The 57,671-nt window shown below is 47.0% G+C and carries 57 protein-coding genes and 16 pseudogenes (2 of these 73 cut by a window edge); 41 read left to right on the top strand and 32 right to left on the bottom strand.

Annotated features, from left to right (window positions below):
• The 5 genes from JCM14467_RS01610 to JCM14467_RS01590 form a co-directional block, all read left to right on the top strand.
• A protein-coding gene (locus JCM14467_RS01610) for a hypothetical protein (RefSeq protein WP_054848879.1) crosses the window boundary here: on the top strand, positions 1–483 show its 3' portion. 309 nt of this gene lie to the left of the window's left edge; only the last 483 of its 792 coding nucleotides appear in the window; the start codon falls outside the window, past its left edge; the stop codon is at positions 481–483.
• Positions 484–494: 11 nt separating this feature from the next.
• A complete protein-coding gene (locus JCM14467_RS01605; RefSeq protein WP_252900385.1) occupies positions 495–1,274 on the top strand; it encodes a hypothetical protein in 780 nt (259 codons plus the stop codon).
• Between the two features lie 178 nt (positions 1,275–1,452).
• On the top strand, positions 1,453–1,866 hold the full coding sequence (locus tag JCM14467_RS01600; protein ID WP_252900384.1) for a hypothetical protein: 414 nt from the start codon (positions 1,453–1,455) through the stop codon (positions 1,864–1,866).
• A 106-nt stretch (positions 1,867–1,972) separates the two neighbouring features.
• Entirely contained in the window at positions 1,973–2,725 is a 753-nt protein-coding gene (gene pdo, locus JCM14467_RS01595) for a protein disulfide oxidoreductase (protein WP_054848877.1), read from the top strand.
• A 46-nt stretch (positions 2,726–2,771) separates the two neighbouring features.
• Positions 2,772–3,335: an XTP/dITP diphosphatase gene (locus JCM14467_RS01590; protein WP_054848876.1), complete on the top strand. Its 564-nt coding sequence runs from the start codon at positions 2,772–2,774 to the stop codon at positions 3,333–3,335.
• Here JCM14467_RS01590 and JCM14467_RS01585 read toward each other — a convergent pair.
• On the bottom strand, positions 3,318–4,082 hold the full coding sequence (locus tag JCM14467_RS01585) for a hypothetical protein (RefSeq protein ID WP_252900383.1): 765 nt from the start codon (positions 4,080–4,082) through the stop codon (positions 3,318–3,320). The two genes, JCM14467_RS01590 and JCM14467_RS01585, sit on opposite strands and share 18 nt — an antisense overlap.
• Before the next feature lie 39 nt (positions 4,083–4,121).
• Positions 4,122–4,301, bottom strand: a complete 180-nt coding sequence (locus tag JCM14467_RS01580; protein WP_054848874.1) for a TFIIB-type zinc finger domain-containing protein — start codon at positions 4,299–4,301, stop codon at positions 4,122–4,124.
• A 156-nt stretch (positions 4,302–4,457) separates the two neighbouring features.
• On the opposite strand from JCM14467_RS01580, the gene JCM14467_RS01575 reads away from it, so the two are divergent.
• Positions 4,458–6,650: a DEAD/DEAH box helicase gene (locus JCM14467_RS01575; protein ID WP_342765428.1), complete on the top strand. Its 2,193-nt coding sequence runs from the start codon at positions 4,458–4,460 to the stop codon at positions 6,648–6,650.
• Positions 6,617–7,399, top strand: coding sequence for a hypothetical protein (locus JCM14467_RS19705; RefSeq protein ID WP_342765427.1), 783 nt, complete (start codon positions 6,617–6,619; stop codon positions 7,397–7,399). Before JCM14467_RS01575 ends, JCM14467_RS19705 begins: the two co-directional genes overlap by 34 nt.
• On the opposite strand, the gene JCM14467_RS01570 is transcribed toward JCM14467_RS19705, so the two are convergent.
• The 3 genes and pseudogenes from JCM14467_RS01570 to cyaB form a co-directional block, all read right to left on the bottom strand.
• The gene (locus JCM14467_RS01570) at positions 7,376–7,597 is read right to left on the bottom strand and encodes a hypothetical protein (RefSeq protein WP_252900381.1); all 222 of its coding nucleotides are present in this window, start codon (positions 7,595–7,597) and stop codon (positions 7,376–7,378) included. The two genes, JCM14467_RS19705 and JCM14467_RS01570, sit on opposite strands and share 24 nt — an antisense overlap.
• A complete protein-coding gene (locus JCM14467_RS01565; protein WP_054848872.1) occupies positions 7,572–8,552 on the bottom strand; it encodes a hypothetical protein in 981 nt (326 codons plus the stop codon). Before JCM14467_RS01565 ends, JCM14467_RS01570 begins: the two co-directional genes overlap by 26 nt.
• Before the next feature lie 23 nt (positions 8,553–8,575).
• Positions 8,576–9,111: pseudogene (gene cyaB, locus JCM14467_RS19595) on the bottom strand (class IV adenylate cyclase).
• 141 nt (positions 9,112–9,252) lie between these two features.
• Here cyaB and JCM14467_RS14900 point away from each other — a divergent pair.
• The 7 genes and pseudogenes from JCM14467_RS14900 to JCM14467_RS01535 all read left to right on the top strand — a co-directional run bounded on the left by JCM14467_RS14900 (position 9,253) and on the right by JCM14467_RS01535 (position 15,287).
• Positions 9,253–9,723 carry a hypothetical protein gene (locus tag JCM14467_RS14900; protein ID WP_252900379.1) on the top strand — a complete coding sequence of 157 codons (471 nt, stop codon included), beginning with the start codon at positions 9,253–9,255 and terminating at the stop codon, positions 9,721–9,723.
• Positions 9,720–10,778, top strand: coding sequence for a hypothetical protein (locus tag JCM14467_RS01555; protein ID WP_252900378.1), 1,059 nt, complete (start codon positions 9,720–9,722; stop codon positions 10,776–10,778). The genes JCM14467_RS14900 and JCM14467_RS01555 overlap by 4 nt, the downstream gene beginning before the upstream one ends.
• 80 nt (positions 10,779–10,858) lie before the next feature.
• Positions 10,859–11,983, top strand: a complete 1,125-nt coding sequence (locus JCM14467_RS01550; protein ID WP_054848871.1) for a substrate-binding domain-containing protein — start codon at positions 10,859–10,861, stop codon at positions 11,981–11,983.
• A gap of 111 nt (positions 11,984–12,094) precedes the next feature.
• Entirely contained in the window at positions 12,095–12,505 is a 411-nt protein-coding gene (locus JCM14467_RS14895; RefSeq protein WP_252900377.1) for an ABC transporter permease subunit, read from the top strand.
• On the top strand, positions 12,490–12,816 hold the full coding sequence (locus JCM14467_RS14890; protein WP_252900376.1) for an ABC transporter permease subunit: 327 nt from the start codon (positions 12,490–12,492) through the stop codon (positions 12,814–12,816). Before JCM14467_RS14895 ends, JCM14467_RS14890 begins: the two co-directional genes overlap by 16 nt.
• A complete protein-coding gene (locus JCM14467_RS01540) occupies positions 12,800–13,849 on the top strand; it encodes an ABC transporter ATP-binding protein (RefSeq protein WP_054848870.1) in 1,050 nt (349 codons plus the stop codon). Before JCM14467_RS14890 ends, JCM14467_RS01540 begins: the two co-directional genes overlap by 17 nt.
• A gap of 108 nt (positions 13,850–13,957) precedes the next feature.
• Positions 13,958–15,287: pseudogene (locus tag JCM14467_RS01535) on the top strand (NAD(P)-dependent malic enzyme).
• A 60-nt stretch (positions 15,288–15,347) separates the two neighbouring features.
• Here JCM14467_RS01535 and JCM14467_RS01530 read toward each other — a convergent pair.
• Positions 15,348–15,587: a UPF0147 family protein gene (locus JCM14467_RS01530; RefSeq protein ID WP_252900375.1), complete on the bottom strand. Its 240-nt coding sequence runs from the start codon at positions 15,585–15,587 to the stop codon at positions 15,348–15,350.
• Between the two features lie 261 nt (positions 15,588–15,848).
• On the opposite strand from JCM14467_RS01530, the gene JCM14467_RS01525 reads away from it, so the two are divergent.
• Both JCM14467_RS01525 and JCM14467_RS01520 read left to right on the top strand, forming a co-directional pair.
• A complete protein-coding gene (locus tag JCM14467_RS01525; protein ID WP_252900374.1) occupies positions 15,849–16,328 on the top strand; it encodes an Lrp/AsnC family transcriptional regulator in 480 nt (159 codons plus the stop codon).
• Between the two features lie 80 nt (positions 16,329–16,408).
• Positions 16,409–18,761 (top strand): annotated as a pseudogene (locus JCM14467_RS01520) (DNA-directed DNA polymerase).
• 40 nt (positions 18,762–18,801) lie between these two features.
• On the opposite strand, the pseudogene dnaG reads toward JCM14467_RS01520, so the two are convergent.
• Positions 18,802–20,177, bottom strand: a pseudogene (gene dnaG / locus JCM14467_RS01515) (DNA primase DnaG).
• Between the two features lie 107 nt (positions 20,178–20,284).
• Here dnaG and map point away from each other — a divergent pair.
• On the top strand, positions 20,285–21,190 hold the full coding sequence (map, locus tag JCM14467_RS01510) for a type II methionyl aminopeptidase (RefSeq protein ID WP_252900372.1): 906 nt from the start codon (positions 20,285–20,287) through the stop codon (positions 21,188–21,190).
• Between the two features lie 5 nt (positions 21,191–21,195).
• Here map and uppS read toward each other — a convergent pair whose 3' ends face one another.
• On the bottom strand, positions 21,196–21,882 hold the full coding sequence (gene uppS / locus JCM14467_RS01505; protein WP_342765426.1) for a polyprenyl diphosphate synthase: 687 nt from the start codon (positions 21,880–21,882) through the stop codon (positions 21,196–21,198).
• 147 nt (positions 21,883–22,029) lie between these two features.
• On the opposite strand from uppS, the pseudogene agl3 reads away from it, so the two are divergent.
• Positions 22,030–23,191: pseudogene (agl3, locus tag JCM14467_RS19700) on the top strand (UDP-sulfoquinovose synthase).
• Between the two features lie 50 nt (positions 23,192–23,241).
• Positions 23,242–25,106: pseudogene (locus tag JCM14467_RS01495) on the top strand (threonine--tRNA ligase).
• 128 nt (positions 25,107–25,234) lie between these two features.
• Here JCM14467_RS01495 and JCM14467_RS01490 read toward each other — a convergent pair.
• The gene (locus tag JCM14467_RS01490; protein ID WP_054848869.1) at positions 25,235–25,900 is read right to left on the bottom strand and encodes a DUF981 family protein; all 666 of its coding nucleotides are present in this window, start codon (positions 25,898–25,900) and stop codon (positions 25,235–25,237) included.
• A gap of 203 nt (positions 25,901–26,103) precedes the next feature.
• On the opposite strand from JCM14467_RS01490, the gene JCM14467_RS01485 reads away from it, so the two are divergent.
• A complete protein-coding gene (locus JCM14467_RS01485; RefSeq protein ID WP_054848868.1) occupies positions 26,104–27,273 on the top strand; it encodes an Nre family DNA repair protein in 1,170 nt (389 codons plus the stop codon).
• On the opposite strand, the pseudogene cyoE reads toward JCM14467_RS01485, so the two are convergent.
• Positions 27,266–28,113 (bottom strand): annotated as a pseudogene (gene cyoE, locus JCM14467_RS01480) (heme o synthase). The gene JCM14467_RS01485 and the pseudogene cyoE sit on opposite strands and share 8 nt — an antisense overlap.
• A gap of 157 nt (positions 28,114–28,270) precedes the next feature.
• On the opposite strand from cyoE, the gene JCM14467_RS14870 reads away from it, so the two are divergent.
• From JCM14467_RS14870 to JCM14467_RS01465, 5 genes are all read left to right on the top strand, one after another.
• The gene (locus JCM14467_RS14870; protein WP_252900369.1) at positions 28,271–29,074 is read left to right on the top strand and encodes an ATP-binding protein; all 804 of its coding nucleotides are present in this window, start codon (positions 28,271–28,273) and stop codon (positions 29,072–29,074) included.
• Entirely contained in the window at positions 29,068–29,874 is an 807-nt protein-coding gene (locus JCM14467_RS14865) for an ATP-binding protein (protein ID WP_252900368.1), read from the top strand. The genes JCM14467_RS14870 and JCM14467_RS14865 overlap by 7 nt, the downstream gene beginning before the upstream one ends.
• 66 nt (positions 29,875–29,940) lie before the next feature.
• Entirely contained in the window at positions 29,941–30,906 is a 966-nt protein-coding gene (locus JCM14467_RS01470; protein ID WP_054848867.1) for a hypothetical protein, read from the top strand.
• A 41-nt stretch (positions 30,907–30,947) separates the two neighbouring features.
• Positions 30,948–31,124 (top strand): hypothetical protein, encoded by a 177-nt coding sequence (locus JCM14467_RS14860; protein ID WP_252900367.1) that lies wholly within the window; start codon positions 30,948–30,950, stop codon positions 31,122–31,124.
• Positions 31,121–31,297, top strand: coding sequence for a hypothetical protein (locus JCM14467_RS01465; RefSeq protein WP_252900366.1), 177 nt, complete (start codon positions 31,121–31,123; stop codon positions 31,295–31,297). Before JCM14467_RS14860 ends, JCM14467_RS01465 begins: the two co-directional genes overlap by 4 nt.
• Positions 31,298–31,391: 94 nt before the next feature.
• Here the strand turns inward: JCM14467_RS01465 and JCM14467_RS01460 are convergent, their stop codons facing one another.
• The gene (locus JCM14467_RS01460) at positions 31,392–32,069 is read right to left on the bottom strand and encodes a DUF2848 family protein (RefSeq protein ID WP_054848866.1); all 678 of its coding nucleotides are present in this window, start codon (positions 32,067–32,069) and stop codon (positions 31,392–31,394) included.
• A 105-nt stretch (positions 32,070–32,174) separates the two neighbouring features.
• Here JCM14467_RS01460 and JCM14467_RS01455 point away from each other — a divergent pair, with 105 nt between their 5' ends.
• The 8 genes from JCM14467_RS01455 (at position 32,175) to JCM14467_RS01420 (ending at position 35,519) form a co-directional block, all read left to right on the top strand.
• The gene (locus JCM14467_RS01455; protein ID WP_054848865.1) at positions 32,175–32,633 is read left to right on the top strand and encodes a hypothetical protein; all 459 of its coding nucleotides are present in this window, start codon (positions 32,175–32,177) and stop codon (positions 32,631–32,633) included.
• Positions 32,634–32,692: 59 nt separating this feature from the next.
• Positions 32,693–32,971: a 50S ribosomal protein L37ae gene (locus JCM14467_RS01450; protein WP_054848864.1), complete on the top strand. Its 279-nt coding sequence runs from the start codon at positions 32,693–32,695 to the stop codon at positions 32,969–32,971.
• 11 nt (positions 32,972–32,982) lie between these two features.
• Complete coding sequence (locus JCM14467_RS01445) at positions 32,983–33,558, top strand: Brix domain-containing protein (RefSeq protein WP_054848863.1); 576 nt, start codon at positions 32,983–32,985, stop codon at positions 33,556–33,558.
• A 16-nt stretch (positions 33,559–33,574) separates the two neighbouring features.
• The gene (locus JCM14467_RS01440) at positions 33,575–33,796 is read left to right on the top strand and encodes a KEOPS complex subunit Pcc1 (protein WP_252900365.1); all 222 of its coding nucleotides are present in this window, start codon (positions 33,575–33,577) and stop codon (positions 33,794–33,796) included.
• A gap of 77 nt (positions 33,797–33,873) precedes the next feature.
• Positions 33,874–34,254, top strand: coding sequence for a prefoldin subunit beta (locus JCM14467_RS01435; RefSeq protein ID WP_054848861.1), 381 nt, complete (start codon positions 33,874–33,876; stop codon positions 34,252–34,254).
• Positions 34,255–34,259: 5 nt separating this feature from the next.
• Positions 34,260–34,601, top strand: a complete 342-nt coding sequence (locus JCM14467_RS01430) for a DUF3194 domain-containing protein (RefSeq protein ID WP_054848860.1) — start codon at positions 34,260–34,262, stop codon at positions 34,599–34,601.
• Positions 34,543–35,196 (top strand): DHH family phosphoesterase, encoded by a 654-nt coding sequence (locus tag JCM14467_RS01425; protein ID WP_252900364.1) that lies wholly within the window; start codon positions 34,543–34,545, stop codon positions 35,194–35,196. The genes JCM14467_RS01430 and JCM14467_RS01425 overlap by 59 nt, the downstream gene beginning before the upstream one ends.
• A gap of 101 nt (positions 35,197–35,297) precedes the next feature.
• Positions 35,298–35,519, top strand: coding sequence for a DHHA1 domain-containing protein (locus JCM14467_RS01420; protein WP_252900363.1), 222 nt, complete (start codon positions 35,298–35,300; stop codon positions 35,517–35,519).
• A 374-nt stretch (positions 35,520–35,893) separates the two neighbouring features.
• Here JCM14467_RS01420 and JCM14467_RS01415 read toward each other — a convergent pair whose 3' ends face one another.
• The 3 genes and pseudogenes from JCM14467_RS01415 to JCM14467_RS01405 all read right to left on the bottom strand — a co-directional run bounded on the left by JCM14467_RS01415 (position 35,894) and on the right by JCM14467_RS01405 (position 38,185).
• Entirely contained in the window at positions 35,894–36,211 is a 318-nt protein-coding gene (locus JCM14467_RS01415) for a nucleotidyltransferase domain-containing protein (protein ID WP_054848857.1), read from the bottom strand.
• Between the two features lie 27 nt (positions 36,212–36,238).
• The gene (locus JCM14467_RS01410) at positions 36,239–36,589 is read right to left on the bottom strand and encodes a HEPN domain-containing protein (protein ID WP_252900362.1); all 351 of its coding nucleotides are present in this window, start codon (positions 36,587–36,589) and stop codon (positions 36,239–36,241) included.
• 39 nt (positions 36,590–36,628) lie between these two features.
• Positions 36,629–38,185, bottom strand: a pseudogene (locus JCM14467_RS01405) (hydantoinase B/oxoprolinase family protein).
• A 118-nt stretch (positions 38,186–38,303) separates the two neighbouring features.
• Between JCM14467_RS01405 and JCM14467_RS01400 the strand changes: the two are divergent.
• Positions 38,304–39,032, top strand: a complete 729-nt coding sequence (locus JCM14467_RS01400) for a PD-(D/E)XK nuclease family protein (RefSeq protein ID WP_252900361.1) — start codon at positions 38,304–38,306, stop codon at positions 39,030–39,032.
• On the opposite strand, the gene JCM14467_RS14855 is transcribed toward JCM14467_RS01400, so the two are convergent.
• From JCM14467_RS14855 to JCM14467_RS14840, 6 genes and pseudogenes are all read right to left on the bottom strand, one after another.
• Positions 39,029–39,703, bottom strand: coding sequence for an MFS transporter (locus JCM14467_RS14855; protein WP_252900360.1), 675 nt, complete (start codon positions 39,701–39,703; stop codon positions 39,029–39,031). The two genes, JCM14467_RS01400 and JCM14467_RS14855, sit on opposite strands and share 4 nt — an antisense overlap.
• The gene (locus JCM14467_RS14850) at positions 39,604–39,912 is read right to left on the bottom strand and encodes a hypothetical protein (RefSeq protein WP_252900424.1); all 309 of its coding nucleotides are present in this window, start codon (positions 39,910–39,912) and stop codon (positions 39,604–39,606) included. The genes JCM14467_RS14855 and JCM14467_RS14850 overlap by 100 nt, the downstream gene beginning before the upstream one ends.
• On the bottom strand, positions 39,804–40,190 hold the full coding sequence (locus JCM14467_RS14845; protein ID WP_342765436.1) for an MFS transporter: 387 nt from the start codon (positions 40,188–40,190) through the stop codon (positions 39,804–39,806). Before JCM14467_RS14845 ends, JCM14467_RS14850 begins: the two co-directional genes overlap by 109 nt.
• A 117-nt stretch (positions 40,191–40,307) precedes the next feature.
• Entirely contained in the window at positions 40,308–40,772 is a 465-nt protein-coding gene (locus JCM14467_RS01390; protein ID WP_252900359.1) for a hypothetical protein, read from the bottom strand.
• A 7-nt stretch (positions 40,773–40,779) separates the two neighbouring features.
• Positions 40,780–41,415, bottom strand: coding sequence for a hypothetical protein (locus JCM14467_RS01385; protein ID WP_054848855.1), 636 nt, complete (start codon positions 41,413–41,415; stop codon positions 40,780–40,782).
• A 58-nt stretch (positions 41,416–41,473) separates the two neighbouring features.
• Positions 41,474–41,743, bottom strand: a pseudogene (locus tag JCM14467_RS14840) (isochorismatase family protein); the annotation flags it as partial.
• A 454-nt stretch (positions 41,744–42,197) separates the two neighbouring features.
• Here JCM14467_RS14840 and JCM14467_RS14835 point away from each other — a divergent pair.
• From JCM14467_RS14835 to JCM14467_RS19695, 3 genes and pseudogenes are all read left to right on the top strand, one after another.
• Positions 42,198–42,344: a hypothetical protein gene (locus JCM14467_RS14835; RefSeq protein ID WP_252900358.1), complete on the top strand. Its 147-nt coding sequence runs from the start codon at positions 42,198–42,200 to the stop codon at positions 42,342–42,344.
• Positions 42,337–42,809 (top strand): annotated as a pseudogene (gene purE, locus JCM14467_RS01375) (5-(carboxyamino)imidazole ribonucleotide mutase). Before JCM14467_RS14835 ends, purE begins: the two are co-directional and overlap by 8 nt.
• A pseudogene (locus tag JCM14467_RS19695) lies at positions 42,781–43,895 on the top strand (5-(carboxyamino)imidazole ribonucleotide synthase). The pseudogenes purE and JCM14467_RS19695 overlap by 29 nt, the downstream one beginning before the upstream one ends.
• Before the next feature lie 13 nt (positions 43,896–43,908).
• Here JCM14467_RS19695 and purM read toward each other — a convergent pair.
• The 9 genes and pseudogenes from purM to purC form a co-directional block, all read right to left on the bottom strand.
• Positions 43,909–44,873, bottom strand: a pseudogene (purM, locus tag JCM14467_RS19690) (phosphoribosylformylglycinamidine cyclo-ligase).
• A pseudogene (gene purD / locus JCM14467_RS01360) lies at positions 44,867–46,298 on the bottom strand (phosphoribosylamine--glycine ligase). Before purD ends, purM begins: the two co-directional pseudogenes overlap by 7 nt.
• Positions 46,299–46,301: 3 nt before the next feature.
• Positions 46,302–47,512: pseudogene (locus JCM14467_RS01355) on the bottom strand (amidophosphoribosyltransferase).
• Positions 47,509–47,913, bottom strand: coding sequence for a phosphoribosyltransferase family protein (locus JCM14467_RS14800; protein WP_252900349.1), 405 nt, complete (start codon positions 47,911–47,913; stop codon positions 47,509–47,511). Before JCM14467_RS14800 ends, JCM14467_RS01355 begins: the two are co-directional and overlap by 4 nt.
• A gap of 5 nt (positions 47,914–47,918) precedes the next feature.
• Positions 47,919–48,791 (bottom strand): amidophosphoribosyltransferase, encoded by an 873-nt coding sequence (locus JCM14467_RS14795; protein ID WP_252900348.1) that lies wholly within the window; start codon positions 48,789–48,791, stop codon positions 47,919–47,921.
• Between the two features lie 48 nt (positions 48,792–48,839).
• A complete protein-coding gene (gene purL, locus JCM14467_RS01345; protein ID WP_054848924.1) occupies positions 48,840–50,969 on the bottom strand; it encodes a phosphoribosylformylglycinamidine synthase subunit PurL in 2,130 nt (709 codons plus the stop codon).
• Positions 50,969–51,636: pseudogene (purQ, locus tag JCM14467_RS01340) on the bottom strand (phosphoribosylformylglycinamidine synthase I). The gene purL and the pseudogene purQ overlap by 1 nt, the downstream one beginning before the upstream one ends.
• Positions 51,617–51,889, bottom strand: coding sequence for a phosphoribosylformylglycinamidine synthase subunit PurS (locus tag JCM14467_RS01335; RefSeq protein WP_054848854.1), 273 nt, complete (start codon positions 51,887–51,889; stop codon positions 51,617–51,619). The pseudogene purQ and the gene JCM14467_RS01335 overlap by 20 nt, the downstream one beginning before the upstream one ends.
• Before the next feature lie 9 nt (positions 51,890–51,898).
• Positions 51,899–52,635: pseudogene (gene purC, locus JCM14467_RS01330) on the bottom strand (phosphoribosylaminoimidazolesuccinocarboxamide synthase).
• A 305-nt stretch (positions 52,636–52,940) separates the two neighbouring features.
• Here purC and purT point away from each other — a divergent pair.
• Positions 52,941–54,137, top strand: a complete 1,197-nt coding sequence (purT, locus tag JCM14467_RS01325) for a formate-dependent phosphoribosylglycinamide formyltransferase (RefSeq protein WP_054848923.1) — start codon at positions 52,941–52,943, stop codon at positions 54,135–54,137.
• Between the two features lie 191 nt (positions 54,138–54,328).
• On the opposite strand, the gene JCM14467_RS01320 is transcribed toward purT, so the two are convergent.
• A complete protein-coding gene (locus JCM14467_RS01320) occupies positions 54,329–54,877 on the bottom strand; it encodes a hypothetical protein (protein WP_252900343.1) in 549 nt (182 codons plus the stop codon).
• Positions 54,878–55,292: 415 nt separating this feature from the next.
• Here JCM14467_RS01320 and JCM14467_RS14785 point away from each other — a divergent pair, with 415 nt between their 5' ends.
• Positions 55,293–55,496: a hypothetical protein gene (locus JCM14467_RS14785; protein ID WP_252900342.1), complete on the top strand. Its 204-nt coding sequence runs from the start codon at positions 55,293–55,295 to the stop codon at positions 55,494–55,496.
• Between the two features lie 99 nt (positions 55,497–55,595).
• Complete coding sequence (locus tag JCM14467_RS01310; RefSeq protein WP_054848851.1) at positions 55,596–56,072, top strand: hypothetical protein; 477 nt, start codon at positions 55,596–55,598, stop codon at positions 56,070–56,072.
• A gap of 66 nt (positions 56,073–56,138) precedes the next feature.
• Here JCM14467_RS01310 and JCM14467_RS01305 read toward each other — a convergent pair whose 3' ends face one another.
• Together JCM14467_RS01305 and JCM14467_RS01300 are read right to left on the bottom strand one after the other, a co-directional pair.
• Positions 56,139–56,672 (bottom strand): hypothetical protein, encoded by a 534-nt coding sequence (locus JCM14467_RS01305; protein ID WP_252900341.1) that lies wholly within the window; start codon positions 56,670–56,672, stop codon positions 56,139–56,141.
• A 5-nt stretch (positions 56,673–56,677) separates the two neighbouring features.
• Entirely contained in the window at positions 56,678–57,160 is a 483-nt protein-coding gene (locus JCM14467_RS01300; RefSeq protein WP_054848849.1) for a hypothetical protein, read from the bottom strand.
• Positions 57,161–57,281: 121 nt separating this feature from the next.
• Here JCM14467_RS01300 and JCM14467_RS01295 point away from each other — a divergent pair, with 121 nt between their 5' ends.
• Positions 57,282–57,671: the 5' portion of a 5-formyltetrahydrofolate cyclo-ligase gene (locus JCM14467_RS01295; protein ID WP_054848848.1), read on the top strand. The gene runs 348 nt beyond the window's last position; only the first 390 of its 738 coding nucleotides appear in the window; its start codon is at positions 57,282–57,284; its stop codon lies beyond the right edge, outside the window.

Below are 57,671 nucleotides of genomic sequence, written 5' to 3'. Positions count from 1 at the left end.
GCAGAATTTGTAGCGAACGTAAATATCCATAATAATACACGATTTAAGGGTGCATTGTCAATGATTAGGGACTTATTATTACCATTCCGTAACACTGGCGTTTACTTAAGCCTTGGGACGAGGAGGGATAAGGACGACATAGAGATTAGAGGTGATAGTCACATATTCACTGATGGTGAGGTCAGGCTTTGGTCGGTGCATAGGCACGGTAATGAATTCACCTTCTTCTATGAGGTTGTGCCGAAACCCACTTATATAATTCAAGTGGAGCCTCCCACCGAGGAGGATGAGGATGTGGCAATAACAGTCAGGGCGCCGCGGGATTATTGGGCTAGGATTAGGAGGGTCGTGGTGGGCGTTGTTGGTCGTAAGAATGTGGCGATTGGGGATCTTGATGAGGAGGAAAGGGAGTTGGAGGAGCAGGAGGAGGAACGTATAATGAAGGAGATTATGCGTGAAGAGGAGGAGAGTAGGATCCTCTGAGTGGGAGTGTGGTGATGAGAATGAGTATAGTGAGGAATGAAGACGAGTGGGATAGGGTTGTGGAGGTTTTAATAAACTCCAGGGCAAATGATGTGAAGATATATCTTGAGCGATCCAGCGGTGATCCGGAGATAAGCATTACTATTAAGTCATCGATTAGATTTAGGGTTAGCGGTCGCGAGAGGAGGAGGATACGTCGTGAGGTTGATGTAAGCATTCATGGTAGGGAGGCTTACCTACAGGGTATCATGCCACGCATAATTGATTACATTAGCGAGCACGAGCTGGATCACGAATTAATAACAATAAATGCTAAGGCAGGCGCAATCAGGGACTACCTACCAACACCGCGCATTGGTGGTACAACCCTTGAGGAGGCTGCGAGTGGGATTAAGGAGTTGGTCAGGAGTATTGGCAGTGACCTGGTGATAATTCACCTATTCGATGAGTACCCAGATTGGGTGAGCATCACGGATATGGATTACCTATTCACCGATGGGCAGGTGAGGCTTAGGGAGGATTTCAATGCAAGCATTTATGGTGGGTATGGCAGGAGGTATAACGCGGAGTACTCGGTTACCCTGTACGGTACGTGGTTAATAAGTACGGACTTCTCCAATAAAAAGGAGGGATTTCACGTAGTTGTTTACATGCCACGTAGGAACTGGGGTGCGGTAATCAACCTACTTAGGGATGCTGCTCCAGGCAATAGGCTATACTTCGTTAATGAGGATGAGGATTGCATATTACCTGTGTTAACTGGTGATGTTGATTATGAATTTTATGAGTAATCAAGCCTTACATGCAACGCAGGTGAAAAGATATTTAAACACGCCCTGAATATGAACTGTGGTGAGGATGCTTCACCTCGCTGATCTGATGAGGAATCCTTTAAGTGCTGATTAGCGCCGTTGATTGCATAATCCGTGTTGGTATAAGATTTATTAAGGCTTTTTAATCATCGATGACGTGGACGTAATCAAGGAGGTCGGCAACGATGATTTGAAGTTCATATTCATTAAGGATGACCAATCAACACTTGCAGAAGCCCTTTATATAAAGGACTTCAGCGAGGAGAAGTATAAGAAGTTGAAGAAGTACATTAAGGAGAAGCTTGGCGAGGAGTTCACGAGCATCATAAGTCTTGACCGAGGCAAAGCACTGGCCAGGGTGCTATTAATTAGTGTTGATCAGGTCGGTCAATCAATGATCAATGACGTGATAGATAATGAGATCAGTAAGGTTGACTCCTGGATCTCCAATGGTGTGATTAAGGAGTTAATTGATAAGGTCGTGAGTGAGACAAAGAAGGCCAGGAAGACTAAAAAAATCAAGGAAGAAGAGGAAGAGCAAGAAGGCCAAGAGCGAGAGGAGGAAGGCTAGGAAGAAGTCTCGTAAGTAATCGAGTAAGAGCTCGTGAATACCTTAATTATTGAAAATAATGGGAAAAAAAAGACTTTTTATAGGGGTTACTTCCTACGAATGTAGAATGTCCGCAACACCCTTCGAGAAGCCTCAAGGTACAGCAGAGGTACCGCACATAGAGGTTGATGAAGAGACTAAGGAGATAATAAAGGAGATACTCTCACAAATGAAGAACCCAGTCGAGGTACTATTCTTCACAAGCAACACTTGCGGTAATAGGGATACGAATTGGTGCGTACCCACGGAGGAGCTGCTAGACCTACTTGCTGAGTTAGCACCACCTGGTAAGTTAATACTTAAGAAGATAAAGTATGAGGAAAATAGCGATACATTCACCAAGTATAATGTTGAGCCGCAGAGGGTCCCCGTCATATACCTGCTGGATGGCGCAATTAGGTACCTAGGCGCACCGCTTGGTGAGGAGGTTAGGGCATTCATAGAGACCATAGTGAGGATATCCGTTGGTGAGACGAAGTTGAGACCGAGGACTAAGAAGGGCCTTGAGGCGTTGATAAACTCAAGTAATAGTAAGAGGGTTGAGGTTATGACCGTGGTCACACCATCATGTCCATACTGCCCATACGCAGTCCTAATGGCTAATATGTTCGCCTATGATAGTAAGGGTAAGGTGGTCTCAATAACCGTGGAGGCCTATGAGGAGAGTGATATTGCAGATATGTATCAAGTAACGGCAGTGCCAACAGTCGTACTTAAGAGGGAGGATCAGGAGGCTGGTAATGTCGAGTTCATAGGCGTTCCTCCAGAAAGCGACCTATTAAAGAAGGTCCTTGACTACAGCGGTGTTAGCGTTCAATAGGTTCCTCTTAAAATTATTAAATACGCAACCATAAAAAGCAGTGAGTATGAGAATATTCTTCGTAACAGGCAATGAGGCGAAGTTCCGCGAGGCCTCGTCAGTACTTAAGGAATTTGGCATAGACCTCCTGATTGATAAGAGCCATAAAAAGGTTGAGATACAGAGCGATAACCTTGAGGACATAGTTAGTAATGCCCTTCAAGGCATATGCAGCGATAATGTTAGCGACTACTATGTGGTTGAGGATGACGGCCTATTCATAAACCGGTTAAATGGTTTTCCAGGCCCATACTCATCCTACGTCTATAAAACGATAGGGCTCACGGGGATTCTAAAGCTAATGAATGACATTGATGATAGGACGGCATACTTTAAGTCCGTGGTGGGGCTATGCGGTCCTAAGGTTGGTATTAAGTTATTCACTGGCGTTGTTAGTGGTAGGATAGCGATGGAGCCTAGGGGTACGGAGGGCTTCGGCTTCGACCCAATATTCATACCCGAGGGTTATGACAAGACCTTTGCTGAATTGGGTATTGGCATTAAGAATAGGTTATCCCATAGGGCCAGGGCATTTAAGTCCTTAGGTAATTGGTTATTGAATAATCTTTAGTCGGCTAATCCTCACCATTAGTAACACCGTCTCGTAAATTACCGCTACAGCAATGCTGATGAGAATCGCCATTAGTAGGTAACTACTACTTAATGTCTGGCTGTACCTACATAGTAAGGATGTAATTGGCTTAGATGGCTGTATCACATACATTATTGGGCTATTCAGCGCGTGAATTATATATATGGGCGTGGAGGGTGAGCCAGTACTGCATATTATATTGCCCATCATTGTTGGTATAATGATTGCAGAATTAATCCTTGTACCGTAGGCTATCAACGATTTTGAGCTGTTCGTTATAATAGGCGCTGATCCACTATATGATAATATCTCGACGAAGTACCCAGATCTTTGTACAACATAGCCATACGCCCCGGTAGTGTTACTTATTGGTATTGTCATTGAATTGCATGTATGGCCTTCTTTGGTGATTATTGTTATGTTTATTTCATTAATTGGTAACTGACTATTAGCGAGTCTCATTGTAATTGTGACACTGTAATTATTGCTTAAGCCTAGACTAAACATTATTGTGGTATTCGTTATTATTGGAGATGATGAACTCGAGATGAATGCCGTTGATGGATTTATTCCGCAGCTACTTAATGCCTGCTCAATTTTATTGTTTAATTGCGTTATTATGAAGTAATTATCTTCTGTGGAATTCACCACCAATGGTGAAACAACTATGGCTAGGGTAATCGTAAATAAAGCTAATGATATTATTAATTTATACCTAGTCATCATTAAGGGAACGTCTCTCTCTGGTTTATTATAGTTTCCTCACTAGGGATCTGCGTAGCCCTCTACATTCACTATCGACGTTATCAACCCCTCCCTCTTCATATTAATTAACGTCCTTACCAAGTGTGTCCTTAGTATCTTGGCCCCGCAATACGTGCAGTATGGTTTTCCATTAATTAATACAGTCACCCTCGTTGAACCACAGGCACCGCATTTAAGCATTAATGCAACTTAGTGTCTGGGTTAATATTAGGTTTACGTTGTTGTTAAAGATAATATCTAAAAAGTACTCTTGATCTCTATTTATAAGTTTCGTGGATTTGTCTTTCACTTTAACTAAAGCAAATGGTTTAAAACGGGTTAAGTCCATGGTGCTAATTGAATAGTGTCGGTGTGATGAGCAACTACGATGCTAAATCTTCTGTAACTATTAAGGAGCTGGACAATGCCTATAGGTTACTTCACCCCATAATTCAATCAGCATTGATTGAGAAGGGTTTCCTGAGGGCTACTGAGCCTCAGAGGTTAGCTATCCCAAAGATTTTGAGTGGGCGTAACGTATTGATAATAGCGCCAACGGGTAGTGGTAAGACGGAGGCTGCTGTCTTACCAGTCCTCTCAATGCTTAGGTGGGGTATGGATAAGGGCGAATTTAGTGATAAGGGCATATACATACTATACGTCACGCCCCTTAGGGCATTGAATAGGGACTTGCTTGATAGGCTTGTTTGGTGGGGTGAGAGGGTTGGTATTAAGGTTGGTGTTAGGCATGGGGATACGGACCAGAATGATAGGGTTAAGCAGAGTAGGGATCCGCCACAGATGCTCATAACCACGCCTGAAACACTCCAGGCAATGCTCGCTGGTAAGAGGTTGAGGGAGCACTTGATGAAGCTTAGGTGGATAATTGTTGATGAGATTCATGAGTTCGCCGAGGATAAGAGGGGTACGCAATTGGCACTAACCCTTGAGAGGATTAAGTGGCTAATTGGTAGGAAGCCCCAGATAATTGGCTTATCAGCAACCGTGGGTAGCCCTGAGGAGGTCGCCAAGTTCCTCGTTGGTAACGATGATGAGTGCGACATAGTGCAGTCAAGTATTGTTAGGGAGATGAGGATGGACGTACTGCACCCAGAGCCTACTAAGGAGGATGAGGAAATGGCGAGGAACGCTTACCTATACCCAGATGCCATCGCTAGGCTGAGGGTGATTAAGGACCTGGTGAATAGTAATGGTGCCACTATTGTGTTTGTCAACACCAGGTCAATGGCGGAATTACTGATGTATAGGTTCACAATGCTTGGCTATGACTCAGTGGGCATACACCATAGTTCGTTGTCCAAGGTTTCGAGGATAACCACCGAGAGGGCCTTCAAGGATGGTAAGTTAAGGGCCGTTATAGCGACATCAAGCCTTGAGCTGGGTATTGACATTGGTCACGTAGATTTCGTGATACAGTACCTATCGCCGCACCAGGTTATTAGGCTTGTCCAAAGGATTGGTAGGAGCGGTCATAGGCTTGATAAAGTACCGAGGGGCGTGGTAATAACTGAGGATTTGAACGATACACTTGAGGCTGTGGCAATAATAAATAGGGCTAAGGCAGGGCTTCTCGAGGCCACGCAAATCCCTGAAAAGCCATATGATGTTCTTGTTCATCAAATAGTTAGTTTATTAATGATTAAGGGTAGGTGGACCATTGATGAACTCTACGATTTAATAAGGAGGGCTTACCCATACAGGAAGTTATCTATTGAGGAGCTCAAGGGCATCCTCAGGTTCATGAGTGAGGTATTGAACCCAAGGCTTGCCTACTTAATTGAGGATGAGGGTGTTGTACTAAAGCCAAGCGGTGTTAGGGCTAGGAGGGAGATGTATAGGTACTTCTTTGATCAGATGTCCATGATACCTGACGAAAAACACTACCTAGTGATTAACCAGGTAAATGAAGAGCCAATTGGCGTGCTTGATGAGGCATTCGTAGCCGAGTATGGAGAGCCCGGCGTAAAGTTCGTGTTCAGGGGTGGCGTTTGGGTCCTGCAGAAGATAGTCGGTGATACCATCTACGTGGCGCCTGCTAAGGACACGATAGGCGCAATACCATCGTGGGTTGGCGAGGAGATTCCAGTACCCTTTGAGGTGGCTCAGGACGTGGGTAGTATTAAGGAGGAAATAGGTAATTACGTGAGTAAGGTTGGGCCTGAGGTAACGGCTGACATATTCGCGTTGAAGCTTAGTGTCTCGAGGGATACCGTTAGGTACGTGGTAAATAAAATAATGGAACACATGGAGAGTGGGGTCCCAATACCGTCACATAGGTTGGTTCTCCTTGAGCGTGTTGGTGACTTAATCGTGCTTTACACGCATGGTGGCACATTGGTTAATAGGACGATAGCCAGAATACTCGGTGAGGTACTAACAGAGAGACTTGGTTACCCAGTGGGTGTTCAGCAGGATGCATATGCAGTGGTAATACAATTACCGAGGCCTGGCATCGACACGGCGTTAATCCTTCATACGATAATGGATGTTGCAGCATGGATGAGAAGACGTTCATTGATTATGCAATGAGGGCCATAACTAGGACTGGGATCTTCAAGAGGAAGTTTGTTCATGTGGCTCGTAGGTTTAATGTGATTAAGAAGGATAGGGAGTTGAGTGATTTAGCAATAACGAACCTGGTGGAGCTTTATAAGGGGTCACCAGTATTCACAGAGACCCTTAAGGAGGTCCTTACGAGGGATTTCGACCTGGATAATGCGTACATGTTCCTAAAGTCACTAATTAATAATGAGAGGAAGTTAGTAACTATTGAGAGAAGTGAGTTCAGTCCAATGAGTAGGGAGATAGTTGATAAGATAAGCCATAGGCTTGAGGTGATGGCACCGGAGAGACTTGACAAATTGATTAGGGAGAGTGTTAAGGCTAGGCTATTAAATGAATCAATGACATTGGTATGTCTCAACTGCGGCTGGATTGGCTCAATCAGGAATAAGGACTTGCCAGACAAGCCCAAATGCCCAAGGTGTGGCTCAGAGAGACTTGGTGCGTTGAAGATTGATGAGGAGAAGGTTAGGCAGGTTATGGAGAGGTGGAGGGAGGGTAGGGCTAGGTCTGAGGATAATGAGCTCATTGAGTACATAAATAGGACGGCAGAGCTCGTTAGTAGGTATGGTAAGTTAGCCGTACTGGCGCTGTCTAGTAGGGTTAGGATTGACGATATTGAGGAGTTCCTACCGAAGATAGGCGATATTGATAAGTTGGTACTCGTAATTAACGAACTTGAGAAGAGGGAGTTAAAGAGGAGGTTCATGGAGTGATAATTCGTATACGGCCCTAATCAGCGCCACCTCATTCTCATTGGCCTTAGCCCTTCTTAACTCAACAAACCTCTTATAAACCTCCACAGCCTTCTCAACCCTAATCCTCTCACACTCACTGTTAATGCACATACTGAATGGTGGTATATCCCTCCTAACTAGGCCGACGACACTACTCCCCTGCAATGTACTTGCCACTCATTATCGATGTGTTAATCCCAACCTTAACCCAGTCACCTATTACCGAGCCGAGCTTAATCATGCCCGTGTCAACACCCATATATCTGATGATACCAATCGTATTCTTTAGATTCGAAGTTACCGAACCAGCGCCAATGTTTACCCACCTACCCACGTAGGAATCACCCAGGTAGCTAAAGTGCTCCTTAAGGCTGTGCATATCCATTATCGAGTTCTTAACCTCACCACCAACCGCATTATTCATGTATAGGACCGTACCCTCTCTGATGTATGCATGAGGCAGTACCCTGGAGCCTGGGCCAAGCAATGATGGACCCTTAACGTAGGATAACGGCTCAACGGCAGCGTTTATCGCTATTACATCACCTGCCCTCTCATCGATAACGGCGTTCCTCGATATTTCGGAATTCAGGGTCTTATCGCCAATAACCTTAATTAAGTACTTGGAATTGCTGCGGAGTAATTCTGTATTCCACCTAATTATGGACCAAACACCGCCGGCCATGGGTAAATCACAGTTATTAATCACGTCCCTAATGCCTGTTGTGCATTCATTAACTATTCCGAGAAGGGCCCTATCACCGCACCTGACCTCAGTCCCCACCTCCATATTATTAATTAACCTGTTTAATGCATCTATTTGTGGGATTAATGACGTATGTATTAATAGGGTCGTTCCATTTATATCCTCGGCACTGTGTACATACCTCACCGAATACCTCAGGTTGAGCCTGGATAGTATTGAGTCAGCGATTCCCTGCCAATACCTAGCTAGGTAATCGCGGGTGACTACGTATATATTGGCGTCATATCCAAGGTTCATCAACCATAGTACTACGTGTTCGTAATACCGAAGACCGCCAATTATTACGTCACTAAGTGGCGTGCTGATTGATAATGGGTAATAATTCCTATAGTCATCCTCGATTATTACGACATTGTCAAATTGCACAGTAAGTGCTACATATGTGATTATTAAGGTTTATTCAAACCCTGTCTCTCAAGCATTAGTTCAAGGTACGTCTTCCTCTCAATCCAGTCCCTCCTAAGGCCAAGCTTATTCCCAAGCTGGAGCACCTCCTCGGTAGCCTTATCTATCAACTCCTTATCATTAACCATGGTCTCAACCTCAACAAAGCTACCCAACTCCTCAACACTATCTACGTAGATTGTGAAGTTCTCGTAATTATAAATATCCCTCCTCTTCACTACCTTAGCCACCTCCCTAAAGTCAAGTTTCCTGAGAATTTCAAGAAGGCTTTCAAGGTCATTGACAGTAACACTCAATTCCTCACGCGTCTTACCAATACTCCCAATGCGCGGGCCCTTATACGTTAGTACTACAGTGCCATCGCCATAAACCCTAACCTAAGCGCCTCATCAGTCTTCGCGAAATCCCTCACCGGACTATTAAAGTATATGTCAGTCTCCTCAGTGTGCTCAAGGAATTTCGCATTTAATGATTTCAATTTATCTTTAATTACGTCATGACTTGGAACCCTATATTTCACCTCAACCTCAAACACGGCACTACAGCATCACTTGCCAGTTTATAAAGTATGCCTTAACTTATTGTTTAATCAAATTATTAAACAATAAACGATATAAACAAACAAAGGATTTATAAATTATTTAAAATAAGCGTTATAACGATGGATAAGGAGTGCCAAGTCTTCATTAGGGAGTCTACGGGTTTGGTTAGGGAGGCTGGTTTTTGGGATGCTGTTTCAATAAACATCGCCAACATGTCAATAGGGGCCGCCCTCGCATCCATAGGCTTCACATTAGCCGCCCTACCAACGGTAGCCGGCGCAAACCTAGTATATGCATCCCTCATAGCGGCCCTCTTTGCACTGCCGCAGGTAATTGTTTACTCAACTCTCATTAGGTATATACCGAGGGTTGGTGGGGACTATGTATGGCTAGGCAGGGCATTAGGGCCGAGGCTAGCCTGGTTGACTAATGGTCTCGTCTTTGGTTTCATAATAGAGAGCTTAACGTATTATGCACTAATAGCCTTTGCCGCAGTTTTTCAGTTGGAGTCTGTGTTACCGATATTGGGGATTAATGCCTCATTCACCGTGATTCAGGAAATTATCATTGGCATCGCTTCTTCGCAGTGATAGTCCTGGTGAATATATTGGGTACTAAGTATGGCATTAGGTTGATGACGGCATTAACCACGATATCACTACTCGGATTAATAATCGCAATAATAATTCTCTTTACGACACCTAAATCCCAAATCGTTAGTGCAATATCGACCTTACTGCCAAGTGGGTATACATACGCTAAGGTTGCTGGTAGCTATTCAGGCCCGTACTTCTCCCTAAATACGGCATTAATGTTATTGCCCTTCTTCGCAATCTATGTTTATCCATGGTTAAATGCGGGACCTGCAATTGCCTCGGAAATAAGGGGTAAGAACGCGCTTCATTGGAACGTGCCTATGGCATTCCTATTCACGTTAATATTCCTAACTCTCGGTTTTGAGGCGATGTATTACTCGCTTGGCTTTAAGTTCGTGACGGCGGCATTATCGAACCCAAATCTTAACGGCGTTATTAACTTCTGGACAATAGCCATGGTAGCCTCACGTAATGAGGTCCTGAGCTGGTTCATCGGTATTTCCTCGGTAACATGGTATTTAGCAGTCCTTGCCTATGGTGCTATTGTGGTTGTTAGGTATTGGTTTGCCCTTGCCTTCGACAGGGTTTGGCCCAGCGCCTTCGCATACCTAAGCCCAAGGTTCGGAACACCAATATACGCACACCTATTCGACTTAGCGGTAACAGCCATACTAATCGCAGCCGCAGGGCTCCTCTACAACACATTCACGGCACTCTATGGTGCGGTTGTTGAGGCAATAATCTACTACATGGCTGTGGGCATGGCCGCCGTTGTAATAGCCACCCTCAGATACTCATCATTCAGCATGAGCAATAGATCGAGGGTCATCTTGGCGGTATCTGGTGCATTAATGGCAGGAGTAATGGCATACCTAACCTATGAGTTCCTGGCATACCCACAGATCTGGGGCGGTAATTGGCTAGCCTACGGCGTGGAGCTTGGCGCCGTGATCCTGGGCGTGATTATGTACTTGGTAACGCGTTACGTGAATCTGAGGAGGTACGGCATAGATATATCAATGGCATATGCTGAGATACCCCCTGAATAATTTATTAAAAATTGAATGTGAATTATCAATTATCAGATAATTGATAAAACTTAAATAAGACGTGGAAATAACTAATTCGTATGGCAAGCACTACGGTTTGGTTAATCGCTGGATTAATAGTGGGTCTTGTGGTTGGTGTTGTGATAGGCTATGCAGTTGCGCCGCCTAAGGTTATTACCAAGACGGTTACTAAATACGTTAATGCAACCTTCGCCGTTGGCGCTGCTGGTACACTAAAGTTCGCCTTTAATGACATACTCCAGGTAATGCAGAGCATGTACCCAAACATCACGATAGCCCCAGCCATGTTCAAGGGCAGTGGTGAGGTTGCCCATACTGAGGCAACCACACAGCAGTTCAGTATTGTAGCCTCGGCAGACACCACGACAATACCCTCCGTGTTATTCCCCAATTATACTAATTACGAAATAGCCTTCGGTATCACACAAATGGTTATAATCGTCAACCTAAACACCACGGCAGGCCAGGAGGTTTACCAGCTCTGGAAGCAGGCGCAGGCATACCCACCAATGTCAGCTCAGTACAACGAGACCTGGCAGAAGATTTGGCAGATAATAGCCCTGAACTCAAGCACTGTGGTTGGTGTCTCAAACCCATTCACAGACCCCTCTGGCTACCAGGCCCAGTGCGTCGTTAAGCTAGCCGGCCTCGCCTTCTTCAACAACGCCTCATACCTATACGACGCAATTTATGGGAACCCAAGTAAGTACGTGATGAGGAACACGGAGATAGACCTACTAACACTGATGACCTCTGGGCAGGTGGACTTCATACTATCGGCCTACGAGAGCAATGCAATACCGCAAACACAGACTTACCACAATACCGTCTTCATAACGTTACCACCGTTCATAAACCTCGGTAATCTAAGCTACGTTAACTACTACCACCAGGTCAGTGTCACATGGACTGAGAATGGTGTGACGAAGACCTTCGTATGCAACCCAGTGGTTTACACGATAACCATACCATTCCAGGCACCGAATAAGCAGGCCGCCGAGTACTTCCTACTGCTGCTCTACAGCCCTATTGGTCAGAAGATTCTTGAGGAGAATGGAATACAGCCGATAGTACCCGGCATTGTTTATGGCAATTACAGCGCTGTGCCTAATGCAATTAAACCCTTTGTCGCACCACTAAGCCAGTACCCGCAGTATGCCTCAATATTCCCAAGCCAGGGCTAGGGGAATTAAACGCATGAGCTCATTAAAATTAAACATACCCATAATCCTAATCCTACTAATCTCAATCTTCATATTCTTAATCCTCATAATATACCCACTAGCCTACTCATAGTGCTCGGCTTCCCAATGATACCGAAGGCCCTGTCGGTGATCAGCTTCCTACAGGCGATTGAGGTTACGGTGGTCATGTCCGCGTTATCCGCAGTAATAGCCATCGTAATGGGGACGCCCATTGCCTACGTGATGGCTAGGTACGAATTCCACCTAAAGAGTGTTGTTGATGCCGTGATAGACATTCCAATAATGATACCCCACATAATAGTCGGTATAATGATCGTGCTAGCCTTCGCATCATACTACGGCTTAGGCCCCATCCTAAAGGCCCATGGCATAAACTTCATAAACACGCTTTGGGGCGCCACGACAGCCGTGGCCTTCCTATCATCGACATACTACATCAGGGTTGTTGAGGCATCAATCAGGATGATAAGCCCGAAATGGAGGCCGTGGCAAGGACGCTAGGCGCCAGCCCGCTCAGGGTCTTCACGTCCATCATATTCCCTAAGATTTGGAGATCGATGGCAACCGGCGCCATACTCTCGTGGGCAAGGTCCGTCTCCGAGGCAGGGGCTTTATTCATAGTCGCCTATTATGTCCTATTTGGTAAGAACCTGGTTTACCCAGCCTCCGTGTATATCTACGAGAGTTATGTTGGGATTGGCCTCGTGAATGCTGTGGAGTTCTCGGCGGCGCTCGTGGCAGTGATGCTCGTGATATTCATAGTCTATAGGATCCTGGTAAGCCTGGGTGGTGGTCATGCCTGGTATGGTTGAGTTAAGTAGTGTAACTGTGCGGCTTAGGTACTTTACCCTGGGCCCAATAAACACGGTGTTCAGGCATGAGACCTATAACGTAATACTTGGGCCCACTGGTTCGGGTAAAAGCACGTTGCTTAAGGCCATTGCAGGTATTTACAGGGTTAGCGAGGGTAGTATCATGATTGATGGTATCGACGTAACACAGGAACCCCCTGAGACTCGTAACGTATCCTATGTACCCCAGGGTTACGCAATTTTCGAGCACATGACGGTTTATGAGAATATTGAGTATGGGCTCAGGTTTAGGGGTGTCCCGAGGCAGGAGAGGCGTAGGCTTGTTCTTGAGATTGCCAGGGACCTGGGTATTGATTATTTACTCAATAGGAGGGCTGTAAACCTCAGTGGTGGTGAGCAGCAGAGGGTTGCGTTGGCTAGGGCATTGATCGTGAGGCCCAAGGTGTTGTTACTGGATGAGCCTCTCTCGATGCTTGATAGGGAGACTAGGGATAGAATAATATTAATGCTTAAGGAGGTGCCTAGGAAGTATGGCACTATCGTAATTCACGTAACCCATGACTGGGATGAGGCTTATGCATTGGCTGATAGGATATATATCATGAATAAAGGTAGGATAATCGAGGAGGGAGGCCCTGAGCAGGTATTTAATAAGCCGAGCAGGGTCTTTACAGCCAGGTTCCTTGGCTTTCAGAATGTTATAAGAGGTTTTGCCGAGAATAACCGCGTCATGCTTAATGGGGAGGTTGAGTTGGGTATTAATGATGATGTCAGTGGTGAGGTCTATGTTTGTATTAGGCCTGAGTGGATTAGGGTTATGGCCCATAATGATGTTGTTACGGGGCGGAATGTGCTTGAGGGCGTAGTTAGTGAGGTCATTAGGAGTAGGGTTGGTTATCAATTATTGGTTACAGTGGGTAATGGCTTAACGTTAATGGCGTTATCAACCACGGCCTTTAAACCTGGTGATAAGGTTCTACTCATCATACCGAGGGAGAGCATTCACATTATTAAGGCTGGGGATGGTGATTAGGGGTAGGTCATTATTCAGTTAAATATTCTTCATGTAACTTCTATATTGGTCGATTGCCGAATTCATCTTCAGAAATTAATATAAATCCTTTAGGTTTAAGGCTACGTGATGGGTGAGGAATCAAGTAAGTGGTTTAAGATTGCAATTGAGGCTTCAAGGAGGTATGGAGGAAAAATAATGGTATTACCAAGGTACCGGTTAGGAGCCTACAGGATTTCTCAATATGGTACACGCCGGGCGTTGCAGCTGTTTCTAAGGAGATAAATGCAGATGTTGATAGGTCATTTGAGTATACGTGGAGGTGGAACGCAATCGCAGTCCTCACTGACGGTAGTAGGGTACTTGGACTTGGTAATATTGGCCCGGAGGCGGCAATGCCTGTGATGGAGGGCAAATCCCTCTTGTTCAAGTACCTTGGCGGTGTTGACGCTGTACCACTACCCATAAGGGCTAAGACGCAGGATGACATTGTTAATGTGGCTAAGGCCATAGAACCTGCCTTCGGTGGTATAAACCTTGAGGATATTGAATCACCCAAGTGCTTCTATGTGCTTGATAAGTTGAGGGGGGAGTTGAAAATAGCCGTTTGGCATGATGACCAGCAGGGAACAGCCGGTGCAATACTTGCCGGCTTAATAAATGCCTTTAAGATCGTCGGTAAGAAGCTTGAGGACTCAACAATAGCCCTAATTGGAGCTGGGGCGTCGAACATAGCCGCTGCCAGGATACTAATTAAGTATGGTGTCAAGCCAGGTAATATAATACTTGTTGATAGTAAGGGTATATTACATCCGGAGAGGGAGGACATGGATAAGCTAATGCTCACTAATCCGTGGAAGTACGAATTAGCGATTAAAACAAACGCTGAGAGGAGGAAGGGTGGTATTAAGGAGGCTCTCGTGGGTATTGACGCGGTTGTTGCTGCATCCGTACAGGGACCAGGCGTGATTAAGAAGGAGTGGATTAGGCAAATGAATAAGGACCAATAGTCTTTGCCCTGGCAAACCCAATACCGGAGATTTGGCCCTGGGAGGCTAAGGAGGCAGGTGCTAGGGTTGTGGCTACCGGTAGGAGTGACTTCCCGAACCAGGTTAATAACTCATTGGTGTTTCCAGGGGTCTTCAGGGGTGCGTTGGATGCTAGGGTTAGGACGATAACTGATGAGATGGTGATAGCCGCTGCCCAGGAAATAGCGAATTTCGTCGGTGATAAGTTGAGTGAGGATAAGATACTACCGACAATGGAGGAGTGGGACTTCTACCCAAGGGTTGCGGCTGCAGTTGCCGTTAAGGCAGCCGAGCAGGGGGTTGCTAGGAAGTCCCTTAGTTGGAGGGAGGAATATAATAGGGCTAAGGAGTTCATAGCCAATGCAAGGTTAATGATTGAGACACTTTATGGTAAGGGGTTAATAAGGGATTTACTTAGTGATTTGGCGTAAAATCATACTGAGTCCTTAATCTGCTCAAGCAAACTGATCACTTGCCAGAAAATAACCCTACTAAAAAAGTGGCATGTTTGGGTCTGCCAGCGCTTCATCAAGTATGCTAATAACAGTTGAAGCCTTAAGTCCTGGGCTCATGTTTGGGTCCATCAATACCCTAACAGCCTCGCTGGCGGCTCTCCTGATGTTCCTGGGAATGCCCATGTCCTGGACAACCCTGGTTAGGTAATATAGTGCCTGCTTTATCCTCTCATCTGTCTCGTCCTTACTTAATCCGGGGGTTTGCCTACTTGACATATTACATCACCAAAAAGGGATTTCTTTGCTGAACAGTCGTTGATAACCAATATAAAAACATTTTCTTTGCTTAATTCATTAAATGCCCTATTGTATTCATATCTTTTCAGGGCTTAAGTGTGCATGAATTATTTGAGTCTTTATGAACATGGTAATGATTAATTGATTTTGGGTTATGTGTATTAGGGAGATAATTATGTAAAATAATTAGGCATAACATGAATATTTTATAACAAGCGAATGTTTTTTTAAATAAGCTCAGTGGCTACTCCATTGATGTCAATAACTGAGGAGATAGACCAGACTGATATTGAGATTTTAAAGATGTTGCAGGATGATTGTAGGATAACACTTGATGAAATGGCTAATAAGTTAAAGATATCGAAATCAACTGTTTACTATAGGATTAAGAAGCTTGAGAGGCTTGGCATAATACTTGGCTGTCATGCCAAGTTGAGTCCTGAGAAGATGGGTAAGGACTACGTGGCTGTGATACTCGTTAAGGCTAAGTACGGGCCTGGCTATCACGAGAAGGTTGGTCAGAAGTTGGCGAGTATTGGTGGTGTGACCACGGTATACTACATATTTGGTGAGTGGGACTTCGTGCTTCAGGTTAGGGCTAGTGGTAAGGATGAGATTCTGAGGATTCTTGAGCAGATAATGAATATGGAGGAGGTTGAGAGGACGTCGACCTTAATAGTGGCTAAGGTCATTAAGGAAGACCCGAGACTACCCATTTAAGGTAGGAAGTTAAAATAAAATCATCGTTAAAAGGCTAAGAAGAGTAAGTTTAACTACTTGCTCCCTTACCTAATCTAGTAATGGAATTAGCATTTTGGCTGCTGGATGTTACGTACGGTGTTGTTGGAAGTACGCCGGAGCTAAGGTTATTTGGTATTACAGATGATGGTAGGAGAGTCCTCGTTTTGGATAGGTCGTTTCGACCATACTTCTATGTATTATCATCGGGCGATGTCAATACCGTATTTAATAATGTTAAGCGTAAGTTGGAGGGTAGGATATTGAATGTGGAGGTTGTTAGGCGTAGGTTGTTTGGTAATGAGGTTGATGCCATTAAGGTAACGGCAACAATACCCGAGAAAGTCAGGGAGCTTAGGGAGTTAGCAGTTGAGGTTCCTGGTGTTGAGGATGTGCTTGAGGCCGACATTAGGTTTTCGCAGAGGTACTTACTGGATATGGGTGTTAAGCCGAGTAATTGGGTTGTTGTTGATCAGTGTGAGGAGGTTAAGGGTAATTACCAAGTCGACCTTGTCTGTCTTGCCAAGACTAGGCCCAGGATGATCGAGGAGCATAAACTGCCGAACTTCAGGTTCTTGCCTTCGATATCGAGGTTTATAACCCAAGGGGCATGCCGAACCCTGATAGGGACCCTGTCATAATAATATCAACGATTACTAAGGAGGATGGTGTTAAGATGTTTGTGGCCGATGACAGTAAGAATGATGCCAAGGTGATTAGGGAGTTCATGGATTACTTCAGGAAGTACGATCCGGACATCGTGGTTGGGTATAACAATAATGGCTTTGACTGGCCATACCTGGTCAATAGGTCGTCAAGGATTGGCATTAGGCTGGCCCTGTCCAGGATGGGTAATCCACCTGAGCAGAGTGTTTATGGTCATTGGTCAATAATTGGCAGGGCAAATGTTGACCTTTTCAACTTCATTGAGGAAATGAGCGAGATAAAGGTGAAGAGCCTGGATAGGGCGGCCGAGTTCTTCGGGATCATGAAGAGGAGCGAGAGGGTCCTCATACCTGGTCATAGGATATATGAGTATTGGGATGATAAGGGTAAGCGTGAGCTACTGCTTAAGTATGCCAGAGACGATGTGGTCAGTACCTACGGTTTAGCAGAGAAGCTATTGCCCTTTGCCATTCAATTATCCTCAATATCAGGACTACCACTCGACCAGGTCGGCGCTGCCAGCGTTGGTGCTAGGGTTGAGTGGATGATATTCTACGAGGCAGTTAAGAGAGGTGAGTTGGCGCCTAACCGTGAGGAGAGACCCTACGAGACTTACAAGGGTGCCGTGGTTCTTGAGCCAAGGCCTGGGCTTCATGAGGACATAGCCGTAATAGACTTCTCGAGCATGTACCCAAGCATCATGATGAAGTATAACGTGTCGCCAGATACGCTAGTACTTAGTGATTGCAATGATTGCTATGTGGCTCCTGAGGTTAATTACAAATTCAGGAAGTCACCTGAAGGACTTTATCCAGGCCTGCTTAGGATTTTGGTCGAGAGTAGGCGTAGGGTTAGGGAGCTGATGAAGAAGTACCCGGAAAATAGCCCAGATTGGGTCCTACTCAATGAGAGACAGAGGGCGCTTAAGGTCATGGCGAATGCATGTATGGTTACTGCGGTTGGCTTGGGGCTAGGTGGTATAGGCGTGAGGTTGCTGAGGCTGTTACGGCGTGGGGTAGGAACCTGCTTAAGACGGTTATTGAGAAGGCTAGGTCCCTGGGCTTACCAATTATCTATGGCGATACTGATAGCTTATTCGTTAAGAACATTAGTGATAAGGTTAATGCATTGATTGATTACATTAATAATGAGCTTGGTTTTGAGGTTAAGGTTGATAAGGTGTACAAGAGGGTCCTGTTTACAGAGGCTAAGAAGAGGTATGTTGGCCTAACGACTGACGGCGAGATAGATATTGTTGGTTTCGAGGCTGTTAGGGGTGATTGGGCCGAGATTGCAAAGGATGTTCAGGAGAACGTAGCCGAGATAGTCCTGACAACGGGCGATGTTGGTAAGGCGGTCTCCTACGTAAAGTCCGTGATTGATAAGGTTAAGGCATACCAATTCGACATTGATGACGTGATCATCTGGAAGACTCTTGATAAATCATTGAATGAGTACAAGGTATTAACGCCTCACGTTGCTGCGGCTAAGCAGTTGGTTGAGGCTGGTTATAAGGTTGGTAAGGGTGACATGATTGGTTACGTCATTGTTAAGGGTGGTGGTGCCAAGCTCGCCTATAAGGTGAAGCCATACATACTTGTTAAGGATATTAGGGAGATCGATGTTGATTACTATGTCGAGAAGCAGGTAGTCCCCGCCGCAATGAGGATACTGGAGGTTTTGGGGGTTAAGGAGTCGCAGCTTATGCAGGGTAAGGCAGGTAAGTCAATACTCGATTATTTTTCGTAATTAAAATTAATTGTTAAATAACTATGTTTGTTTTATTAAATCACTTACCTGCGCCTGCCCCAGCTTTGCTTAGGTACTCGTCAATAGTCATTATCAGCATATCTGTGGGAACCTTCGTTATGTTGCCGACCCTCGACATTATCAATAACTTAACGCCCTTACCCGATGCGACATCCACAAGGCGCTGTGTGCAAACGCCGTCAAATATAACGGCATATGCATTGGGCAATTGCTGTAGTGTGTCGACGAGGTCCCTCACGGGTATTCTCTTTATCTCGGTCCAGTGATCGTCATATATTATGGCCTCCAGGGTTCCACCGAGCTTCTTCATCTCATCAATAACGTTAGGTGGTAATTGGGGTAATTCTGGGCTTGGTTGTTGAGACTGGAGCGCTTGTTGGGGTGTTGCTTGCGCTTGCACGGTTGTTGAGGTCGGCTGCACTGGCTGTGGTTGTGGCATTACCTGAACCTTCTCGGCTTGCTGCGGTGATTCCTGTATTGGCACCTCTATGGCTTGCGCCTGCGGTATCTCCTGTTGAGCCTGTGCCTGTCTTGCCTCCTCAATCATCTTTCTCTCCCTCTTCTCAAGGCTTGCCAGGTATTCCTCAGCGGGTATCTTATTCCTGAGAGCCTTCGTTATCTCCTTAGCCGTTAATTGCTCAACCTCCTTACCGGGCGGTGCCCTGGCTATGTAATCAATGTCCGCATACTTAAGTAACTCCTTAAGCAGCATCTCGCCACCCCTATCCCCATCCACGAAAGCGATTGTCGTCTTCTTCTTACTCAACTCAATAACCGTCTTAGGAACACCACCGCTTGAGCCGCCTAGGCCTATCACGTTCTTAAAGCCATGCTTAACAAGGTTAAGCACATCAGCCCTACCCTCAACGATTATTATCGTATCCGCAGTATCAACCTCAGGCCCAGCAGGTAGTTTCTCAGGCCCGTACTCAATGACCTCGGTCTCCCTAATGCTCTCCATGAATTTCGTAATCAACTCCTTAGTGTCTGGCAGCGCTCATGCTCAACAAGCTTGAGTAACTCCCTCGCCCTGTCGAAGATCTTCTTCCTCTTCTCCTCCCTGAGGTCCTTGATCTCGACAACCTGCACCTTTGCGTTATACGGCCCCACCTTATCCACGGTCTCTATCATTGCTGCTACGAGGGCGGTCTCATACCTATCCAGGTTAGATGGTATGTAAACCTTACCAACGGTCTTATCGCCCTTATACTCAGTCTCAACCTCGATCCTGCCGATCCTACCATTCATTTGAAGTTCCCTAAGGTCGAGTTCATTACCCAATAGTCCCTCTGTTTGGCTGAATAGGGCGCCTATTATGTCGTACTTCTCCACCGTTCCCTGAACCTCCACGTTAGCCACTATTAGGTATTTAGCCACAATGGTTAAGGCTCCCATTACGACACCAAGTACTCATGATTAAAGCCGGATTAAAATAGTTTCTCTTGGCAAAATCAATTATCAAAGGGGCTAGGCTATTTAAAGAAGTCAATGCGTCATACTACGTGTCCACGGACCTATTGAAAATCTATGAGAGATTAGGCGCCATTGCCAGGGACGCCCTTAATTACGCAATGTCAATAGTGGAACCTGGTATACCAATACTCGAGTTATGTGAGAAGGTTGAGAGTAGGATTAGGCAGAATGGTGCAAAGCCTGCATTCCCCGTTAATGTAAGTGTGAATGAGATCGCAGCTCATTACACCGCCACCATAGGTGATAAGTCCGTAATACCTAAGGGTGCCGTGGTTAAGATAGACCTTGGCGCGCATATTGATGGATATATAGTGGATACTGCCGTCACGGTTACGTTCAACCCAATGTATAACCAATTAATTAAGGCATCGATAAAGGCGCTGGAGGCAGCACAATTAAGCATGAAGCCAGGGATCACGTTAACATCAGTTGGCGCCCAGATAGAGAGGGCCATAAGGTCCTTTGGGTTCAAGCCAATTAAGAACCTGAGTGGGCATTTGATAAGGAGGTACGTGCTCCATGCAGGTAAGTCAGTACCTAATTATGACAATGGTGATAGGCAGAAGATAATTGAGGGTGAGGTGTACGCTGTTGAGCCATTCTCGACGAATGGTGCAGGCTATGTTGATGATGGACCGCAAGTCACGATTTACCACCTATTTAAGAACCCAAGCCCCAAGGATCCTCACTACGAAGTGCTTTCATACATAAGCAGTGAGATTGGCCCATTGCCATTTACGCCCAGGTGGCTCGTCACGAAGTTCGGCGAGGGGGTTGGTAATGTGGTAAGTGAGTTGTACATGAAGGACTACATCTATGGTTACCCAGTGCTGATAGAACATGGTAAGGGCCTTGTTGCCCAGGTTGAGGATACATTCATAATAACTAGGGATGGCGCTATCCCCATCGTAAACGTCCTCTCACTACTAAAATGAGGACGCTACCTACCGAACCTTCTCTCCCTCCTTGCGTAGTCATCAAGTGCCTGCTTAAGGTCTTCTTTAGATATTTCCGGCCAGTACTTATTTAATATATATAATTCGGAGTAGGCGGTTTCATAGAGTAGGAAATTACTTATCCTATGCTCCCCGCCGGTTCTAATTATTAGGTCAGGTTCGGGGTAGGGCTCGTCACCAACATAGAGATATTTAAATAGTAACTCCTCATTGAGATCGCTAATGCTTAATTTGCCGCTGTTGTAATCAATAATTAGTTTCTTAACGGCGTCGATTATTTCCTGCCTACCGCCATAAACAACCGCCAGGTTTAAATAATGATCTGAGTAATCTGCGGTGGTTTCCTCGGTTAGTTCTATCTCTCTACGAACGTCCTCAGGTAATAACCAAGTTCTCCCTATGACCCTAACCCTAACCCTATTCCTATGGATCCTCTCATCCCTCCTAATCTTAATTAACTTCTCCTTCAACAACCTATATAGCAAGTCCAGCTCTAACTTGGATCTCCTGAGGAAGTTCTCGGTTGATAATACGTACACCGTAACGATTTTTATACCAAAGTCCAGCGTCCATTCCAAAAACTCCTCAACCTTATCCGAGCCGATCCTATACGCCTCCGTTATCGGCAACCCAACCTTCCTAGCCCACCTCCTATTCCCATCGTATAACACCAATGTGCACTGGTACTGCGCCTTGCATTATATTTGCATTCTTGATTGTATATTTACCCTTTTAAAGTTATGCACTGCCTAATCTACGGCTTTAACTGTTAGGTAATACATTTAACTTGGCTCAATAAGCACGAGGATGAAGGCGTAATGAAGGTATTAATACTTGGTATTGATGGGTATTTAGGTTGGGCGTTGGCGTTAAGGCTCGTTAGGAGGGGTCACGAGGTCATCGGCATTGATAACTTCTACACCAGAAAGGCCGTGAATGAGGTTGGTTCTGATTCGGCCTTACCCATACTTTCAATGCAGGATAGGATCAGGGCTGTTGAGGAAATTTTTGGCGCAAGGATTGAGTTTATCGAGGGTGACGCAACTAATTATGACCTGGTTAGGAAGGTTATTGAGAGGTATAGGCCCGATACTATTGTGCATTTTGCCGAGCAGAGGTCGGCGCCGTACTCCATGATTGATGTTGAGCATGCCAAGTACACAATCATTAACAATCTCACGTCAACGTTAAACGTGATATACGCAGTAAGGGAGGTTAGGAGGGATATCCACATACTGAAGATGGGTACCTGGGTGAGTATGGCTATCCAGCATTTAGGATACCCGAGGATGCGTTTATTGATGCCATTATCCAGGGGGTTAGGGATAGGATTGTCGTGCCCAGGTGGGCTGGCTCATGGTATCACTGGAGTAAGGTGTTTGATTCATACATGCTCCTATACGCAAATAAATTGTGGGGCTTAACAATAACTGACTTCCACCAGGGCCCCGTCTATGGGACTAGGACTGAGGACATAGTCTCTGAGGAATTATTCACTAGGTTTGATGTTGATGATGTGTGGGGTACCGTAATAAACAGGTTCTGCGCCGAGGCCGTGGTTAACCACCCACTGACTATATACGGCAGCGGCCTACAGAAGAAGGGGTTCACATCCCTTGAGGACACGATAACGGCATTAGCAGCATTGATAGAGAACCCGCCAGAACCTGGTGAGTTCAGGACTGTGCATCACTACAGGGAGGTTAAGACTTTGAATGAAATGGCCGAGCTGGTTAGGAGGGCTGCGAAGCAAGTGCTTGGTTATGAACCGGAGATAATGCACATACCCAACCCGAGGTTGAACCTGAGGAGGACCTGCTCTACGAGCCGGAGAAGAAGGTATTGCCTAAGCTCGGTATTTACAGGCTCACAAGGATCATGGAGGATGAGGTTGTGACGATGCTTAAAGACTTAAAGCCGTATGTTGATAGGATTAGGAGGATTGAGACCCTATTTAAGCCCAGGGTTAGGTGGAGGTGAAGCGTCAATACCTAAATAAATTAATATTAGTTGTTTCTGCCGTAAGATTAATGAGATTATTATTCATACATGCGGAGGACTTCTCATACCAGGTTAGGGATAAGGCCGTGGAGAACCCAGAACCATTAACGCCAGACCTTGAGAGGGGCTCGGCGAAGAATGCGCTTGTTGTCTTCATGAGCGTTGAGGAGAGTGATACGGAGGACCCTAACTACGTGAGTTATGTGACTGAGCAAATACTGGATGTATTAAGTAGAGTCAAGGCATCGCAGATAGTCCTCTACCCGTACGCACACCTAAGCCCCAACCTCGCCAAGCCCAGTAAGGCATTGAGCGTGTTGTTGGCTGTTTACGAGAAGCTGAGGGAGAAATCCCCAGTACCAGTGTCGAGGGCACCCTTCGGCTATTACAAGGCATTCGACATTAAGTGCTATGGACACCCATTATCAGAGCTTAGTAAGACGTTAAGTCCAAGTATGGTTACTACGCAGGCAGCCCAACCACAGGTTGTTAGTAAGGATTACTATGTAATACTAACACCAAGTGGTGAGGAGTACGACGCAACTAAGTATCCATTCAAGCCAAATGAGGATGACCTAAAGGCACTGGTTGAGAAGGAGGTACTGAAGAGGGAGCTTGAGGGTGGTAGGGAGCCCAGGTACATTGATTACTGCCGTAAGTTCGGCTTTGAGTGGGAGCCATGAGTGATGTGGGGCACATGAGGTATGGACCAGCGGCCACGTTGATGATGGAGTTAGTCGAGGACTACGCGTGGAGGTTAGCCAATGAGCTTGGTATACCCGTGTTTAAGATTAGGGGTACGAACATGTTTAGGCGTGGTGAGAGGGCCATTGATGAGCATGCTAGGTTATTTAACGAGAGGATGTATACAATAGAGGGTGATAAGGACGAGCTAATAATGAGGTACGCAGCCTGCTTCCAACAATTCGCAATGATCAAGGACTGGGTGCTGAGCTATAGGGACATACCAATCGGCATGCTCGAGGTCGCCGATAGTTATAGGTACGAACAGCCTGGCGAGACGGTACTATGCTTCAGGCTTAGGAGGTTCTACATGCCGGACCTCCACATATTCACGAGGGACCTTAAGAACGCCATGGATGTAGCCCTCAAGCTCCATGAGATAATATTTAGGGAGATTAGGAAGTTGGGTAGGGACTACGTAAGCCTATACAACGTCACAAAGCAATTCTACGACGAGTACAGAGACTACCTAATTGAGTTGGCTAGGCGTGAGGGCAAGCCAATACTCGTCAGGATAATGCCGGAGCAGAAGTACTACTGGGTCCTGAACGTGGAGTTCCACATTGTTGATGAGCTTAGGAGACCTAGGGAGATAGCCACGTTCCAATTCGATGTCGGTAATGCCCAAAGGTTCGGTATTAAATATAGGGATGAGAATGGAGAGATTAGGTACCCAGTGATCATACACACGGCAATAATTGGAAGTGTTGAGAGGTACATATATGCACTCCTTGACACTGCGGCCATAGCTGAGTCCAGGGGTGAGGTGCCGAGACTACCAACGTGGGTCTCACCAATACAGGTAAGGATTATACCAATTAGTAAGGAGCACATGGCCTTCGCCAATGACGTAGTCTCGAAACTTGAGGATAGGATGATTAGGGTTGACATTGATGATAGATTCGACGAGACACTGGCTAAGAGGGTTAGGGATGCTGAGACATTCTGGGTGCCATACATAGTGGTTATTGGCGATAAGGAAGTGAAGACCGGGAAGCTAAGCGTTAGGGTCAGAGGTTCGCAGAAGCCCATTGAGTTAAGCGTTGATGAGTTAATTGGCAGGATTGAGGAGGAGATTAAGGGTTACCCAAGGAGACCATTGTCAATGCCGAAGTACCTAAGTATGAGACCATCAAGCGTAATTACCTAGTATATTCAGCCCTCTTCCCAATCATCACACATCAGACAGCAGCCCTTATCCTCATTCAGGAGGAATTATGGAGAAGAGGAAATAAATCTTATTGTTTTTAAATTTGAAATTGAAAGATAAATGAATCATTAGCCTGACACACCATACCAAGGAACCCACTTAGACCAAATCAGCGTGTGCTCAAACGTGGCACTTATACCTATGTAAAATGCTAAAATGCCAGAGAGTATGAGCAGTATCATTACTAGGACACCTACATATCTACTCGCATTGCCCCTCGGTAACATAGCCCCTGGACTAATTAGCATGGCAACGCCTAGCAGTATGTACATGGCACTTGCGAACAGCGGGGCATTGGTTAACCCATGCACGAATATATCAACGCCATAAACAATAACCGGTATACTAAACAGCACAATAGGCACTGCTAAGTACCTCAGGTCAGCGCCTATGTACATGGCTAAACCAAGCATTAACGTCACTAAGCCAAATATTGGCCAGGCATCAGAGAAGACTAAGTTATAAGAACCTGGAAACGGCCAGGTCATTGAGGCCCAGAGGCCCGTGGCGAGCGCGTAAATGCCAACGCTGATGAAGAATAGGCTTAGGCACTTATTCACATTAATGCAGGCAGCAACCCCCTGAGCCCTTTCAACAACCTCTACCCTAGACCCATCAGTGACAATTCTAGGTCTCCTAACGAAATTAACGAAGACGCCATACGCCGCCGTTATTAATGTTATTCCAAGCACCATTAACCAGATGTCCAGTGTGTCCATGAATAGACCCGCCATTCCGATCACCGGGTCTATTCATTTGCCTATAATATATAAACTGATGAGTAGATGCATTTAATGCGCTCATCTTTATGCTTTAAAAATAATGCTTTAGATTTGTATTAATTAATATATAAATAAATGCTTAATTTAGCCCTCGTTAATCCCTTCTCAATTCATGACGAATGGATTTAAATTTCCTGGAATTACCATAGTATGTAGTGGTTAGGTTTAGTGAATTACCGCCAGACTTCTGGAGGGAGTTCAGGCTTTGGCGTAGTGTGAGGAATGAGTTTAGTGGCTTATCACCGCCTGGGAATTTCGTTGGTTCGATTAATTACCCATACATTAATGTTGGTGCGTTGGTTGATGGCTTGGGCGGTGATGCGGCAGTTCTTGATAGTCCTGAGGAGTGGTTTAGGCGTGGATTTACCCAGTGGGATGTTGTTAGGCTTAGGTCTAGGGTAATACTCACCAGGACCAGGGCATCCGTTAGGTCGCTTAGTAGTCCGATTATTGGTAGGATTCAGGAGTTGAGTATTGGGCGTAACTCGGTTGATGTTGAGGTTAGGCTTAGGAAGATCGTGCTTAGGGCATTGGCTGATGATTATCATGCACCGCTTGGTAATGTTGGTGAGTTGAGGGATTTGAGGATCACATCTAACGTGAGTGCTGAGGGTATTGTTGAGAGGTTGGTTAATGATTATGATGTTGACGCCAGGACTGCAGTCATCGAGTTATATCGTGGTTTAATACCTGTGTCTAGGATACAGCGCATTTTCGCGGTTGGGCTACTGGGTAGTGCGCGGTTTAGGAGGTTGGTGCCCACTAGGTGGTCTATAACGGCTGTTGATTCGATAATCGGTGATTACCTGAGGAGTAGGGTGGTTGACTATGATGAGATTGGGCAGGTGGAGGTTCATGAGATGGAGTACATGGGTAATAGGTACTTCGTAATCCTCATGCCGGGGCCGTGGCGTTATGAGCTCATAGAGCTGAAGATGCCTGGTTCTGTGTGGAATAGAAATGGTAGTACACCCAGGGTATTCACTGATTATGAGGGTGTTAATGGCATGAGCGGTTATGCAGAAAATACTGGTGGTGCATTTTACGCGATCAGGCTTGGTGTGCTTGAGTACCTTAATAAGATTAATAGGCAGGCATCGGTGATTGCGATTAGGGAGGTGACCCCTGATTATAAAGTCCCCGTTGGCATTTGGCAAGCCCGTGAGGCTGTTAGGAATGGCATGGGCGTTAATGTCAGGAGGTTTTCTGATATTGATGAGACTATTAATTATGTTAATAACTCGTTACTGACGGGTAATCTATGGCTTAGCCACAGCCGCCTAATTAAGGAGTTGAGGAGTGACTTGGTTAGGTTTATCACTTGATGATTGAGAGTACCATGCCTATTAGCAGGAAGACTGTTAGCACGGGTGAGCTTGACTTAAACATTTGCCAGAAGACCTCCCTATTGGCTTAATGATCGCCTTAACGCTGTAGTAACTACTCCAGGCAACGGTTGCAAGTAGTATGACTAGCCCAATTAGGTTCCTTAGGATGAGTATGTAGAGGAATAGCATGTATGCGTTCGAGACCACATTGAGTATTGCGACCATCATCATGGCCTCATCTTCACTCATCTCAAGTGGTAGCATCTTAATGCAGGTTCTCGCGTAATCGTCCCTGGACCTGATAACCAGGCTCCATATGTGGGCTGGTATCCATAGGTATATGGCCATGGATAGCAGTACTGCCTCGAGGTCCAGGGGCCTTGCAATGGTCCAACCAGTTAGTAATGCGGCATTACCCGCAATACCTCCAATGAGGATATTACTCCAACTCCTGCACTTCAGGAGTACCGTGTACACGATTGCGTAGAAGAACCAACCGAGTACTACGAATATTGTTGGTAATAAACCAAGCCATACGTATGATAGGGCAAAACCAATGATTGAGAGGATTAACGATTCAATTAATGCATTTTCTGGGCTTACCCTACCGGCTGGTATTGGCCTATTCCTGGTCCTGCTCATCTGGGCATCGATATTCCTCTCATAATACATGTTGAATACTGCTGATCCACCCGTACTCAGGAGCCCGACAAGCGCCAACTCCCCTATGTAGGCAATGTTTATGCTTGGTGCGGCTGCGAATATGTACCCGGCTATTGCGGCAAGTATGAGTAGCCAAATGACCCTGGGCTTCATCAATAGTACGTAGTCCTTAATTACCACATTAGGCAATGATTAATTGTGACATTAAAAACTTTATTTCAAAATCCACGCTAAGTAATTGGCTAACCCCTATTCAATTAATTTAACATTGAACTTGCCATCCCTATTTTATTTAATAACAATAAAGGCTTAGTAATACCTAACTAATAATGTGAAGATTGGAGTCGTAATTAGGGCACAGAGCCCTAGGGCATTTTGGTTTAGGGTATTTGATAATGTTGAGGATAGGGTAAACGTTGGTACATTCGTGACCCTGGACAATTATGAGAATAGAGCCTACGGCCAAATACTGGCAAGGGTGACCAGGGTTATTAGGCATAATTACTTGGTTGATGATAGGGTCATCGCCCAATTGGGGAGTGAGGACGTAATAAACACATTTAGGGACTATGGAATAGACATTCAATACATTGCGCAGTCAACGCTTGCCAGGGCATCAATCATTGGTTATAGGGTTGGTACACGATTCTCCAAGCCCCTAAAGCCCCCAAAACCCATGGACTTCGTATATTTACCAACCGAGGACGAATTGGGTAAGCTACTCAGGGTGAATAATGACGGTGTTAGGCTGGTCATTGGTAGCATTAGGTCTTTATCAATACCCGCCGAGTTGGACGCCAATAAGTTGGTGTCTCACCACTGCGCGATATTGGCTGCCACGGGTGGTGGTAAGTCCTGGCTCGCCGGTGTCATTGTCGAGGAATTGGTGTTAAGGGCTGAAATACCCATAATAATCATTGACCCGCACGGCGAGTACTCGGCAATGCAGGTTCCTAAGGTTCTGAGCGATGATGCTAAGTACGTGGCTGGTCTCGTCAGGGTGTATGTGCCGGGTAAGGTAGATACGACTAGCCTTGACGAGTACTTCAGGGCTCGGTTTGGTGTTGAGAGGAGGTATGTTAGGTTTGGTATTAACCCAAGGTCATTATCATTAAGGTTAATGGAAGGTTGCTAGATCATTATTACGGGCTTACCGATGCTCAGAGGAGGATTCTTGAGGAGGCTTGGCAGTACATGGGGATGGATAATGAATTAACAGGCCTTGATGAGTTTCTTAATGATTTAGAGAAGAGTGGTGGTAAGGTTGTTAAGGGTTATGGAAATGAGTTAGCCCTATCCACGTTATTAACTAAGGTTAAGATGCTCGTGGAGAATAGGCCATTCTTTATAACGAGACCTGGCGAGTTCTATGGTAATGAGCCAATAAGACTCCTGGATATTAATGACTTAATGGAGTATGGAATCCACGTATTGGACCTTAGTGGATTGGACTTAATAGATCAGCAGGCCCTCGTGGCCTTAATCCTAAATAACATATTCAGGGTATCCACTATGAGGAGGGATAGGCCGGTCTTTATAGTTGTTGAGGAGGCCCATAACTATGCACCGTCGGTTGGTTTATCACTTAGCACATCAACGCTGATAAAGATTGCTAGGGAGGGTCGTAAATTCGGCGTTGGATTATGCATAATTAGCCAGAGACCATCAAAGGTGCACCAAGACGTATTGAGTCAATGCCTGACGCAGGTATTTAAGAGGATAATAAACCCGGTTGATCTTAGGTATGTGAGGAATGTGGTTGAGTTCATATCGGATGAGGACCTGTGGGAGGTTAGGGTTCTTAATGAGGATGATGCCTTAGTAACGGGACTAGCCGTGTCAATGCCATTGCCGATTAAGGTCAGGGATAGGCTGACTGAGCACGGTGGTATAACACCGACGTTAACGCCGAGAAGCAGTATTACTAGAGTGTAGTTCAAATATAATTTGAGTATAATAGAGTCAGGTAAAACTTTTATTGTACTCTCGTGAACGACTATTGTGCGTATAATCCTCGGTACACCAGCGAATTCGAGACCTAAGCCCTGGCTTTATTTCCGCGTACCAGCCGTCATGGTCAATGCCTTTGATATTATGAGGAGCAGAATTGGTAGGAGGGAGCATGTCATAAAGAATGTGCTTCAATACGATGGTGAGGTTTGGATGGACAGCGGTGGATTTCAGTTTTTGAGACATGGAAAAATACCGGACATCGAGGATTTAGCCGAGGTATACAACCAGTATTGGGACGTTAGGTATTTCCTAAACCTCGACTATCCGCCAAGCCCCACTGATGATGAACATGATTTAGAACTGAAGTTAAGAAGATCACTAATTAATTATGAGTATTTGACTAAGAGATTCGATAATGTATTGCCGGTGATTCATTACCATTGGAGAACCAACGTAATTACTAAGTACTTGGTTAAGTACCTGGACTTTAACCCTGATTGTATCGCCATAGGTGGCCTGGTGCCCTACGTATTAATAAGTAAGGGCGTGCCTAAGGATTCACGGAGGTCAGCATTAAGGTTCTTACTGCATATAAAGCGGGAAACCGGTATGTGCATTCACGTGCTTGGGCTTGGGTCACCAGTAATAAACCCAATACTTAAACTCATCAATATTGATAGTACTGACACGAGTACCTGGAGGGTTAAGGCAGCCTATGGTAAGGTCGTTATGCCAGGTGGTGGTGAGAGGCACGTAAGCGGCAGAGCCATTAACTTCGGTGGTAAGGAGGCTACGGAGGAGGATTTATCGAGGCTCTACGAGTTTCTTAAGGTCACGGGGTTCCCCATGATTAATCAATTCAACGAGATTGTAACAAGCTTTGAGTATAGGGCTTTGGTTAATGCGTGGGTCGTACTTAATAGTTTCGAAGCACCAAGTGGTGGTGTGTTTAGGGCGATATATGATGAGTTTGCCAGAGAGGTGATTGAGCAGGTCGTTGAGGGTGCACGTTAGGGATTATATTTATTAATGCTCATAATCCCCATGTAGTTACCGTGAGAAAGGTCCAGAAGAATTGTCTAACGCTCGTTGTGGATGTGTGTAATGACTCGCTGGACAGGTTCAAGGGTGTCATGAATATGGTCATTAGGAGGGCTGGGTTTGGCGGTGCAGTTAGGTTCTCGTTTATAAGTGTAAGGAGCTTGATTTCAATAAGTATGTTAGGGAATTGAATTCGGTAGTCGCCAATAACTTCTCCGTATCGGTGTTTGTGTATGAGTTTGATGATTTAAACGCATTAATCAATGAATTAAGTAAGAACATATTTAGTGGTTGTGATAATTATAGTGTATTATCGACCATAGACTTACCGACAGGTATTAATTATGAGAAGATGAAGCAATAGGTAACGACCTTGAATACTGATAATTATTTTATTCCTCAGCTTAGCCCAGTACATCATGAATCAGACCTTGCAAGCATCATCACGCAATGCATCATTACTCAATCCAGTAATAATGATCAATGGACCTATTAAGTACTGGGTCATAGAGCTCGATTTCGAAGTACCCACTGGGTTTTATCTGGCCCTTTACCGTTGGTATCGTGCCTGAAAACACAACGACATTCTTAAGGTCTGGCACCACCTCGCGTATCAGGTCGACAAGCTTGTCTGGTGTTAGTAGGAATTTCATTGTGCCCTCTTGATAAAGGGTCTTCTTATCATCCTCAAGTATCCAACTCCTCAGTACCAAGTCATCCCAGTGATCCTCAATCTCCCTAAGCGGCCAGGCCCTCCTTGCAACAATCTTTGGGTACATGTGCTTACCCGCGAGTATACTACACCTCTCAGCCTCCCTGTCCGTGTGGTCGCTACCGACTGTTACGTAGATCTCATCCTCATTCTTAATCAATAATACGTACTCAACCTCACCGCTGTGTAGGTCACTGACCTTCCTTATGTAATTGCTCGTGGTTACTAGGTACGGCTGTAGTATGTATATTTCGGGTATGTTCTTGGGCCCGCTAATGCCTATCCTACTCAATTCCTCAACCTCCTTCTTAATGATGTCCGTAGTCCTCCCGGACCAGACAAAGATCACTAGATCGCTAACGGCGATTTCAATATCTCTCTCGTTACCGTTCTTGAACTCTATGGTTACATTAAGTCTATGCATAGACGAACTCTGGTTTATAAAGCAGTCACCTTATTAAATTTTTGGTTTCATATTCCTGCCAGGTAAACGGAAATACTAATAAAATCCTGAAGTAGTATTGGCGAGATGATATCCGAAATAGTCAGGGTCGGCCTCGTTTCGGAGATTAGGCTCGCAATACCCAATGCTGATGATGCCCTCGATTACCTAAGGCTAATGCTGAATAACCTAATAGGCCTAATGGCATCCATACCACCGGCCCTCGCGCAGAGTGTTAAGCCCGAGATACCAATATTTGTAAAGATGGCTGACGGCGAGGCCGAGATATCAATACACTACTCACCGCTCATGCCACTAATAAGGATTAGGACGGCCAAGGACTTAATAAATAAGATAAGTGGTATAAACTTCATCGGCATCGTCCTCGACTCAGGCGGTACGGTACTGAAGATGTATAAGGGTAAGGATGAGATGGGTAGGGATAGGGAGAAGATACTCCTCGTGTTCAGGGTGTTCATGAACTCCGACATTGAGCTACAGCCATTACCCAGCGCGCCTAAGGGTCAGGGTGGGGTCATTATTTAATCAGCCCGATGGGAATCACCGGTAGAAATGCTTTTATTTAGTTAAATGCTAGGTCCTTGATGCCGTTTAGCCATACGAAGATTGTAGGGCCAACGGGGAGGTACGGCGCCAGGTATGGCATGGGTGTTAGAAGAAAGGTATTGCAGATCGAAGTTAAACAAAGAGGTAAGCATAGGTGCCCAAGGTGCAAGTCACTGGTTAAAATGGAGAGGATAGCCTTCGGCATCTGGAGATGCCCCAAGTGTGGCTATACCTTTGCCGGCGGTGCCTGGGTTCCACAGACAATAATGGGTAAAACACTGGCTACGGAAGCCGCGGCTAAGCAGAGCACCAAATAAGCGGCACCATAATGGGCCTAATAGTACTGACTTCATCAAGAGATGCCAGTATTAGAATGAGACAATTTCTCAATGAGTTGGAATTGGTCATACCCAACGTCGTTAAGGTAAATAGGGGCAAATTATCAATTATTGAGGTTGCTGGTAAGGCTCTCAGCCTTGGTGCCGATAGAATACTCTACATTGGATCTAGGGGTGGTAATCCAGGCTTTATGCGTTTCCTAAGGGTTAGGGAGGGAGTAATCGAGGTAATGCCGTATTTTATAAGGATCTTTGGGGTTAAGTTATTGATTGACTTGCCAGTTAATGTTACTATCAAGCAGAGGGCGCGTAATGGCATTATAGTATCCCTTAGGGAATATGCTGAGGCCATGGACGTATTAAGTGAGCAGCTTGGTTTGCTGAGTATGAGGGTTTATGATTTCGAGAGTGTTAGGGGTATGTATGACGTTATTTTCCTAATTAATAGGGTTGATAATGAGTATGAGGTGCAGATACTGAATGGTAGGGATTTAGGTCCTTATGGGCCGTTTATGAGGATTAGCGATGTTATTTATGTGAAGCCCAGGGTGATTAGAATTGAGTGAGTGCGGATTTAGAGCAGTGTTTTCTTTGACGGGAGTTAATAGGGAATTAGTTGCTAACTCGTTTAAGACGCTCGAGAGGGAGATGAGGTTTGGGAGGGGGTTTGTGAGTGTTGATACTAATGATAATGGTGATGTGGTAATAACGGTGTGTGCCAAGGACTTAACAAGCCTAAGGAGCTTGGTTAATGGGGTTTTGAAGTCATTATACTTAATATTTAAGGTTGAGGAACTTGGTTGATCATTATCAATAATTAGTGCTAGTCGTAATTAACGTGCGGATTAATATTTATTAAGGCTTAGATCAATGGCGCCTTAATGAGTTCATTACCACCATCACTTCAGTCAGACCTGGAGAAACTTCAGGCGTTACAGGATCAGTTAAATAGTGTTAGGGTTAGGAAGCAGCAGTTCGAGAGCGAGCTTAAGGAGGTTGAGAGGGCTATTTCCGAGATTGAGAAGGTGCCTGCCGAGAGCAAGGTCTATAAGATCGTCGGCTCATTCCTAGTCCTGGTAACAAAGGACCAAGCGCTCCAGGAGCTTAAGGATAGGAAGGAGTTGCTTGAGCTTCATATAAAGACGTTGTCAAGGCAGGAGAGCATGTTGATGAAGCAGATTGAGGACTTGAGAACGCAGATAAATGAGGCATTGGCTAAGCTTCAGGGTGGGGCTGGTGGAGTTGCTAAGGGTGGTGGTTAGGCGTAATGAGTAGTGATGAGGTTCTTAATGAGATAATTAATGTAATTGCTGAGGAAATTTATAGGTACTTAATGCATAAGCTCCCTGAGAAGCTTCTCGAGGATGTCGTAATTAATGTGGGGTTTACTGACATGAACAACTACACCCTTGAGATTAGTATTGATGCAGCAACAAACCCGCTGTTGAAGGGACTCGATGAAATAATCAATGACGCTGTCGAGTTCGGGTTTAAAATAGCGGATTACCTAATGGATAAGTTTAAGAGGGGTGAATTGGTTGGCTTATCGATTGGAGAAATTGAAAGAATTACTGAGGAATACGCAAAGAGTCTGCATACTAACACATAGACATGCCGACCTAGACGCATATGCATGCGGCGTAGCCACTAAGGAATTAATCAGCAAGTTCGGCCTTAACGCACTTCTCGCGATCCCCGAGGGACCTTCTCGTGAGGTTAAATCATTCATTGAGAAACTCGGCATAGCTCATCAAAGCTCAGGTAACTGCGGCGAGACAGATCTTGTATTCCTGGTTGATGTTAGTACGTATGCCCAATTAAATGAATTTAGGGATTTAATTGGTGATGGGCCCGTGGTGGTTATTGATCACCACGAGGTACGTAATATAGCTCCCACGGTATCCATCGTAGACCCAGGCGCCACGAGTTGTTCTGAAATCATTGCCCAGGTATTTAGGGACTTAGGTATTGAGCCGAGTGGTGATGTTGCCACCCTACTCATTGGCGGCATACTCAGTGATAGTGGTAGGTTGAGTAGGGCTCGACCAAGTACCTTCGAGGTATTGGCCTGGCTACTTAAGCTAGCTGGCAGGGATTATAGGGATATCGTAAATGCCATGGCTGAGGATGTTTCGTTTTCCGAGAGAATGGCTAGGGTTAAGGGACTACTTAGATTAAGGGCTTACAGGCTGGTGATTACATAATATGCCTAAGTAATGTTAATGCATATGAATCATCACTCGCCGACACATTGATTAGGTCAGGCTGTGACATCGCATTGGTGGCTTCTGAGCATGAAGAGGAGGTGAGACTATTCGGTAGGGGTAATAAGAGAATCACGGAGAAGATATCACTTGCGGATGTCTTTAATGACCTAGCGCGGTACTTTAATGGTGAGGGCGGTGGTCACGCAGCAGCTGCTGCCTTAAGCGTTAGGTCTAAGATCGACTTAACGACAATGCTAATAAAGGCTTTAAATATTATTGAGCAGAGACTCGGTATTAAAGCGTCAAGAATAAGTGATTAACGATTTTGAATTTAAGTTATGGTTTCCTGCCCTTCAGTTAACGATACTACGAGGTTAGGAGACCTTAATAACTTCTACCGATGGCTCGTTAACTCCCTGCACTGATTATTAACTTCATATTTCTCGTATTGATTATACTTGCCATTGAAGGCTTTGTATACAATCTCGGTAGGTCATGATGAGTAAGATGCCAATTATCATTACGGTAATCACCGAGGCGATTAATAACCACCGTAAACCATAACCCATATTCACAAGAAAACTCATTTCTATCTAAGTTCCTTTCTAATTTTTAAGGATAGCACCCTTATGCGAATACCAACCAATTATGAAAAGGATGATAGAAGGTGTGTATTACGCAGGAGGTAAAGTACTCATATCTTGATTAACTTACTGAATCTCTCATAATAAGCCAGCTTATCCGGCGTCCTCACGTGGATCTCAAAGGGAGGTCCAATACCTGCCCTCCATAATTTCTCAAGGACTATTCCAGGTTCGGCATTAGTTAATGCTAACACATCAATATCACTTGAAAGCACATGCCTATTCTCGGCTACCGAGCCAAAGAGGTAAACCTCGGCATTAGGGTCTATTGACCTAACGACGCTCTTAATCATGAGTAAGTACTTATCAAGGTTCTTGAATACCTCCTGCCTCCTCCTAGCATCCTCAATTAAGTAATTATAATCCACTATTCATAAACTCATTAACAATGTTAATTAGCCTTTCAGTCTCCTCCTTAGTGTACTCCCTCGGCACGTACCTTGCACCAATATAGCATCCTCAAGCACGCCAAGCTCGAATAAGTACCTATCCAGCAATTCACTCACTATTTGTCTCTTATCATTGGGGACTATGTCCCGTAAAAACCTGAGCAGATAACGCACGCTGTGTGCCCGTGGGTATTGGGCGCCGTACTCTAGTATCTTCGCCTTCAGGAAGAATTGAAGGGCTTGCTCGAGATTAAAGACTGCGAGGTCATACATGCCATTCCCCATCTGGAATTCGGCAGTCTTAAGGAAGTCCCTGGCTATCCTAATCAATGTATTTATTTCATCCCTAGTACTCATTACGGTGATTCATTAACGGCCAGGTATTAAAGGGCAGCTCTACCTCCTCGAGCCATAGCCGCCACCGCCCGGTGTCTCTATGATTACCTCATCACCTGGCTCCAGGTCTATTGATGCCTTGCTTGACAGTTTAATAACTGATCTATTAACCCTCTTGACTATGACCTCGCCGGGCGCACCATCACCACCGCCCCACAGTCCCCAGGGCCTTGTTCTGAACCTCTCGGCCATTATCGAGAGCCTCGCCCTGGTGAGTACCTTGAATGACCTAATTATCCCATCACCACCCCTATAAAGCCCATCACCGCCACTACCCTCCCTAATCCTATACCCAGTGAAGAGTAGTGGGTATTGCCTCTCGGCAATCTCAATGGGCGTGTTTAGGGTGTTGGTCATGTTAACGTGGACACCACTAACACCTGGCTTACCAGACCTACCACCCGTGCCACCGCCGATCGTCTCGTAGTAAGCCCAATAACCGCCGTTGGGTAGTGTACCGCCGATCATGACATTCATCATTGTCCCAGAGCCTGCTGCGGGCACCTGTCTGGTAATGCCTTAGCCAGGGCCTTGAACACCACGTCCGCGATCCTCTGCGTCGTCTCGACGTTACCGCCGCTCACCGGCGCCGGCTTCCTCGGGTTGACCAAGGTGCCCTCTGGCGCGGTGACGTTTATGATGCTGTAGAATCCCTCGTTCGTTGGTATATCACCCCTTACTAGTGACCTAATCACGAAGGATACTGCGGAGAAGGTTACGCCGTAAACGGCATTTATCGGCGCCTCAACCTGCCCATGCGTACCAGTGAAGTCCGCCTTAACGCCATCCTCACTAACCTCCACGGAAACCTTAATGGGTAGCAACTCATCACCAAGCTCCATGTAATCAACAGCGTCATAGGCACCCCTAGGCCACTTACCAACCTCCATGAGCGCCAACTTCCTACCATACTCAACACCCTCCCTCCACGCATTGAGCACCTCATCAACGCCGTACCTCTCGACCAACTCCCTAACCCTGACAACACCAACCCTATTCGCGGCTAACTGAGCCGTTATGTCTCCAATGGCGGTCTCAGGTGTCTTGAAGTTACTAAGTATCATGTTGAGCGCATCACGCTGAAGCTCACCCCTAACCATTATCCGGACAGGCGGTATTACCAAACCCTCCTCATATAGGTCCTAGCCCCTGGATTAATGCTACCTGGCACAGGCCCGCCAACATCCACGTGATGAGCCTTATTAACCACATAACCAACCAACCTATCACCAATGTATATCGGCTCCATGACCATGACATCATTTAAGTGAGTACCAGATATGTATGGGTCGTTGAGAATTACGGCATCACCACGGCCGAGCTCAATACCCTCCCTGCTAAGCCAATCGAGCAAGTTCCTTACGCCAACCCTGAACGAGCCAGGTGCACTGGTATGTGCTCAGCCTGGGCAACAATATTGCCCTCGGGATCTGTTATTGCGCAGCTGTGGTCCATCCTCTCACGAATATTCGGCGAGAAGGCCGACCTACGCAGGGCCACGCCCATTTCCTCAGCGATGAATACCGAGGCCCTAAAGATGAGTTCCCAGGAAACCACGCCATACTCCTTGCAAAGCCTAATATAAGTGTTACAATAATACTTATACCTAAAGTCTCGCCCTTTAGAGTGAGGAGGTCATCATGGTAAGTTTAAATAGTGAGAACATGGAATTAGTATGGAGGGAATGGGTTTCGACCTTAAGAGGGAGCTCCTAAGGCTGTTGAGGGAGGATGAGGAGTTTAGGTACGCAGTAATGGGCCTACTGGGCATGGTTGACCTCAAATCCTCGGTAGACAACCTCGTTAAGGCAATTAGCGATATGAAGGATATCGTGGCTAAGCATGGTGAGGAGATAATCGCATTGAAAGGATCGGTGGATGAATTACGAAAAACCGTGGAAACACTGAGCAATTCCTTTGGAGAGCTGAAGAAGGTTATTGAGACGTTAAGTGATGATGTTAAGAGACATGGTGAGGTTATACTCATCATGCAGAGTACCCTCGAGAAGTTGACTTCGTCGGTCACGGCATTGGGATATCGCTATGGATTATTCACGGAGGAGGCGTTCAGGGAGGCTATTAAGTACTTAGTGAGTGATTTGCTCAAGGCCTATACGGTTAGGCGTTGGACGTACTACGACAGTGAGGGAGTTGTGTTTGGGCACCCATCAATAATAGACGTCGACGTCCTGGTTAGGGATAATGAGCACATACTCATTGAGTACAAGGCGTTGATTGACCGTGGCGACGTGGCGGAATTGGCTAGGGAGGGTATGCTCTACGAGAGGGTTAATAAGGTGAAGCCGAGGTTACTAATTGTTGGCCCAGCAATTAGGAGGAGGGCCCTTGAGCTAGCTAGAGAACTGGGCGTGGAGGTTAGGGCTTCGGAAGTTATTGACCGTTAGTCGATTACGGTTACGCCACCGCGGGTCGGCCTTGGGTTTGGGAAGAACTTCCTGTATAAGACTATGTTCGCGATATTAACGGCGAAGGCTATCGCAAATGGCACGGGTAATGGTAGGTAGTCTAGCATTGGCCCTGCCGCCGTGGTCGCGGTCGCCGATGGTAATAACCTCGATGCTTGATTAACCCCAGACACCGTTGACCTACTTCCCCTACCTACCAACTCCATCATTAATGCCTGCTGTGGTGCCAGGGATGATACCCTGAACATGACGTAGACCACGTAAGTAGTAACGGCTAGGTATAGCGTGGTTGAGAATGGAATGAGTATTAGGGCTATTGTCGATATTATCCTCGGTATCACAATGGCATCCCTAAGCCCAAACATCCTCGAGAGAACCGGCGCAGTTAATGATGTTAGGGCTGCCGCTAAACCACCAATGAAGAATATATCACCAACCACACCATTACTCACATGAAGCACCATCCTGAATATTATTGGAAGAAATGGCGTTACCAATCCCTGGGCCGTACCATTAAGTGCACCGACAATCGCGAACCTCTTTATATACGTTAAATCCCTCCTAACCTGCTGGGTAACTGCCTTGGAATCCCCATTTGGGTCGTTATTAATACGTCGCCTAGGCTTATGTTCCTCCCTGATGGGTAACACGATGAATAGCTAACGGCAGATAACGCGAGCGCCATGTAGAATGTCTCCAGGTAACTTAGGTTGGCCAGTAAAGCCCCAATGGCCGAAGCAATACCGGAGACTAGGTTGAAGATCGCGTAGACCACCGACCTATCCATACCCTCAGTCTTATCGGCAAGTATCGCCGTCTGCACAGGCGCAGCAACAGCACCAACACTACCGCTGGCCAAGGCACCGGCAGTACCAAACCCACCCAGGCAGCCGCAAGCAGGAGCAATGGGTAATACCTCGTGATTAGGAGCATTGCCGTGGCAATCGGCAGAAATGCCAAGGTGAGCAGTAGTACGGCTTTCCTACTATACTTATCACCCAACCTACCAAATAGTAGCGAGAGGAGAGGTGCCGTGAATGCACCAACGCCAAAGAATATACCCACCTCCGTCAGAGACAAGTGCAAGTAATAGTACAGGTAAAGCCCAGTAACGACACCAAGTGCGCCACCAGCCACACTCCTCAAGCCCCTGGACACAAGGAGTAGCCAAACATCCCCGTCCCAATTGCACAGTCGATATCAGAATCAAACCCCTATAAAAACCAAATTCCCCACAAACCGATCACTAAGCCCTCAACCGCCAGTACCTAGCTTATTCTCAATTGTCCTCCTAACATCGCCCAGCCCCATGAGCATTAATGCAATACCCACAATCCCTATTATGGCAGCTATAATATTCGGTGATATCAATATGAATACGGTCACTATGGTTATTATCACACCAATCTTCAACCTATCAGCATTGAACTCCGAGCCAAGTCTATAGAGTGCCACGAGTATTAGTACGTAAAGCACCAATGCCGTAATACCATTAATGACGCGGAAGAGGAGGAACGCTATAAGCGATGCATTGACAAGGGTTAGGTAGAGGCCCTCGGCAAGGAGTAACGGGCTTATCAAAAGCAATATCTTAATGCCCAGCATGCCGATGCCGTACATTACGCCTAGTCCAAGGCCCACGTACATGCCCTCCTGAATCCTAGTAACCCCATCATGGATCAACCTCAACCTCTCCATACCAGCAACCACAACACTCACCCTGGAATCACTTGGGCATTATTTGAGGCTCGATCTTATTCTTAACCTCGTTAAGACCAACTAGCATTAATACGAAGCCTACAAGACCTAGGATACCTCCCACTACGTTGATTAGGGGTATTGCGGAGAGTACCGTGGCGAATAGCAGGATTATAACGCCAGTCGTTAAGTAGCCAACACCGAAGTCATCACCAAGCCTATAGAGAGCCGCGTACATCAATACCTGGATTATTAGGCCAACAACTGCTATTGGTACGGCTGTCATTAAGAACGTGGTGAGTGAAATACGTGAAGCAATTAGGTAAACGCCATAAATTATTAAGACGCTATCTAGCACCAGCAATCCAAGGCCTCCCCACGCACCAATACCATACTTACCCCTGTCGGCCCTCGATAAGTACACGAGACCGCCATAGAGGAAGTAGTAATTGATGGGGAAAGCCAGGACTCCAAGGACTATGATGAGGATGCCAAGCCCATGTATGAAGGCCTCGGCACTACCATCACTGGATAATGTAAGTGCCACGTACGCTATGGCAAATATTACACCCAACACCAACCCCACTATGAAACCATTAAAAATCCTAGAAACCCCCTCCAGGAGTAAAGCCAACTGCTCCTTACTATAAGCACCGCCAGCCATTGGAACACTTTACATTAATCGTCCTTTTAAATGTTGCGATATGCCAAAGGGAAATTGATCATTGAGTAACGACCACGCTCTTTCCCAACCTAAGCAGGTTTACTACCTCGTCGGATGTTATGATCTCAGCGCCATAAACCCTCCTCAGGTAATCAAGGCTCTCCACGTGCTCCCTCTCCGTAAATGCGTCAACAGCGTCGCTAGGCACTATTATCCTATAACCTCTGAAGAATGCGTCGGCAGCCGTGTGCCTAACGCATATGTTTGTGTGTAGCCCAGTGAGTATCACCTTGTCCACGCCCAGGGACCTCAGTGGTGGGTCTAAGCCTGTTTCGTAAAATGCATTGTACGCCCTCTTCTCAAGTAAGTAATCGCCCTCCCTCGGCTCAACTCATCAACCACCTGGGCGCCATCCGTACCCTCCATCGAGTGCTCACCCCAAACCCTGATCTTGGGATCCGTGGTAGGTGGGCATCACCAACATATATAATGGGCATGCCACTCTACCTAGCACTTTCTATTAACTTCTTAAGCCTAGGCACAGAATTCCTCACCTCTCATTACCCAACTTCCCATACACAAAGCCCTACTCATGTCCGTCATGATTAGGACCGACTTCATACAAATTGGATACGCTTAACTTAATTCAACCTAAGATTATACCCGAGTGGTGACTAGACTCGTAATATCATCACGGCATTGTTTAATTAAATTATTAAATAATTAACGATATTAATTGATTGAAAAATCCTTATAAGTAATTTAAAATAAATGTTATAACAATGAACATGCAAGTCTCACACAGGAGGTCTTTGGAATTAATAAGGAACGCCAAGAATTACGGTATTACAACGATGGGAAATCTACCGCATTTGGGCGTTACCGAGCCTGGGATTGGGAGTGATTGCGCTGGTGGTTGTTATGCCTAAGGTTGCGGTAATAATGGGTAGTAAGTCTGATTGGGAGTACATGAAGGGGGCTGTGGAGGTTTTGAGGAATTTTGGCGTTGAGACGGAGGTTAGGGTTGTCTCGGCCCACAGGACGCCTGAGTTCATGTTTGAGTTTGCTAAGACCGCGGAGAGTAGGGGCATCGAGGTTATAATCGCTGGGGCAGGCGGTGCTGCTCATCTACCGGTATGGTTGCGTCATTGACGCATTTACCCGTGATTGGTGTCCCAATACCGTCAAGAAGCCTCAACGGGCTTGACTCACTCCTCTCGATAGTCCAGATGCCGTACGGAGTCCCCGTGGCCACGGTGGCCATTGGGGGAGCTAGAAACGCCGCGCTGCTTGCCCTTAGGATCCTTGGCATTAAGTATCCCGAGATAGCGGAGAAGATGAAGAGGTTCATGGAGGGGATGAGGGATGAGGTCCTTAATACAAAGCTCGAGTAGGAGGATTGGCATACTGGGCGGTGGGCAGTTGGGCTGGATGATGATACTAGAGGGTAGGAAGTACCCATTCACCTTCTACGTACTTGACGACCCGAGCGCACCGGCCTGTAGGATTGCGGATAGGTGCTTCAGGCCCGAGGAGTATAGGGAGATGATTGACCAGGCCGATGTAGTGACCTTCGAGTTCGAGCACGTGAGTGAAGAGGCACTGCGGTACGCTGAGGAGAAGGGTAAGTTACTCCCTGGGCTGAACACTGTTGAACTCAAGAGGGAGAGGTGGAGGGAAAAGGTCTACTATAGGGATCACTCACTGCCAACGTCGAGGTTCTACATAGCTGAGGATGGCGAGGAGGCGCTGCGCATCCTGAGGGATCAATTCAACAACGTGGGCGTCATAAAGCAGAGTAGGGGTGGTTATGATGGGAAGGGTCAGTACTTCATAAGGGGTGATGTGGAGAGGTACCAATCATTAAGGAAATGAAGTGTAGGTTCGTCGTCGAAGAACTCGTGAACTTTGACTACGAGGTCTCAATAGTTGTCACTAGGGATGGGAAGGGCGACTTCAGGGCATACCCACCAACATTTAATTACAATAGTAAGGGAATACTGGTTTACAACTACGGGCCGCTGAATGATGGTGAGGTCCTGGATAAATTCGTGGAGGTAGCCAGGAAGCTCGCTGATTCACTGAACTACGTAGGTACAATGGCCATCGAATTCTTCGTGAGGGGTGGTGATGTGTTGATCAATGAGTTCGCCCCCAGGGTGCATAACACGGGCCATTATACCCTGGATGCTGCCTTCGTTTCTCAGTTTGAGCAGCATCTGAGGGCTATCACGGGGATGGAGCTTGGCGACACGGCGCTCCTATCCTACGGTGGGATGGTCAACATACTAGGCACGAGCAGGGTGCCGCCTGAGGTTCTTAGGTACGGTAAGGTGTATTGGTATGGTAAGGGTGAGGTGCGTAGGAGGAGGAAGATGGGGCATGTAAATGTGGTTGGTGAGTCCCTGGATGATGTTAAGCGTAAGATCAGCATTATAATGGACTTAATATATCCCGAGGGCGTTGATCAATACATATAGGCGCGCCCAGGTCTCACAGGTGGAGGACCTCGTTCCTGTATGTTATTACCTTAATTCCCTGCCCCTCCTCAACCCTACCCAACTCAATAACCTCCTCACCACGCCCACTGAGGACCCGCACAACCTCCTCCACATTCTCCCTACTGACGAATATCACCATGCCTATGCCCATGTTGAAGACCCTATGCATCTCCTCATGCGACACCCCAGCCCTCTCAATAGCCTTAAATATCTCAGGAGGTTCCGGCAGCCTTATGGTGATGCGGTAATTCGTTATCCTCCTAAGCTTGGTGAAGGACCCACCCGTGATGTGCGCCGCGGCCTTTATCTTGTCAATAACCGAGAGGATGGAGTTAGAGTATATACGTGTCGGCTTCATCAATTCCTCAGCCCACTCCTCAAGTCTAAGCCTACCCTCATCAATGAGCCTCCTCACCAGTGAGTAGCCATTGGCATGAAGGCCATTACTGGCCAGTCCCAGAACCACATCGCCAGGCCTAACATCATCGCCAATCTTCAACTCACGGGCAATACCTACCACGGAGCAGGACAAGTCGTAACCCCTCACCACGCCGGGCATTATAGCGTCTCACCACCGACGATGGGAATCCCAGTCTCGTCAGCTCCCTGCCTCAAGCCTATGATAACCCTCTCGACAACCTCATCCATGGGCCTCTCCAGGGCCAGGTAATCCACGAGGGCTATTGGCCTGGCGCCCACGCAGACTACGTCGTTAACGTTCATGGCCACACAATCCACCCCGGTGGGTTCAATAATCCCAGTCCTAAGGGCGAGTAAGGTCTTGGTGCCAACACCATCAACATGCATCACGATGTAGCCATCGCCAAACCTCACGGCACCTGCATAATGCCCGATACCGATGGGTAAGCCCTGAGAGGATAGGCGCGACGAAATTAGTGAGTGATACTCCCTCAATTTGTCCAGGTCTACACCAGACTTGGCGTACTCATTCACCACAGACCACCATTTGGTGACCAATCCGCAGAGACCCCGAGCAATCCAGCCCTCTCCCTAGCTTTATAGGTATACCTAACTATTTCGGCCTTCTCAATCTGAGTCTCTATGGCGCTCCCAATGTCATGCCTATATATGAGCCTCGTGTCCGAGGATATCAGGGAGAAGCACTTATCGAGCTTCCTAACTGCCTCACCGAACTCGTCGATCACCACGAGCTCGAGAGCCCTCGACCCCCTGGTTATTAACTGCATACCCTCAAGGGCTATGGAACCGAAGTAGACCCTACAACCCAACTCCCTCATCCTCGGCAGGTCAAGCCAAACCCTGTGACCTGACGCCATCCTCCTATCCAATGGGTAGCCCAGTGGAGCCACGGCCCTCACTACGGAGGGCTTCTCGACAACGCCTATCCTAGCCCTACTCAAGTGCCCAGTCGCCGTTAATTCAAGCACCTCTCCGAAGTCACCCTCAATGCGTGGTATTATTGCGGATGCCTCGGGATCGCCAAACCTCGAGTAATACTCAATGATTGTCGGTCCCCATAGGCCTGTGAGCATCATTTGCCCCGCCAGGACACCAACGTAGTCCCTGCCCGTCTCCCTCCTAATAGCCTCTATGGTGAGCCTTATTATCTCCACAGACCTCCCGTACTCCTCCTCAATGATGAATGGCAGTAATGACCCAGGCCCTGATATCGAGCCCATACCACCAGTCTCAGGCCCTATCCCATCCTCATAGGCGTGCTTATAGTCCTGGGCCAGGGGTAGCGGTAGGTATGTGTGGCCGTCGGTGAGAATGTGGAGTGTATACTCAGGCCCATCAACCTTCTCCTCAATGATTAACTTAACCTCATCCTTAACGAGCTCGGCAATTCTACCGGCGCTCCTGCTCAGGGCATCCCTCTTCTCACCACTTAAGTACGCCTGAAGATCGGCGACCACCTTAACGCCCTTACCACCAACCTGCTCCGAAGGCTTTACGGCTATTGAACCGCCAAACTCGAGGATGAACCTAACCGCCTCCTCAGCACTACTGAATGCCCTGAACCTCAGTCTCCCCGGTATTTCATACTTCCACATCAACTGCCTCATCCATACCTTAGATCTCTCTATCAACGCAACCTCCCTATCCGGACCAACCACGGGTATACCCTCCTCCCTGAAAACGTTGGCTATCCCAGCGAAGAGCGTCCTCAGGCCCTATCACGCCAAAGTCAGGGTCGACCTCGCTAATCACCCTCCTCATCTCATCCCGGGACAGGATATTCCCGACGTAGTACTTGCCGCCCGTCCCATCAACTACCTCCTTAATGCCGGGGTTTACGTACGAGGATAGTGCATAGACTCTATAGCCCCTCGCCGAGTTACCCAATGCCTCCGCCAATGCGTGTTCCCTGGCACCATCGCCGATAAGTAAGACCTTCATGGTCTACACCTCCCTGGGATAAACTCTGGTCATACACCCGAGACACAGGTTTCTATGTCCCACAGCCCTGTAAAGCCCCTCAAGACTTAGCCAGTAGATTGAGTCGGCCCCGATAACCCTGGCCACCTCCTCATCTGATAAATTGGCCGTGATCAACTCCCTTTCCTCCGGTATCTGCATCCCGTATGGACAGTTGGAGATTAACTTGGGGCTAGCTATCAATACGTGGACCTCCCTAGCCCCTAACGACCTAAGGCTAAACACCACATTCTTCAGAGTCCTACCCGTAACCATGGAATCATCAATCAGAACAACCTTCTTACCCTTAACCGAGGATTTTATTGGGTTAAGCTTCAACTGAATACCCACTATCTTGAGAAAGTAGTCCGAGGCCAGCATAGTCCTTATACTGCTCCCAGTCCTAACGAAGCCAAGCTCTAGCGGTATACCCGTCCTCCTCGAGTACCCTATTGCGTACGGTATCGCCGTGTCAGGCACGCCAATGACCACGTCCGCGTCAACTCTCCTCTCCCTAGCCAACTCCTCACCAATCCTAACCCTAACGTCATATATGTCGAGACCGAAGACGTGGCTGTCAATCCTGCTTTGATAAATAATGTCTATGGTGCAGTACCTGGGCGCGGCCTCCTTAATTCTAGAGTAGGAGACGCTGTATTGGTCTATGTAGACCATCTCACCCGGCATTAACTCCCTCCTAAATTCACCACCGACCACCGTTATGCCTGAGGTTTCGGAGGATAAGATGGCTAGATCGAAACCGAATCCACCAATCTCGAGGGGCTTAATACCACTCTCGTCCCTATAGCCTATCATCCTGCCATCCCTGGTGAGGAAGATTAAGGAGAAAACGCCCTTACTATCAGCCAACGCCATCTCAGGGTCCTTGTAAATACCCCTGAGCAGCTCCTCCACGTTCCTCACTACACCGTCAACCACGGCAACGCATAATCAGTCACCAATGGATAACCCGGCCTAGTCCCCGTATAACCAACGCCTGCCCAACCCCTCAACTCATCAATCTCTAGGTCCTCAGGGGCCGCTTTATCAATCACCGCAGTGAAGCCTTCATTGCCCAACGTGACTATGCCACTGTGAGAATAACCCCTGTGTTGGAGCCCAATTAGTCCGTAGTAGAGGAATTTACCGACATTCCACACCCTGTCGAAGGCATATACACCCAATATTCCACTCACACCCTCCACCCCCTTAGCATAGATCCTAGTCGAAGTGAGTATTGGGGATACTTCAGTGGGTAAATCCCGGTGAAGCAGGCATGGCATAGGTCTCTCCTGCCTATCGCCTCTATCATCTCCTCGACTGTCAGGTACTCCACACTATCAGCCCCTACCTCGGCTGCAATCTCCCTGTTAGTCCTATTATGGGCAATCAACTCCTGGGATCTTGGAAAGTCCATACCCATGTAGCATGGGTACCGTATCATGGGCGAACCAACTCTCACGTGAATCTCCCTGGCACCACTATTCCTCAGTAGCCTTATCACGTGCTTCATTGTGTTTCCCCTAACTATCGAGTCGTCAATTAGCACAACCCTCTTACCCCGTACAGCTTCACCAACCACGCCAAACTTCTCCACTAAAACTATCTCCCTTCCCTCCTGGTTGGCATTATGAAGGATCTCCTGGCCATCTCTGTCCTGGTCAACGCAAATTCAAGTGGTGTTCTGGATCTCCTTGAATAGCCTATGGCTATCGGTATTGATGAACCTGGGATGGGGACCACGATGTCGGCATCCACGTAGTGTCTCTCTGCAAGGATCTCGCCAAGTCTTACCCTAGCCCTATAGACGGAAATCCCATCTATCACGGAGTCGGCCCTTGCGAAGTATATGTACTCGAATGAGCAAGTCGTCACTCCCTGCGGTTGCGCCAGTACTTCACTCTCCACATTCCCGTACTTATCGATATAAACCACCTCGCCAGGCCTCACGTCCCTAATGTCATTACCACCCAACTGCCTAATGGCTGAGTCCTCGGAGGCTATTACATAGCTTGAGCCCACCCTACCAAGGACCAGGGGCCTAAATCCCCTGGGATCTCTAAACCCTATTAACTCACCTCTCGTCGTTAGTATGACTATCGAGTAGGCGCCGTCGGCAAGCTCCACAAGTCTCTTAAGGCCAAGTCTCACGTCACCGCTCTTACTCAATACCTTAAGTATGAATTCGGTGTCTGTCTTCGTACCATACATGTAGTAATTGGGTATCGTCCCGTTGAAGGCCACGGAGATCGCACCATTCGACAATGGCTGGGCCTCGTCGATCGTGCCCATCCCCGTAGTTGAGTACCTAACGTGGCCTATCGCAAGGCCCGAGCGACCGAGCAAGGCTGGGTCTATGGCCTCCTCCACAAGCCCCATGCCCTTCACAGTCCTTATCTCGCCATCTAGGTAGGAGATCCCCGCAGACTCCTGGCCCCTATGCTGCAGCAGCTTCAACGCCCTGTAGGCAATCATGGGGCCTCGCCATCCCTACTCCACACACCGACCACACCACAGTGCTCTTTAATCACCATCCATCACCCTATAAAGGTAGTTATAGTAATTCTCCACCTCCCTGCCCAGGTCCATAGCCCTATCATCTATTTTGAGGATGCCCGAGTCCCTAGTCACCTTGCCTATCACTGATGCCACAACGCCCAGTTTATTCCCAAGGAACCACTCCGGCTCATTAGTCAGTACTATGAATCTACCACTGGTCTCTGAGAATAACTTAACCAGCAAGTCATCACTATCGCTTTTGATCATGCCGCTCCTAACCTCCACGCCGAAGCCCCTAACCAGTATTGGGAATAATGCCGTGACTAGGCCACCCCTGCCTACGTCCTTAACGAACAAGGCCCTATCCTGGTTTATCCCCGATATCACGAGCTCGCTTGCGAGGAGGTCCTCATTCAACCTCACCCTAGGAACCTCGCCAAAGCTACCATATAGCTTTGAGAGGAAGGACCCACGCAGCTCATCCCTAGTCAAGCCCAACATCACTATGTTCAACCCTTCCTCAACCCTACCCCTCAGGAACTTACCCTCCACAAGACCAACCATGACGACCAGTGGCGTGGGCTTTATCGGCCTACCATCCTTATTCTCGTTGTAAAACGAAACCTTACCACCAACCACAGGCGTCCTGAAGAACCTGGCGGCCTCGGCAATGCCCCTCAGGGCCTCGACAAACGTGTAATATACCTCTGGCTTCCTTGGGTCGCCAAACTGTAGGTGGTCGACGATGCCGATTCCCCTGGCCCCCACGGTGGCTAGGTTTCTATAGCTCTCGGCCACTATGGACTTACCGCACTCGTAGGCATCCTCGGCACATAGGTCGGGATTCGCATCACCCTTGATTGCCAATAGCCTGCCATTGGGTAAAGAGATCACCGCCGCATCAGCCTCACCCGGCTTGACCACGGTTGACGTGCCGACCTCATAGTCGAACTGTGAATATGCCCACTCCTTACTCACGAAGTCTGGGTGTGAGACGACCCCTCTAACGGCCTCCTCAATATCGATTACAAGTCTCTCGGCCGTAGGCTTCCCTGCCGGTCTCCTGACCTCATGGGTATAGAGTGGCGGTGATAGTAGTAGGCTTGCTGGTAGGCTTGCCACCTCATTACCTCCATATCGAAACCTAATGACGCCATTATCCGTGAAGTAACCGATTTCTGCGCATGGATACTCATAATACTCGAACTCCCCACAAACATCCTTAACATTCTCCTCCCTAACGGCGAATAGCATCCTCTCTTGGGTCTCGGATATGAGGATCTCCATTGGGGATAAACCATCAACCCTCAGGGGAACCCTGTCCAGGTCCACGACCGCGCCTAACCCATTGGCCATCTCCGTGACGGCCACTGCCAACCCGCCACCGCCCAGGTCCTTAATGGCCTCCACCTTGTCGGCCACGGCTAACGTGGCATCCAGGACTATCTTACCGGCGAATGGGTCCGCGATCTGGATCGCGCCAATCTCATCCTCCCCACTGAGATTCCTCGACGCAAAGGACGCCCCTCCCAGACCATCGAGCCCTGTTAGCCCCACAATGACCATCCTAAGCCCAGGCTCCCTGACCACGCTGGGTATGATCCTGTCCTTCCTAACCACTCCAACACCGGCCACATCGACCAGCGGGTTGTCTTCGTAGGAATCATCAAAAGACAACTCCCCACCGATTACGGGCACGCCTATGCTATTGCCGTAGAACCCAATGCCCCTGATTATGTTCCTCAATAACCACCTATTCCTCTCCTTACGTGGGTCTCCAACCCTGATCATGTCGAGGAGGGCTATGGGCCTAGCGCCCTTGCTAATGATGTCCCTGATTACGCCGCCAACCCCAGTCGCAGCGCCGTTGAATGGGTCTATGGCCGATGGGTGGTTATGGCTCTCGAGCTTCAGCACGACGATCCAGCCATCACCAACGTCCAGGGCCCCGGCGTCCTGCCAATCCTCAATACCCATCACAACCCTCCTACCCTCGGCTGTACTAAGGAAGCTCCTTAGGTATATCCTGGATGACTTGTAAGAGCAGTGCTCGGACCACAGGGCGTCGATTACGGCCCACTCAACCTCATTAGGCTCCCTACCCAGTCTCTCCCTAACGATGCCCATCTCGTGTGGTGTCAGCGTTAGCCTAATCATCCCCTCAACCCCCTAAGCAGTAGTAGACCGTCTGTCGTGCCGTCAGGAGGTGAGTCTGAATGCCGCCCTCTCCGGGTGTGGCATCATGCCTATCACGTTGCCCTCCTCATTGGCTATGGCCGCGATGTTTAGGAGCGACCCATTTGGGTTGTATCGCCCGTCAACCGTCCCGTCAGGCCCGGAGTAATAAAGCACAGCCAGCTCCCTAGCTATCGGGGTCCTCGTGGTAGTACCTACCCTCGGCGTGGGCTATGGGCATCCTAAGCACGTCCTTCTCAAGTCCCCTGGTCAGTACTGTGTCCCTCCTGGCCACCTTTAGGTAGACCCACCTACTCACGAACCTGAGGTTTAGGTTTGGCAGTAGTGCGCCTTCGAGGAGCCCACTCTCCACGAGTATTTGGAAGCCGTTGCATATGCCGACGACGACCTTCCCCTCATCAGCCATCTTCCTCACCCTCCTCATGACCTCGGTATTCGCGGCTATACTCCCAGCCCTGAGGTAGTCCCCAAAGCTGAAGCCGCCTGGTAGAACCACGGCGTCGTACCTGTCAGGGTCAAAGTCCCTAAACCCCACCACCTCAGTCTCAACCCCGGCCTCGAGCAATGCCCTATACACGTCAGTCTCACAGGTTGTTCCCGGGAACTTAATGACTGCAGTCCTCACGCCCAACCACCCTGATGATGACCCTATGGGCCATTGGGTTGTAGAACCTACCCTCATCAGCCAACTTCCTAACTATCCCCACAGCCTCCTCCGGGCTTCTCGAGTCAACCCTGAACAGTAGGTACTTACCTGCCCTGGTCCCCTTAACCGCGTTATCCACGATCTTCTCAACGACGTATCTCTGTATCGTCTCACCCTCAGGGTCCCTAACCCCATCCTTATTCATTATTATCAACTCAACCTCGTAAATCATCCCACCACCTCACGACGTGATCCTCCTGAGGAACTCCTCATAACTCCTCCTCACCGTTTCCAGGTCAGCGCCCTTCCTGTAGAGGTCCTTGTCTAGGATCCTCAGTGTACCGTTCTCCCTAACTCTCATGGCATCCAGCGTTATCTCATCACCAATGACCAGCCTATCCCCAAGCCTACCGAACTCGAGCTTGAAGTCGTAAAGTATCAACCCTTACTCAGTAGGAAGTTGTATAACGCGTCATTCACCCGCCTCATCACCTCCTCCACCTGCTCCGCCTCCCTCCTGGTGAAGAGCCCTAGGTATTCCATGTGTGAGTAGTTTAGCAATGGGTCGTGTCTCGCATCATCCTTGAGGAAGAACTCTATTATCGGTGGGTCAAACCTCTCGCCCTCCCTAATCGGCAACCTCTTCACAATACTGCCGGTGGCTATGTTCCTCAGGACCACCTCCACCGGCACCATCCTCAACTTCCTAACAATCATTGTCCTCTCATCATACATACCCACGTAATGCGTCTCAATACCACTGGACTCCAGTAGCTTGAAGAGGAATGCCGAGGTCTGGGCATTTATGACTCCCTTACCCTCAATCACATCCCTCCTAGCCCCATCACCAGCGGTTATCGTATCCTTAAAATATAGTAGGTAATGATCGGCATCATAGTCATAAACCACCTTAGTCTTCCCCTCCGCCACCTTAACAAACCTCGTACCCAAGTCCACGCCTCGGTTTTCACCACCCATTGTTGTAACATTTATTTTAAAACATTTATAAGGCTTTTGTCGCTAATTCCCATTAATTATTTAAACAAATAATTAAACAAAAACTCAACACTCAAATTAACCCCAATACGTATTTTCACCACGAGTACCACATCACGAGACCAATAAGCCACAACTAATTCGCTAAGCCTATGCATAACACGGCATGGTATTTACGACTCTGTCTGTAATCCATAGTCATGTTTATTATTTAATTATTTGTTTAAATAATTAATGGGAATTAGCGACAAAAGCCTTATAAATGTTTTAAAATAAATGTTTTAATGATGGAGTTGGGGACTCCGCTCCTTGAGGGTGCGAGGAAGGTTCTTTGGCTTGGTGGTGGTGAGTTGGGGAAGGAGATGGTTATTGAGGCCCAGAGGATGGGGTTGGAGACCGTGGTCGTTGATAGGTATGACATGGCCCCAGCCATGCACGTGGCCCATAGGAGGTACGTGATTGACATGCTCAATGGCGACGCCATCAAGAGCGTGGTTAGGAGGGAGCATCCCGACGCCATAATTGCCGAGATAGAGGCCATAAATACGGACGCCCTGATGGAGTTAGAGGAGAAGGGCTACAGGGTGGTGCCCAACGCAAGGGCTGTGAAGGTATGCATGAATAGGATCGAGCTGAGAAGGCTTGCGGCCGAGAAGCTCAAGTTACCCACTACGGCCTATGCCTTCGCCGAGAACGCCGAGGAGGTTAAGAGGGCGTGTAGGGACATTGGTTACCCATGCATCGTAAAGCCTGAAATGAGCTCCAGCGGCCATGGCCATGAGGTGATAAGCAACGAGGGTGAGGTTGAGGAGAAGTTCAGGGAGGCGTTGATGCACGCGAGGGGCAGGAGTTCGAGGGTTATTGTTGAGGAGTACTTAAGGATAGACACGGAGCTCACCGTACTGACCTACAGGTATCCCCAACCCAACGGTGTCGTCGTGACCAAGGTCATAACGCCAATAGAGCACCAGAGACCCAGGGGTGTCTACCACTACGTTGAATCCTGGCACCCACACACGGTGCCCAATGACGTGGCTGCAAGGGCTATGGAGTACGCGGTTAGGATAGTCAATGAACTAGGCGGCCTGGGGATATTCGGCGTAGAGGTGCTGGTCAGCGGTGGCAGGGTCCTATTCAGCGAAGTCGCGCCTAGGCCCCACGACACGGGCCTAGTGACCCTCGCAAGTCTTGACATTAATGAATTCCAGATACACGTGAGGAGCGCCCTTGGGCTACCAACACCTGAAGTGAGACTTGTGAGCCCAGCCGCCGCCCACGTTATACTTGCCGACAACGAGGGGTGGGCCCCGAAATACCTCAACATCAACAAGGCACTGGAGATACCAGGTGTCCAGGTTAGGCTCTTCGGCAAGCCATACACCTACCACAACAGGAGGATGGGCGTTGTGCTGGCCACTGGAAACACCGTGGAGGAGGCCAGGGAGAAGGTTAGGAAGGCCTCATCACTAATACTCGTCAGATAAGCCACAGCACAGTACGTAAAAATCAAACGCTAAAGACGACCTCTTCCATGGCCTTACACGGCTTCCCACAACACTGGGCAACATCACCCTCACCAGCCATCTCAATCCCGTGCCTCCTCGCCTCATTAAATTCCTAATTCATTGTTAAAGGACTACGATCAATCCCTGACAAGCCCTTACTAAACCACGTCTCAACCACACCTAATGGGTAGTTCAAGGCCCGGCGCGTATAAGCCAAGGACCTCACGGCCATACCTAACCACGTAAATCCATTGCAAGCCCTGTTGTGCATAGATGAAGACAAACATGTACCTACCATTAACAAGGAACAGGCCCATGCCCAGTGGGCCGTAGGCAAAGCCGTCAATCCTCACGGCCTGCGTGACATTGGCAATGCATATACTCGCCTCCGCCAGGTTCACGGTATACATGCCCGTGGGTATGTACAGGGTCAGGGTATTATTGACTATGGAGTAGCCGTACCTACCAGGGAGTGTAATTAATGGACTAAATACGGTAATTGCAATAACAATAACCATGGCCACAACACTAATGGCCATGACCCTATTGAAGACCCTCAAATTATCACTATTCCTAATATGCCTATTACCCCAAACCCATAAGACGACCAATATTACTAGCGGTATCATTGCCGGCAATACAGCTATAATAAATAAGGGGACCCAATTACTCATGACGAGCCTGAAGATATCCCACGAAGTGAGATAGAAACTCTCCATCATAATGATTCATCAATATTGTTTTACTTAATAAATTGCTTTAAAAGCTCTTTACCCTTATACGTTATGGTATTTTTGATATCTTTCTGAAATTCTCCTTAATAATGTCATTATATCATTTAAAAATGGTTAAGATAGTTTATAAATCCTCCCCGGACTAACTTAATACTTGTGAGGATTTGCTTTAGTAAAATGGGTTTATTAATTCCTTTTTTTAATATTCATGGTACCTATCAGTATCATAATACTCATAAGTATGTATGGACTAATTCTACCGTTAGCCGCATTAACTATTGTAATTTCAACATTTATTTTAGCAATCATAATTGGCGTGCTCATGCTATTCCCTAGAAGCTGTAAATTTCTAGGTGGCCATATTGAGCTTAGCACGCACTTATGTAGGGAGAAGTTCAGGATGATTGAGATAGTTAATGAAAAGGATAGATTAAGGGAGTATTCCGTTATTGTCCCTATCGGCTTTAGGGCTTACCCATGGGTTTATGGCTGGGGCTTTGGCAGTAATATCCCTGGTGGCGTCCTCGTATTTTCAACGAGCGACTGCGGCTCTAAATGGAGATTGGATAGCTCGCTGATAGTAATGGTAGGGAGTTCTACATGATTTTATGCTGCGGATCCTGATTAGCTAATTCTGAATTTCCTTCATGCCTATCGAGCCCTTACTCAAGGTTTATAAGCTCATTCTTACACAATCTCAATAATGAGGATTTGCTTTAGCCCGTTTAAGGTGATTGGTATTGTCTTTGCCGCTTCGCTTCCAATAATTATTGCCGGGCTTTGGGCCGTGATACGTGGGTTAATTCCCCCATTGCTTATGCCGATCATAGTGGTACTTAGTATAACGGCCATAGTAATACCGCTGGTGATTATAACGTTACATCCAAGGTCCTGCACGTTCTTGGGCGACTACGTTGAGCTCAGTACTTACCTGTGTAGGGAGAGGTTTAGGGTGATCGAGGTTATTGATGAAAAGGGTAGCCTACGGGATTACTCCGTCATCGTCCACACGGGCTATAGGCTCTACCCATCAATTAATGGTTGGGGATACAGCAGTAATGTGCCTAGCGGTGATGTTTTAGTGTTCTCAACAGGTAACTGCGACTCTAGGTGGAAGTTATTGAAGCTAGTGGATGGTGACGGTAGGGAGTTTTACGCAATCATATGCTGTGGATCGTGAATTATCGTAACCGTTAATCATCAAAGAAGCATATATCTATGTTAGGATATACATTATTTATGTGCGCTATTTTGCACTATTTATTATTTCATTAATTACTTCCGAGCTTGTGACATTTATTGACTCCTTACTTATCATTGTCCTAAGGACCCAATAATAAGCAGGTAATTGATAGGCGTAATCGTTACCTACCCACTCCTCATTTGGTAATTGCATTAGTGGTTTGCCAAGTACGTATATTAAAACGTTATACTCAATTAGAGGGGCGCGATCAATTGATGCTTCGTATATTAAATCGTCAGGTCTTGGATTATTGTTCCCTAAGAAGATCTTAATTCTAGTTATTAATGGTGATGCGCCGGATATATTTAGAAGTTGGGCTTCCCTAAATATCAAGTATCTTACATGGCGTATTATGCTATTAAGCCATGCAGTTACGTTCCAGCCGTAGTTAATTGCCAGGTCCGCCAACGCCCTGACATTACCACCTAGTAATTGCCAAAGAACCTTAGGGTCAATGACCGAGCCGCCAGGTAGTTTGTCCTTAATCTCATTAACTACTTCGAGGAATGAGTCTTGAGACAGATTCCAGAGTAGCATTGGCATTAGTGCATTACTATTAACTTATGGACAGCATCACGACCAACACCACCGGATATGAACCACCCATCTAAGTCATCATGAATTAATAGGACGTTATTAACACCGCACAGCTCCTTAATATGATTCCATAGAGACCTCGCTAGCTTAATTACTTGGTCGACCTCAACTGTTATGCCCATTATACTTGCCGTGACCTTATTAACCAACTCATTAACCAGGCTACTCGCACTCAGTGGTTCGGGCATTATTACATCGGTGACCTTACGCTCATAGTTCACGTAAATAACCGCAATATCGGCATTAACAATCCTCAACGCCTTAGCAAGTAAGCTGAGCAACGTAGTCTTGCCGGCGTCCAATGGCCCATAAATGACCCTGACACCACCGATGCCTAAATCGTTAATGAGGTTCATTAATTCCTGAGCCCTATCCCTGAAGCCTATGGTCACGTTGGAGCCTCCCAGCACTAATCGCTGCGTCCTCACCTAATCAATAACGGTATTAACATCAACATTAACCACGTAATTAGATAATCCTAAGTTAGTAATTAATTTAGTTTCATAATTAGGCGGTATGTTTAATTCTCCGCAGGACTGAGTACTCGTGATGAGCGTTAAGGATGTTAAACAATCAATTAGGGAAAGGATCTGGAAACTGCTCGAGGAGAAGAACGTAGCATCATTCCCGAGGCCCGTCTACGGCAGAATACCAAACTTCATAGGCTCGGACAGGGCTTGCGAACTAGCCGCATCCCTGCCTGAGTTCACGCGGGCCAGGGTGATAAAGATTAACCCAGACTCACCGCAGAGATATTGTAGGGAGTTGGCGTTAAGTGGTGGTAAGTTGTTGATTATGCCGACGCCTAGGATTAGGGAGGGATTCCTATTACTCGATCCGCGCAGGATACCTAGGCAGTACTATGGCGAGGCTTCAACGATAAGGGGCGCATTTAAGTGGGGCGTGCCGATTAAGCCCTGGGAAATGCCCAACATAGAC

This window comes from Vulcanisaeta sp. JCM 14467 (assembly GCF_001316245.1).
In the GTDB taxonomy this organism is placed as follows: Archaea; Thermoproteota; Thermoprotei; order Thermoproteales; family Thermocladiaceae; genus Vulcanisaeta.
The sequence above is the reverse complement of the archived record's forward strand: the minus strand, read 5'-3'. Positions and strand labels throughout refer to the sequence as shown.

Bases quoted from the DNA above. Each gene is read 5' to 3' on its own strand.
- pdo (WP_054848877.1), top strand. From the start codon at position 1,973: ATGTCCGCAACACCCTTCGAGAAGCCTCAAGGTACAGCAGAGGTACCG.
- JCM14467_RS01590 (WP_054848876.1), top strand. From the start codon at position 2,772: ATGAGAATATTCTTCGTAACAGGCAATGAGGCGAAGTTCCGCGAGGCC.
- JCM14467_RS01585 (WP_252900383.1), bottom strand. From the start codon at position 4,082: ATGATGACTAGGTATAAATTAATAATATCATTAGCTTTATTTACGATT.
- JCM14467_RS01580 (WP_054848874.1), bottom strand. From the start codon at position 4,301: ATGCTTAAATGCGGTGCCTGTGGTTCAACGAGGGTGACTGTATTAATT.
- JCM14467_RS19705 (WP_342765427.1), top strand. From the start codon at position 6,617: ATGGATGAGAAGACGTTCATTGATTATGCAATGAGGGCCATAACTAGG.
- JCM14467_RS14900 (WP_252900379.1), top strand. From the start codon at position 9,253: ATGGATAAGGAGTGCCAAGTCTTCATTAGGGAGTCTACGGGTTTGGTT.
- JCM14467_RS01550 (WP_054848871.1), top strand. From the start codon at position 10,859: ATGGCAAGCACTACGGTTTGGTTAATCGCTGGATTAATAGTGGGTCTT.
- JCM14467_RS01540 (WP_054848870.1), top strand. From the start codon at position 12,800: ATGCCTGGTATGGTTGAGTTAAGTAGTGTAACTGTGCGGCTTAGGTAC.
- JCM14467_RS01530 (WP_252900375.1), bottom strand. From the start codon at position 15,587: ATGTCAAGTAGGCAAACCCCCGGATTAAGTAAGGACGAGACAGATGAG.
- JCM14467_RS01490 (WP_054848869.1), bottom strand. From the start codon at position 25,900: ATGGCGGGTCTATTCATGGACACACTGGACATCTGGTTAATGGTGCTT.
- JCM14467_RS01460 (WP_054848866.1), bottom strand. From the start codon at position 32,069: ATGCATAGACTTAATGTAACCATAGAGTTCAAGAACGGTAACGAGAGA.
- JCM14467_RS01455 (WP_054848865.1), top strand. From the start codon at position 32,175: ATGATATCCGAAATAGTCAGGGTCGGCCTCGTTTCGGAGATTAGGCTC.
- JCM14467_RS01450 (WP_054848864.1), top strand. From the start codon at position 32,693: ATGCCGTTTAGCCATACGAAGATTGTAGGGCCAACGGGGAGGTACGGC.
- JCM14467_RS01445 (WP_054848863.1), top strand. From the start codon at position 32,983: ATGGGCCTAATAGTACTGACTTCATCAAGAGATGCCAGTATTAGAATG.
- JCM14467_RS01435 (WP_054848861.1), top strand. From the start codon at position 33,874: ATGAGTTCATTACCACCATCACTTCAGTCAGACCTGGAGAAACTTCAG.
- JCM14467_RS01430 (WP_054848860.1), top strand. From the start codon at position 34,260: ATGAGTAGTGATGAGGTTCTTAATGAGATAATTAATGTAATTGCTGAG.
- JCM14467_RS01410 (WP_252900362.1), bottom strand. From the start codon at position 36,589: ATGAGTACTAGGGATGAAATAAATACATTGATTAGGATAGCCAGGGAC.
- JCM14467_RS01400 (WP_252900361.1), top strand. From the start codon at position 38,304: ATGGAGGGAATGGGTTTCGACCTTAAGAGGGAGCTCCTAAGGCTGTTG.
- JCM14467_RS01385 (WP_054848855.1), bottom strand. From the start codon at position 41,415: ATGGCTGGCGGTGCTTATAGTAAGGAGCAGTTGGCTTTACTCCTGGAG.
- JCM14467_RS14835 (WP_252900358.1), top strand. From the start codon at position 42,198: ATGAACATGCAAGTCTCACACAGGAGGTCTTTGGAATTAATAAGGAAC.
- JCM14467_RS14795 (WP_252900348.1), bottom strand. From the start codon at position 48,791: ATGATTGCCTACAGGGCGTTGAAGCTGCTGCAGCATAGGGGCCAGGAG.
- JCM14467_RS01335 (WP_054848854.1), bottom strand. From the start codon at position 51,889: ATGATTTACGAGGTTGAGTTGATAATAATGAATAAGGATGGGGTTAGG.
- purT (WP_054848923.1), top strand. From the start codon at position 52,941: ATGGAGTTGGGGACTCCGCTCCTTGAGGGTGCGAGGAAGGTTCTTTGG.
- JCM14467_RS01320 (WP_252900343.1), bottom strand. From the start codon at position 54,877: ATGGAGAGTTTCTATCTCACTTCGTGGGATATCTTCAGGCTCGTCATG.
- JCM14467_RS14785 (WP_252900342.1), top strand. From the start codon at position 55,293: ATGATTGAGATAGTTAATGAAAAGGATAGATTAAGGGAGTATTCCGTT.
- JCM14467_RS01310 (WP_054848851.1), top strand. From the start codon at position 55,596: ATGAGGATTTGCTTTAGCCCGTTTAAGGTGATTGGTATTGTCTTTGCC.
- JCM14467_RS01305 (WP_252900341.1), bottom strand. From the start codon at position 56,672: ATGCTACTCTGGAATCTGTCTCAAGACTCATTCCTCGAAGTAGTTAAT.